Source organism: Streptomyces sp. NPDC059909 (genome assembly GCF_042730885.1).
Lineage (GTDB): Bacteria > Actinomycetota > Actinomycetes > Streptomycetales > Streptomycetaceae > Streptomyces.
Map to the genome: position 1 here is coordinate 55,151 of NZ_JBHWKX010000018.1, position 55,161 is coordinate 110,311.

Below are 55,161 nucleotides of genomic sequence, written 5' to 3' on the forward strand. Positions count from 1 at the left end.
CCCGAAGGTGGCGAACGTGCCCCGTAAACGGATTTGGGCGATCGGCGGGCGACCGTGTAATGTCTTCATCGCTCGCCCCAATAGCTCAGTCGGCAGAGCGTCTCCATGGTAAGGAGAAGGTCTACGGTTCGATTCCGTATTGGGGCTCTGGTGCTGGAAGATCCTCGCCTTCGGGTGAGGTGATCCCACATCAAAGCGGTGTAGCTCAGTCGGTAGAGCAAGCGGCTCATAATCGCTGTGTCACCGGTTCAAGTCCGGTCACCGCTACACACAGTAGCCGATTGTGGGGTCGGTCCTTCGATCGGCTACTCTTTCTTGCGTTCATCTGTCCATCCGTCCGTCATAGGAGCACTCACGTGGCTGCCACCGACGTCCGCCCGAAGATCACGCTGGCCTGCGTGGAGTGCAAGGAGCGGAACTACATCACCAAGAAGAACCGGCGTAACAACCCGGACCGTCTTGAGATGAAGAAGCACTGCCCGCGCTGCAACCAGCACACGGCGCACCGCGAGACGCGCTGAATCAGGCTCGTATGCGAGGCCGCCCCCATCGCGGGGGCGGCCTCGTGTCGTTTGTTCCGACTGGGGGTCCGGGGGGCATCCCCCGGAAAGCACAGCACCGGCAAGGCAAGAAATCCAGGAGGTACCGAGTCCATGGCGCTCGACCAGTCCTTCGTCGGGCGGACCTATCCGCCCACCGCGCCGTACGAGGTCGGCCGGGAAAAGATCAGGGAGTTCGCGGAGGCGGTGGGCGACGCGAATCCCGCGTACACCGATCCCGATGCCGCCAAGCAGCTCGGGCACTCCGATGTGATCGCCCCGCCGACCTTTGTGTTCGCGATCACATTCAAGGCCGCGGAGCAGGTCGTCGCCGACCCGCAACTGGGCCTGGACTACAGCCGTGTGGTGCACGGCGACCAGAAGTTCGCGTACACCCGTCCGGTGCGGGCCGGGGACCGGCTCACGGTCACCTCGACCATCGAGGCGATCAAGTCCCTCGCGGGCAACGACATCCTGGACATCCGCGGTGAGGTGCACGACGAGGCGGGCGAGCACGTCGTGACCGCGTGGACCAAGCTCGTGGCGCGCGGCGCCGAGGAGGCCTGATCGTGATGGCGGCGAAGATCGCATACGCGGACGTCGAGGTCGGCACCGAGCTGCCGGCGCAGAGCTTCCCGGTGACCCGGGCGACGCTCGTGCAGTACGCGGGTGCCTCCGGTGACTTCAACCCGATCCACTGGAACGAGAAGTTCGCCAAGGAGGTCGGGCTGCCGGACGTCATCGCGCACGGCATGTTCACGATGGCCGAGGCGGCGCGGGTCGTGACCGACTGGTTGGGCGACCCGGGTGCGGTCGTCGAGTACGGGGTCCGGTTCACGAAGCCGGTGGTCGTGCCGAACGACGACAAGGGCGCGGTCATCGAGGTCAGCGGCAAGGTCGCGGCGAAGCTGGACGACAACCAGGTGCGGGTCGACCTGACGGCGATGTCGGCCGGACAGAAGGTGCTCGGGATGTCGCGGGCGGTCGTACGGCTCGCCTGACGCGCACGACCGCGAGCCGAGCGCGTGATGGGTGATGCGGGCGTGAGCCCGCGCACACCCGGGTCCGGACCGCCCCGGCCCGTCCTGGGCCGGGGCGGCCCGGACCGTACTCTTGTCCCCGTGCAGGAACTCCATGACGCTCCCCTCGCCCCGCTGACCACCTTCCGCCTGGGCGGACCGGCCACGCGCCTCGTCACCGCCACCACCGACGACGAGGTGGTCGCGGTCGTCCGCGAGGCGGACGCTGCCGGTACGCCGCTGCTGCTGATCGGCGGCGGGAGCAACCTCGTCATCGGTGACAAGGGGTTCGACGGGACGGCACTGCGCATCGCCACCACCGGGTTCCGGCTCGACGGTACGAAGCTGGAGCTCGCCGCTGGCGAGGTGTGGACCGACGCCGTGGCCCGGACCGTGGAGGCGGGCCTCGCCGGCCTGGAGTGCCTGTCCGGCATCCCCGGCTCGGCCGGCGCGACGCCGATCCAGAACGTCGGGGCGTACGGCCAGGAGGTGTCCAGCACCCTCACCGAGGTCGTGGCGTACGACCGCCGCAGCGGGGAGACGGTGACCGTCCCGAACGGCGAGTGCGGCTTCTCGTACCGGCACAGCCGTTTCAAAGCCGAGCCGGACCGCTATGTCGTGCTGCGCGTCCGGTTCGAGCTGGAGGATGCGGGGGGCATGTCCGCGCCGATCAAGTACCCCGAGACCGCCCGTGCGCTCGGTGTCGAGGCGGGGGACCGGGTCCCGGCGGACGTCGCGCGCGAGGCGGTGCTGAAGCTGCGCGCGGGCAAGGGCATGGTCCTGGACCCAGAGGACCATGACACCTGGTCGGCCGGGTCGTTCTTCACCAACCCGATCCTGACGGCCGCCGCGTACGAGGACTTCCTCGGCCGCGTGCGCGACCGCCTCGGCGACGGCGTCACGCCGCCCGCGTATCCCGCGGGCGACGGGCACACCAAGACCTCCGCCGCCTGGCTCATCGACAAGGCGGGCTTCACCAAGGGGTACGGCGAGGGCCCGGCCCGTATCTCCACCAAGCACACCCTCGCCCTGACCAACCGGGGCGGGGCCACCACCGAGGACCTCCTCGCGCTCGCCCGCGAGGTCGTCGCGGGCGTCCGCGACGCCTTCGGGATCACCCTCGTCAACGAGCCGGTGACGGTCGGCGTGAGCCTGTAGCGGCGGGCCGGCAGCCACTGCGAGCTCAGGAGGCCACCACGGCCTCGACGGGCCACGGCGAACCCAGCCCCAGCAAGCTCACCGCGAGCTCAGTAGGCCACCGCGACCGGCTGCTTCACCGTGGCCGCGTCGTCCACCATCGCGAGCATCGCGTGCGCGACGTCCGCGCGCGAGATCTTCGCCCCGCCGCGCAGGCTCGTGCCGATCGCCGTGCGGTAGCGCCCGGTCAGCGGGCCGTCGGTCAGCCGCGGCGGCCGCACCGACGTCCAGTCCGTCGCGCTGTCGCGCATGTCCGCCTCCATGATCCGCAGGTCGTCGTAGTGCTTGCGCAGCACACGCGACACGAGCGGCGTCCCGATGTAGCGCAGGAAGAACGTCTCGTTCTCCGGTACGGGACCCAGCGGCGCCGCGCTCACCGCCAGGAAGCGCCGCGTCCCCTCCGCCTCCATGGCCCGCAGGACCGGGCGGGTGAGGCGGGAGGCGACGCCGACCTGCTTCGTGCTGCGCGGCCCGAGGCCCGAGAGGACCGCATCCCGGCCCGCGACCGACCGCCGCAGCGCCTCCGGGTCGTCGAAGCGGACCGTGGGGACCTCCAGCCCCGCGCCGGTGACCGGCAGCCGCGCCGGGTCCCGGACCACCGCCGTGACCTCGTGGCCCGCGGCCAGGGCCTGCCGGACGATCTCCTGGCCGATACCGCCGGTCGCACCGAAAACCGTGAGCTTCATGGTGATGATCCCTCTCCGCCAGGGTGGTGAGTACTTACTCACCACTAGAGTGAGTAAGTACTCACCCACCCGTCAAGCCCGGAGGGAACGCCCATGCAGAAGCCGGCCCGCGAGCGCATCCTCGACGCCGCCCACGAGCTGATGCTCACCGTCGGCCTGGCCCGCGCGACCACCAAGGCCATCGCCGCGTCCGCCGACTGCTCCGAGGCCGCGCTCTACAAGCACTTCGCGAGCAAGGAGGACCTGTTCGTGAGCGTGCTGCGGGAACGGCTGCCCAGGCTCGCCCCGCTGCTGGAACGGCTCGTCGTCACCGACCCGGGGGAGCGGACCGTCGAGGAGAACCTCACCGAGATCGCCCGCCAGGCCGCACTCTTCTACGCCGAGAGCTTCCCGATCGGTGCCTCGCTCTACGCCGAGACCAAGCTGAAGGCCCGCCACGACGACGCCATGCGCGAGATGGGCGTGGGACCGCACACGCCGATCGAAGGCCTCGACGCCTATCTGCGCGCCGAGCGGGAAGCGGGCCGCATCGACCCCGGCGCGGACACCTTCGCCGCGGCCTCCCTGCTGCTCGGTGCCTGCGCCCAGCGGGCCTTCGCCTACGACGCGACCGTCGGCAAGCAGCCCCCGCAGTCCGTCGACGCCTTCGCCGCGGCCCTCGCCCGCACGCTGCTGCGCGGAATCTCCGTTGAGGCGGGGCCGCGCTGAGCGTCATCCTGGGGACCATGTCCGCCAACCTGTCCGGCCTCATATGCGGCTGAGGCTCTACGAGTTCGGACCGCGCACCGGCCCGCACACGTACCGGATCGTGCAGCCCCGGCATCCCCTCCGGCACACGACGCTGAACGACCCCCTGCACGACAGATGGGGATATCTGCTCGGCGACCACGACGGGCTGTCCCGGCTCGCGGGACTGTTCGCCTTCGCCGCGTTCTCACGCCACACGGTGGTGCGCGTGCCGCTGCGCGAGAGCCTGCCGAGGACGTTCTTCCCGGGTGTTCCGGTCGACATCGTCCTCGTCCACCACTTACTCGGCCTGCGGCCCTCCCGCCGGCCCGGGCTCCGCGCCGGACTACGCCGCGGCACACCGCTGACGGTCCGGACGGACGAGCGTCGCACCGCGGCCCACGCCGCCGCCTGGCGGAAGGAAGGGGAGGACCGCAACTGGCGCAGCTCCCAGTGGCTGCGCCCGGCCGTCCACGCACGCACCCTGTTCCTCTTCGGCAGCCGCGACGTCTTCGCCGAGGCCGCCACCTGCTTCGAGGAGGCGGCGGGCTACGGTCCCCTGTCGAAGCATGCGGCGAAGGGCCTCGACGTCCTCGGGTCCTCCCTCAGCCCACTGTTCGAGCCCGACCACCGCTGGGACCGGCCGGAACTGGACATCGGCTTCCAGGCATATCCGCCCTACCGCCACTTCAGGCCACCGGGCCGGCCAGCCAGTCGTCGATCCCGGACAGCAGCTTCCCCCTGATGTCCTCCGGCGCCGCGGAGCCGCGCACGGACTGACGGGCCAGTTCCGCCAGCTCGGCGTCCGTGAAGCCGTGATGGCGCCGCGCGAGCTCGTACTGGGCCGCCAGCCGGGAGCCGAACAGCAGCGGGTCGTCCGCTCCCAGCGCCATGGGTACGCCGGCGTCCCACAGTGTCCGCAGCGGAACGTCCTCGGGTTTCTCGTACACCCCCAGCGCCACGTTCGACGCCGGGCACACCTCGCACGTCACCCCGCGCTCGGCCAGCTTGCGCAGCAGCCGCGGATCCTCCGCCGCCCGCACGCCGTGCCCGATCCGCGAGGCGTGCAGATCGTCCAGGCAGTCCCGGACGGAGGAGGGCCCGGTCAGCTCGCCGCCGTGCGGGGCCGCCAGCAGTCCCCCCTCCCGCGCGATCGCGAACGCCCGGTCGAAGTCCCGGGCCATCCCCCGCCGCTCGTCGTTGGAGAGCCCGAAGCCGACCACGCCCCGGTCCGCGTACCGCACCGCCAGCCGTGCCAGCGTGCGCGCGTCCAGGGGGTGCTTCATACGGTTGGCGGCGACCACGACCCGGATCCCGAGGCCGGTCTCGCGCGCCGCGCCGTCCACGGCGTCGAGGATGACGTCGAGCGCGGGGATCAGCCCACCCAGCATCGGCGCGTACGACGTCGGGTCGACTTGGATCTCCAGCCAGCCGGAACCGTCCTCGACGTCCTCCTGGGCCGCCTCCCGGACCAGCCTCTGGATGTCCTCGGGCGCCCGCAGGCAGGAGCGCGCGATGTCGTACAGCCGCTGGAACCGGAACCAGCCCCGCTCGTCCGTCGCCCGCAGTTTCGGCGGTTCGCCGCTGGTCAGCGCGTCGGGGAGATGGACGCCGTACTTGTCGGCGAGTTCGAGCAGAGTCGTGGGCCGCATCGACCCGGTGAAGTGCAGATGCAGATGAGCCTTGGGCAGCAGTTTGAGGTCGCGGACCGCCTCCATGCACCCTCCGTAACGGGTCGGCTCCGCGCTGTGCCGTGAGGTGCCGGGCAGGGCTTGTCCGTCATGAGGCCGCGCGAGCGGACGAGTGAGAAGCCCCTCCGGGGGAGGAGTCACTGCAGGATCTTGCCGCATGAATCCTGCCTCAGGCAGCGGGTTATCCGAACGAGCGCGTGCCTGAACGCACAAGCGGGCCTCCGGTCTCGCCGGAGGCCCGCTTGTGCACGAAGCGTCGTCAGTCGCGCGCTTCCGCGAGCAGCTTCTGCATGCGCGAGACACCCTCGACCAGGTCCTCGTCGCCGAGCGCGTACGACAGCCGCAGATAGCCCGGCGTGCCGAAGGCCTCGCCCGGGACGACCGCGACCTCGGCCTCGTCCAGGATCAGCGCCGCCAGCTCGACTGAGGTGGCGGGGCGCTTGCCGCGGATCTCCTTGCCCAGCAGACCCTTCACCGACGGGTACGCGTAGAACGCGCCCTCGGGGGTCGGGCAGACCACGCCGTCGATCTCGTTCAGCATCTTCACGATCGTCTGGCGGCGGCGGTCGAAGGCCTTGCGCATCTCCGCCACGGCGTCCAGGTCGCCGGAGACGGCGGCCAGGGCGGCGACCTGCGCCACGTTCGACACGTTGGAGGTGGCGTGCGATTGCAGGTTGGTCGCGGCCTTCACCACGTCCTTGGGGGCGATGAGCCACCCGACCCGCCAGCCGGTCATCGCGTACGTCTTGGCGACACCGTTGACGACGATGCACTTGTCGCGCAGCGCCGGGACGAGCTGGGGGAGCGAGGAGAATGTCGCGTCGCCGTAGACCAGGTGCTCGTAGATCTCGTCCGTCAGCACCCACAGACCGTGCTCGGCGGCCCACTCACCGATCGCACGGGCGTCGGCCTCGCTGTAGACCGCGCCGGTCGGGTTGGACGGGGAGACGAAGAGGACGACCTTGGTCCGCTCCGTGCGCGCGGCCTCCAGTTGCTCCACCGACACCCGGTAACCGGTGGTCTCGTCGGCGACGACATCCACCGGGACGCCGCCCGCGAGGCGGATCGACTCGGGGTACGTGGTCCAGTAGGGCGCCGGGACGATGACCTCGTCACCTGGGTCCAGGATCGCGGCGAAGGCCTCGTAGATCGCCTGCTTGCCGCCGTTGGTCACCAGCACCTGGGCGGGGTCGACCTCGTAGCCGGAGTCGCGGAGAGTCTTCTCGGCGATGGCCTTCTTCAGCTCGGGGAGACCGCCCGCCGGCGTGTAGCGGTGGTACTTGGGGTTCTTGCAGGCCTCGATCGCGGCCTCGACGATGTAGCCGGGCGTCGGGAAGTCGGGCTCGCCCGCGCCGAAGCCGATCACCGGGCGGCCGGCGGCCTTGAGGGCCTTGGCCTTGGCGTCGACGGCGAGGGTCGCGGACTCGGAGATCGCGCCGATGCGGGCGGAGACCCGGCGCTCGGTGGGAGGAGTTGCAGCGCTCATACGGCCATGCTCCCAGACCCGGGACGCCCCGGGCGCAAGGGTTTCGCGGAGCGGACAGGAGCCGTACGGAAGCCGCACAGGCGTCCGACCGCGGCTGGACGGAACTGACGGCGGATGGCGGACGGGACCCTGACGGAACCCGACAGAACACCGGCGGAACACGGACCGGAACCGCCGTGAAGCTATCTGTTCGACGCACGGCTGCTGACCACGTACACTCTTGGCTCGTTGGCCCTCACCGACCACCTCCACCCATGGGGTAGGTTTGGGGAGAACCACAAAGGGTCGTAGCTCAATTGGTAGAGCACTGGTCTCCAAAACCAGCGGTTGGGGGTTCAAGTCCCTCCGGCCCTGCTACACACACCTTCGCCAGGCTGTGTGCGCAGGTACGTATCTTCATGCACCGCCGTGCGGCTCCACCGGGCGCGGCACGGCCACGACCCGGAATCAGGTGAGAGACGTGACGGACGCCGTAGGCTCCATCGACATGCCTGATGCCGAGGATGAGGCGCCAGAGGCCCGGAAGAAGACCCGGAAGGGCGGCAAGCGCGGGAAGAAGGGCCCCCTCGGGCGCCTCGCGCTGTTCTACCGTCAGATCGTCGCCGAGCTGCGCAAGGTCGTCTGGCCGACCCGCAGCCAGCTGACGACGTACACCACAGTGGTGATTGTCTTCGTTGTCATCATGATCGGCCTTGTGACCGTGATGGACTATGGCTTCCAGGCAGCAGTCAAGTACGTCTTCGGCTGATCCCGCGGAGGGCGCCTCACCGGCGCCCCTTTCGCATGTTCCACCCCATCTGTATCCAGGAAGAAGCAGCCACCGTGTCTGACCCGAACGTGAACGACGCCATCGAGTCGGCAGAGTCCGCTGAGGACCAGCTCGACATCGTCGAGGCTGCCGACGAGGACGAGGCGGAAGCTGCTGACGTCTCGGCGGGCCTGCCCGCCGAGGAAGCTGCGATCCACATCGAGGACGAGGACGAGGCCTTCTCCGCCGCTGCCGCGGACGCCGAGGAGTCCGAGGACGAGGAAGCCGCCGAGGCCGTCGCCGACGAGGCGGACACCGAGGTCGAGGAAGCCGCCGAGGCCGTGGCCGACGAGGCGGACACCGAGGTCGAGGTCGAGGCCGAGCCGGAGGCTCCCGTCGACCCGATCGCCGCGCTCCGCGACGAGCTGCGCGGTCTGCCCGGCGAGTGGTACGTGATCCACACCTACGCGGGCTACGAGAAGCGCGTGAAGGCCAACCTGGAGCAGCGTGCCGTCTCGCTGAACGTCGAGGACTTCATCTACCAGGCCGAGGTCCCCGAGGAAGAGATCGTCCAGATCAAGAACGGCGAGCGCAAGAACGTCCGGCAGAACAAGCTGCCCGGCTACGTGCTCGTCCGCATGGACCTGACGAACGAGTCCTGGGGCGTCGTCCGCAACACCCCGGGCGTCACCGGCTTCGTGGGCAACGCCTACGACCCGTACCCGCTGACCCTGGACGAGATCGTCAAGATGCTCGCCCCGGAGGCCGAGGAGAAGGCTGCCCGCGAGGCCGCCGAGGCCGAGGGCAAGCCGGCTCCGGCCCGCAAGATCGAGGTCCAGGTGCTGGACTTCGAGGTCGGCGACTCGGTCACCGTCACCGACGGTCCGTTCGCCACCCTGCAGGCCACGATCAACGAGATCAACGCCGACTCGAAGAAGGTCAAGGGCCTCGTCGAGATCTTCGGCCGCGAGACCCCGGTCGAGCTGAGCTTCGACCAGATCCAGAAGAACTGACCGAACACAGGTTTCCGACCAGGTCAGAACGGCCCTCGTGGCCGTTCTGACCTGCTCGGTTTTTGGCCGTGCACCGATACCCGTTATCGTTGTGCGGTATGCCTCCATCCGGATGATCGGGTGGAAGGCGGAAAACTCTCACTAGGACCCGGAGAGAGCAATGCCTCCCAAGAAGAAGAAGGTCACGGGGCTTATCAAGCTCCAGATCCAGGCCGGTGCGGCCAACCCGGCTCCGCCGGTCGGCCCCGCCCTGGGTCAGCACGGCGTCAACATCATGGAGTTCTGCAAGGCCTACAACGCCGCGACCGAGTCGCAGCGTGGCATGGTCGTGCCGGTGGAGATCACGGTCTACGAGGACCGTTCCTTCACCTTCGTCACCAAGACTCCGCCGGCCGCCAAGCTGATCCTCAAGGCCGCGGGTGTGGACAAGGGCTCCGGCGAGCCGCACAAGACCAAGGTCGCCAAGCTGACGCGCGACCAGGTCCGTGAGATCGCCACCACGAAGATGCCCGACCTGAACGCCAACGACCTGGACGCCGCCGAGAAGATCATCGCCGGCACCGCCCGTTCCATGGGCATCACGGTCGAGGGCTGATCAGCTCCCGTTCGACCAGTGGTAGGGCCACGCGCCGGCCCGCACCACGACTCCACGCCTGAGACACCACAGGAGAAGAAGTGAAGCGCAGCAAGGCACTCCGCAACGCGGACGCCAAGATCGACCGGGAGCGTAGCTACGCCCCGCTCGAGGCCGTCCGTATTGCGAAGGACACCGCCACCACCAAGTTCGACGGCACCGTCGAGGTCGCCTTCCGCCTGGGCGTTGACCCGCGCAAGGCAGACCAGATGGTCCGTGGCACCGTGAACCTTCCGCACGGCACCGGTAAGACCGCCCGGGTCCTGGTCTTCGCGACCGGTGACCGTGCTGCGGCCGCGGAAGCCGCTGGCGCCGACATCGTCGGCTCCGACGAACTGATCGACGAGGTCTCGAAGGGCCGCCTGGACTTCGACGCCGTCGTCGCCACCCCCGACCTCATGGGCAAGGTCGGCCGCCTCGGCCGTGTCCTCGGTCCCCGTGGTCTCATGCCGAACCCCAAGACCGGCACCGTGACCATGGACGTCGCCAAGGCTGTCACCGACATCAAGGGCGGCAAGATCGAGTTCCGCGTCGACAAGCACTCGAACCTGCACTTCATCATCGGCAAGGTCTCCTTCGACGAGACGAAGCTGGTCGAGAACTACGCCGCGGCGCTGGAGGAGATCCTCCGTCTCAAGCCGTCCGCCGCGAAGGGCCGCTACATCAAGAAGGCGACCCTCACCACCACCATGGGCCCCGGCATCCCGCTGGACTCGAACCGCACCCGTAACCTCCTCGTCGAGGAGGACCCGGCAGCTGTCTGACCGGGTCGAGCCTGACCGGCTCGCGTGCTGTGGGACCGGCCCCCGCACCTCTTCGGAGGCGCGGGGGCCGGTCTCGTTCCGTGGGGCTCCGTGAGGGTCTGTGGGGCCTGCTCAGAGGCTCCCGGGGCCGAGGCCGGCCGGCATCCCCGGCGGCCGGGCGGACCCGGACCGTCATCCCGATGGCCCGATTTGCCTGACGAGGACTCCTCCCGTACGCTTCCACGGAAGCCAAAGACCGCTGGTCGTTGCCGTGCCCTCACGGGTGCGGTGGCCGAAGGATCCGCTAGCTGCGGACGACCCGCGCAGGTGACTGTGGATGAGCTCCCGGATGTCCCTCTTCAAAGGGCACAGCCGGTCGAGCCACGCCCCGTGCGCCTGCGCCGGGGCGTTTCGTTTTGTTCAGCCCCTTCTGAGCGGTCCTCATCACCCGGAAGGAGGCCGACGCTCTATGGCAAGGCCCGACAAGGCTGCCGCGGTAGCCGAGCTCGCGGACCAGTTCCGTAGCTCGAATGCCGCTGTGCTGACCGAGTACCGGGGTCTCACCGTGGCGCAGCTCAAGACGCTGCGTCGTTCGCTCGGTGAGAACGCCCAGTACGCCGTGGTGAAGAACACGCTGACCAAGATTGCGGCCAACGAGGCCGGGATCACCTCGCTCGACGACCAGTTCAACGGTCCGACGGCGGTTGCCTTCATCACCGGTGACCCGGTGGAGTCGGCGAAGGGTCTTCGTGACTTCGCCAAGGACAACCCGAACCTGATCATCAAGGGCGGTGTCCTTGATGGCAAGGCGCTGTCCGCCGATGAGATCAAGAAGCTTGCGGACCTCGAGTCCCGCGAGGTTCTGCTCTCCAAGCTGGCGGGTGCCTTCAAGGGCAAGCAGTCCCAGACTGCTCAGCTCTTCCAGGCGCTTCCCTCGAAGCTCGTCCGCACCGTGGACGCTCTTCGTGCCAAGCAGGACGAGCAGGGCGGTGCCGAGTAATTCGGCTCGCGCAATGATCCGCGCCGCCTAGGCGAAGCGGGTCGCAGCGGGCCGAACGTACGCCCGCCTCACATGTACATCCGGCACCAGCCGAATTAGTGGAAGGATCGCCCATCATGGCGAAGCTGTCTCAGGAAGACCTGCTCGCGCAGTTCGAGGAGATGACCCTCATCGAGCTCTCCGAGTTCGTGAAGGCGTTCGAGGAGAAGTTCGACGTCACCGCCGCCGCCGCGGTCGCCGTCGCGGGCCCGGCCGGCCCGGCCGCCGCCGCCCCGCAGGAGGAGGAGAAGGACGAGTTCGACGTCATCCTCACCGGCGCCGGCGACAAGAAGATCCAGGTCATCAAGGTCGTGCGTGAGCTGACCTCCCTGGGCCTGAAGGAGGCCAAGGACCTCGTGGACGGCGCCCCGAAGCCCGTTCTCGAGAAGGTCGCCAAGGACGCCGCCGAGAAGGCTGCCGAGTCCCTCAAGGGCGCCGGCGCCTCCGTCGAGGTCAAGTGACCTTCGAGAGTCCTCTGACTCTCGCGCTGTAACGCGCACACACTGAAGGGCGATCACCTATACGGGTGGTCGCCCTTCGGCGTTCCCCGGCGCGCGGGTGGTTGCCTTGCGCTCTCCGCTGCGGAGAGTAAGGTGATCTTCGCCGTGCGCCAGGTGACGATCTCCACGGAGTGGGGGGCCTTGACGAACCGCACGCAGCGCGCAATTCTCAGGACGCGTCGTCACAACGATCCGAGTTCGAGGCATGGATCGGCGACCGAACGGGCAGGATCGGTGTGCGCCTCCAGCGCACGGCATACCGCGGAGTTGAGAACAACGAGGGTCCCGGAAAACCCGCCCTGGACATCAGTGGGCCAAGTGGCTACACTGTCCCTTTGCGCTGCCTGTTAGCTGCCCCCTGCCCGTCACCAGGGGCATACCCTCGCAAGAGCATCGTTGACCGAAGAGCCCTGACCTGGCCTTTTCATCCAGATCGGGAGCGTCTGTCTCCGTGCCTCCGCTTGGGACCGGTACGCGCGTAGTGAGTCCGAGCCCTCGGAAGGACCCCCTCTTGGCCGCCTCGCGCAACGCCTCGACCGCGAATACGAACAACGGCGCAAGCACTGCCCCGCTGCGCATCTCCTTTGCAAAGATCAAGGAGCCCCTCGAGGTTCCGAACCTCCTCGCGCTGCAGACCGAGAGCTTTGACTGGCTGCTCGGCAATGCCGCGTGGAAGGCTCGTGTCGAGGCGGCTCTGGACTCCGGACAGGACGTCCCCACCAAGTCCGGTCTGGAAGAGATCTTCGAGGAGATCTCGCCGATCGAGGACTTCTCCGGGTCGATGTCGCTGACTTTCCGCGACCACCGCTTCGAGCCCCCGAAGAACTCGATCGACGAGTGCAAGGAGCGCGACTTCACGTACGCCGCCCCGCTCTTCGTCACGGCCGAGTTCACCAACAACGAGACCGGTGAGATCAAGTCCCAGACGGTCTTCATGGGCGATTTCCCGCTCATGACCAACAAGGGCACCTTCGTCATCAACGGCACCGAGCGTGTCGTGGTGTCGCAGCTGGTCCGCTCGCCGGGTGTCTACTTCGACTCCTCCATCGACAAGACGTCCGACAAGGACATCTTCTCCGCCAAGATCATCCCGTCCCGGGGTGCCTGGCTGGAGATGGAGATCGACAAGCGCGACATGGTCGGTGTCCGCATCGACCGCAAGCGCAAGCAGTCCGTCACCGTCCTCCTGAAGGCGCTCGGCTGGACCACCGAGCAGATCCTCGAGGAGTTCGGCGAGTACGAGTCGATGCGCGCCACCCTGGAGAAGGACCACACCCAGGGCCAGGACGACGCACTGCTCGACATCTACCGCAAGCTGCGCCCGGGCGAGCCCCCGACGCGCGAGGCCGCGCAGACGCTGCTCGAGAACCTGTACTTCAACCCGAAGCGATACGACCTCGCCAAGGTCGGCCGCTACAAGGTCAACAAGAAGCTCGGCGCGGACGAGCCGCTGGACGCCGGCGTCCTCACCACCGACGACATCATCGCCACGATCAAGTACCTGGTGAAGCTGCACGCCGGTGAGACCGAGACCGTCGGTGAGAACGGCTCGCAGATCGTCGTCGAGACCGACGACATCGACCACTTCGGCAACCGTCGTCTGCGCAACGTCGGCGAGCTCATCCAGAACCAGGTCCGAACGGGTCTGGCTCGTATGGAGCGCGTCGTGCGCGAGCGCATGACCACCCAGGACGTCGAGGCGATCACGCCGCAGACCCTGATCAACATCCGGCCGGTCGTCGCCTCCATCAAGGAGTTCTTCGGCACCAGCCAGCTGTCCCAGTTCATGGACCAGAACAACCCGCTGTCGGGCCTGACCCACAAGCGCCGTCTGTCGGCGCTGGGCCCCGGCGGTCTGTCCCGTGAGCGGGCGGGCTTCGAGGTCCGAGACGTGCACCCGTCCCACTACGGACGCATGTGTCCGATCGAGACCCCCGAAGGCCCGAACATCGGTCTGATCGGTTCGCTCGCCTCGTACGGCCGCGTCAACGCGTTCGGCTTCGTCGAGACCCCGTACCGCAAGGTCGTCGACGGCCAGGTCACCGACGAGGTGGACTACCTGACCGCCGATGAGGAGGACCGCTACGTCATCGCGCAGGCCAACGCCGCGCTGGGCGACGACCTGCGCTTCGCCGAGGCCCGCGTGCTCGTTCGCCGCCGTGGCGGCGAGGTCGACTACGTGTCGCCGGAAGACGTGGACTACATGGACGTCTCGCCGCGCCAGATGGTGTCGGTCGCGACCGCCATGATCCCGTTCCTCGAGCACGACGACGCCAACCGTGCCCTCATGGGCGCGAACATGATGCGCCAGGCCGTTCCGCTCATCAAGGCGGAGGCCCCGCTCGTCGGCACCGGCATGGAGTACCGCTGTGCCACCGACGCCGGCGACGTCATCAAGGCGGAGAAGGACGGTGTGATCCAGGAGGTCTCGGCCGACTACATCACCGTCACGAACGACGACGGCACGTACACCACGTACCGCGTCGCCAAGTTCTCCCGCTCCAACCAGGGCACCTCGGTCAACCAGAAGGTCGTCGTCTCCGAGGGTGACCGGGTCGTCGAGGGCCAGGTCCTCGCCGACGGTCCGGCCACCGAGAACGGTGAGATGGCGCTCGGCAAGAACCTGCTGGTCGCGTTCATGCCGTGGGAGGGCCACAACTACGAGGACGCGATCATCCTGTCGCAGCGCCTCGTCCAGGACGACGTCCTCTCCTCGATCCACATCGAGGAGCACGAGGTCGACGCCCGTGACACCAAGCTGGGCCCCGAGGAGATCACCCGGGACATCCCGAACGTGTCCGAGGAGGTCCTCGCCGACCTCGACGAGCGCGGCATCATCCGTATCGGTGCCGAGGTCGTCGCCGGCGACATCCTGGTCGGCAAGGTCACGCCCAAGGGTGAGACCGAGCTGACCCCGGAGGAGCGCCTGCTCCGCGCGATCTTCGGTGAGAAGGCCCGTGAGGTCCGTGACACCTCGCTGAAGGTGCCGCACGGCGAGACCGGCAAGGTCATCGGCGTGCGCGTCTTCGACCGCGAGGAGGGCGACGAGCTTCCCCCCGGTGTGAACCAGCTGGTGCGCGTGTACGTCGCGCAGAAGCGCAAGATCACCGACGGTGACAAGCTCGCCGGCCGTCACGGCAACAAGGGTGTCATCTCCAAGATCCTGCCGATCGAGGACATGCCGTTCCTGGAGGACGGCACCCCGGTCGACATCATCCTCAACCCGCTGGGTGTCCCGTCCCGAATGAACCCGGGACAGGTCCTGGAGATCCACCTCGGCTGGCTCGCCAGCCGCGGCTGGGACGTCTCCGGTCTCGCCGACGAGTGGGCCGAGCGCCTGCAGTCCATCGGCGCGGACCAGGTCGCGCCGGGCACCAATGTCGCGACCCCGGTCTTCGACGGTGCGCGTGAGGACGAGCTCGCGGGTCTGCTGCAGCACACGATCCCGAACCGTGACGGCGAGCGCATGGTGCTCCCGTCCGGCAAGGCCCGGCTGTTCGACGGCCGCTCCGGCGAGCCGTTCCCGGACCCGATCTCGGTCGGGTACATGTACATCCTCAAGCTCCACCACCTGGTCGACGACAAGCTGCACGCCCGGTCGACCGGCCCGTACTCGATGATCACCCAGCAGCCGCTGGGTGGTAAGGCTCAGTTCGGTGGCCAGCGCTTCGGTGAGATGGAGGTGTGGGCGCTGGAGGCTTACGGCGCCGCGTACGCCCTCCAGGAGCTGCTGACCATCAAGTCCGACGACGTCACCGGCCGCGTGAAGGTCTACGAGGCCATCGTCAAGGGCGAGAACATCCCCGAGCCCGGCATCCCCGAGTCCTTCAAGGTGCTCATCAAGGAGATGCAGTCCCTGTGCCTCAACGTGGAGGTGCTGTCCTCGGACGGCATGTCCATCGAGATGCGCGACACCGACGAGGACGTCTTCCGCGCCGCGGAGGAGCTCGGTATCGACCTGTCCCGGCGCGAGCCGAGCAGCGTCGAAGAGGTCTGACGGGTCTGGCCGGGGCTCCCACGAAGAGCCCCGGCCTCCCCGGGACCCGTACAGACCATTGATTGACACGACCCTGAGAGGGATTGACGCATAGTGCTCGACGTCAACTTCTTCGACGAGCTCCGGATCGGCCTGGCCACCGCTGACGACATTCGTCAGTGGTCCCACGGCGAGGTCAAGAAGCCCGAGACCATCAACTACCGCACGCTCAAGCCCGAGAAGGACGGACTCTTCTGCGAGAAGATCTTCGGTCCTACCCGGGACTGGGAGTGCTACTGCGGCAAGTACAAGCGTGTCCGCTTCAAGGGCATCATCTGTGAGCGGTGTGGCGTGGAGGTCACTCGCGCCAAGGTGCGCCGTGAGCGGATGGGCCACATCGAACTGGCCGCTCCCGTCACCCACATCTGGTACTTCAAGGGCGTTCCGTCGCGGCTGGGCTACCTGCTCGACCTCGCCCCGAAGGACCTCGAGAAGGTCATCTACTTCGCCGCGTACATGATCACGTACGTCGACGAGGAGCGCCGCACCCGCGACCTGCCCTCGCTGGAGGCCCACGTCTCCGTCGAGCGCCAGCAGATCGAGAACCGCCGCGACGCCGACCTGGAGGCCCGCGCCAAGAAGCTCGAGGCCGACCTGGCCGAGCTCGAGGCCGAGGGTGCCAAGGCCGATGTGCGCCGCAAGGTGCGCGAGGGTGCCGAGCGCGAGATGAAGCAGCTGCGCGACCGTGCGCAGCGCGAGATCGACCGTCTCGACGAGGTGTGGAACCGCTTCAAGAACCTCAAGGTCCAGGACCTCGAGGGCGACGAGCTGCTCTACCGCGAGCTGCGTGACCGCTTCGGCACGTACTTCGACGGCTCGATGGGTGCCGCGGCGCTGCAGAAGCGCCTGGAGTCCTTCGACCTCGAAGAGGAGGCCGAGCGTCTCCGCGAGATCATCCGTACCGGCAAGGGCCAGAAGAAGACCCGTGCGCTCAAGCGCCTCAAGGTCGTCTCCGCCTTCCTGCAGACCAGCAACAGCCCCAAGGGCATGGTGCTGGACTGCGTCCCGGTGATCCCGCCGGACCTGCGTCCGATGGTGCAGCTGGACGGTGGCCGCTTCGCGACCTCCGACCTGAACGACCTGTACCGCCGGGTCATCAACCGGAACAACCGTCTGAAGCGTCTGCTCGACCTCGGTGCCCCCGAGATCATCGTGAACAACGAGAAGCGGATGCTCCAGGAGGCCGTCGACGCGCTGTTCGACAACGGCCGCCGCGGCCGTCCGGTCACCGGTCCCGGTAACCGCCCGCTGAAGTCCCTCAGCGACATGCTGAAGGGCAAGCAGGGTCGCTTCCGTCAGAACCTGCTCGGCAAGCGAGTCGACTACTCGGCGCGTTCCGTCATCGTCGTCGGCCCGCAGCTGAAGCTGCACCAGTGCGGTCTGCCCAAGGCCATGGCGCTGGAGCTCTTCAAGCCGTTCGTGATGAAGCGCCTGGTCGACCTGAACCACGCGCAGAACATCAAGAGCGCCAAGCGCATGGTCGAGCGCGGCCGCACCGTCGTGTACGACGTCCTCGAAGAGGTCATCGCCGAGCACCCGGTGCTGCTGAACCGTGCGCCCACGCTGCACCGCCTCGGCATCCAGGCCTTCGAGCCGCAGCTGGTCGAGGGCAAGGCCATCCAGATCCACCCGCTCGTCTGCACCGCGTTCAACGCGGACTTCGACGGTGACCAGATGGCCGTGCACCTGCCGCTGTCCGCGGAGGCGCAGGCCGAGGCCCGCATCCTGATGCTGTCCTCGAACAACATCCTCAAGCCGGCCGACGGCCGACCGGTCACCATGCCGACCCAGGACATGGTGCTGGGCCTCTTCTTCCTCACCACGGACGAGGAGGAGCGCGAGGTGCGCGGCGAGGGCCGTGCGTTCAACTCCAGCGCCGAGGCGATCATGGCGTTCGACGCCCGGGAGCTCTCGCTCCAGGCGAAGGTCGACATCCGCTTCCCGATCGGCACCGTCCCGCCGCGTGGCTGGACTCCGCCGGTGGCCGAGGAGGGTGAGCCGGAGTGGCAGCAGGGTGACTCGTTCCGTCTGCGGACGACCCTGGGCCGTGCGCTCTTCAACGAGCTGCTGCCCGAGGACTACCCGTTCGTCGACTACTCGGTCGGCAAGAAGCAGCTCTCCGAGATCGTCAACGACCTCGCCGAGCGCTACCCGAAGGTCATCGTGGCGGCGACGCTCGACAACCTGAAGGCGGCCGGCTTCTACTGGGCGACCCGTTCCGGTGTCACCGTCGCCATCTCCGACGTCGTCGTTCCCGAGGCGAAGAAGGAGATCGTCGCGGGCTACGAGGCGCAGGACGAGAAGGTCCAGAAGCAGTACGAGCGCGGTCTGATCACCAAGCAGGAGCGCACGCAGGAGCTCATCACCATCTGGACCAAGGCGACCAACGAGGTCGCCGAGGCGATGAACGCGAACTTCCCGAAGACCAACCCCATCTTCATGATGGTCAACTCGGGTGCTCGCGGAAACATGATGCAGATGCGTCAGATCGCCGGTATGCGTGGTCTGGTGTCGAACGCCAAGAACGAGACGATTCCGCGTCCCATCAAGGCGTCGTTCCGTGAGGGTCTGTCCGTGCTGGAGTACTTCATCTCCACGCACGGTGCCCGTAAGGGTCTCGCCGACACCGCTCTGCGTACCGCCGACTCCGGTTACCTGACGCGTCGTCTGGTCGACGTCTCCCAGGACGTCATCATCCGCGAGGAGGACTGTGGCACCGACCGCGGTCTGAAGCTGCGGATCGCCGAGAAGGGCGCCGACGGTGTCCTGCGCAAGGCGGAGGACGTCGAGACGTCCGTGTACGCGCGGATGCTCGCCGAGGACGTCGTCGTGGACGGCAAGGTCATCGCGCCGGCCAACGTCGACCTCGGTGACGTGCTCATCGACGCCCTGGTGGCGGCCGGTGTGGAGGAGGTCAAGACCCGCTCGGTCCTGACCTGTGAGTCCGCGGTCGGTACGTGTGCGTACTGCTACGGCCGTTCGCTCGCCACCGGCAAGCTGGTCGACATCGGTGAGGCGGTCGGCATCATCGCCGCCCAGTCCATCGGTGAGCCCGGTACCCAGCTGACGATGCGTACCTTCCACACCGGTGGTGTGGCCGGTGACGACATCACCCAGGGTCTGCCGCGTGTCGTCGAGCTCTTCGAGGCCCGTACCCCGAAGGGTGTCGCCCCGATCTCCGAGGCCAACGGCCGCGTCCGGATCGAGGAGACCGAGAAGACCAAGAAGCTCGTCGTCACCCCGGACGACGGCAGCGACGAGACGGCGTTCCCGATCTCGAAGCGTGCCCGTCTGCTGGTGGGCGAGGGCGACCACGTCGAGGTGGGCCAGAAGCTCACCGTGGGTGCCACCAACCCGCACGACGTGCTGCGCATCCTCGGTCAGCGCGCCGTCCAGGTCCACCTGGTCGGCGAGGTCCAGAAGGTCTACAACTCGCAGGGTGTGTCGATCCACGACAAGCACATCGAGATCATCATCCGGCAGATGCTGCGCCGTGTGACGATCATCGAGTCCGGCGACGCGGAGCTGCTGCCGGGCGAGCTCGTGGAGCGCTCGAAGTTCGAGACCGAGAACCGTCGTGTGGTCACCGAGGGCGGTCACCCCGCCTCCGGCCGTCCGCAGCTGATGGGTATCACCAAGGCCTCGCTCGCCACCGAGTCGTGGCTGTCGGCGGCGTCCTTCCAGGAGACGACCAGGGTTCTGACCGACGCGGCGATCAACGCCAAGTCGGACTCCCTGATCGGCCTCAAGGAGAACGTCATCATCGGTAAGCTCATCCCGGCCGGTACGGGCCTGTCCCGCTACCGCAACATCCGGGTCGAGCCGACCGAGGAGGCCAAGGCCGCGATGTACTCGGCCGTCGGCTACGACGACATCGACTACTCGCCGTTCGGCACGGGCTCCGGCCAGGCCGTTCCGCTGGAGGACTACGACTACGGTCCGTACAACCAGTAAGGCGTAGGTCCGACGAAGGGCGGCCACCCCGTTTCGTACGGGGTGGCCGCCCTTCGGCGTTGTCCTTGTCCTCGGCCCTGCGGGGCGTGGCCCTGTGCGGCCCAGGAGGGGGGCTCTGCCCGCTCGTACGGCGTCCCGGGGCGCGCGGGGTCGTCCTGGTGGCGTACCGGCGTTTCGGGCCCGCTTCCATTTGTTTTGACCGAACTCGGTGAGGTAGGTACGCTCAGACCTTGTGCCTGGGGTGTGCCTGGGCTCCTGTGCGTGTCCTCAACCGCGCAACGAGCCAAGACCGGCCACCGTAATCTGCGCCTTTTCCGCCCTCCGGGCGGGAGTCTGCAGCATTCGACACACCCGACCGCGTGGGTCGGCGACGTTCCAGGTTAGCTTTACTAACGGCACACAGAAACCGGAGAAGTAGTGCCTACGATCCAGCAGCTGGTCCGTAAGGGCCGGCAGGACAAGGTCGAGAAGAACAAGACGCCCGCACTCGAGGGTTCCCCTCAGCGCCGTGGCGTCTGCACGCGTGTGTTCACGACCACCCCGAAGAAGCCGAACTCGGCCCTCCGCAAGGTCGCGCGTGTGCGTTTGACCTCCGGTATCGAGGTCACGGCCTACATCCCGGGTGAGGGACACAACCTGCAGGAGCACTCGATCGTGCTCGTGCGTGGTGGCCGTGTGAAGGACCTGCCGGGTGTTCGCTACAAGATCATCCGCGGCTCGCTCGACACCCAGGGTGTCAAGAACCGCAAGCAGGCCCGCAGCCGCTACGGCGCCAAGAAGGAGAAGTAAGAATGCCTCGTAAGGGCCCCGCCCCGAAGCGCCCGGTCATCATCGACCCGGTCTACGGTTCTCCTCTGGTCACGTCGCTGATCAACAAGATCCTGCTCAACGGCAAGCGCTCCACCGCTGAGCGCATCGTCTACGGCGCCATGGAAGGCCTCCGCGAGAAGACCGGCGCTGACCCGGTCATCACGCTGAAGCGCGCTCTCGAGAACGTCAAGCCGTCTCTCGAGGTCAAGTCCCGCCGTGTCGGTGGTGCCACCTACCAGGTGCCGATCGAGGTCAAGCCCGGTCGCGCCTCCACCCTCGCGCTGCGCTGGGTCGTGGGTTACTCCCGCGCCCGCCGTGAGAAGACCATGACCGAGCGCCTCATGAACGAGCTGCTGGATGCCTCGAACGGCCTCGGCGCTTCGGTCAAGAAGCGCGAGGACACGCACAAGATGGCCGAGTCCAACAAGGCCTTCGCGCACTACCGCTGGTAGTCGCTACCCACATCGAGAACCGAGAGAAGACTGAGCCTTATGGCCACCACTTCGCTTGACCTGGCCAAGGTCCGCAACATCGGGATCATGGCCCACATCGACGCGGGCAAGACGACGACCACCGAGCGCATCCTGTTCTACACCGGTGTGTCGTACAAGATCGGTGAGGTCCACGACGGCGCTGCCACGATGGACTGGATGGAGCAGGAGCAGGAGCGCGGCATCACGATCACGTCCGCCGCGACGACCTGTCACTGGCCGCTCGAGGACGTCGACCACACCATCAACATCATCGACACCCCGGGTCACGTCGACTTCACCGTCGAGGTGGAGCGTTCCCTGCGTGTGCTCGACGGTGCCGTGACGGTGTTCGACGGCGTCGCCGGCGTCGAGCCGCAGTCCGAGACTGTCTGGCGTCAGGCGGACCGCTACGGCGTTCCGCGTATCTGCTTCGTCAACAAGCTGGACCGCACGGGTGCCGAGTTCCACCGCTGCGTGGACATGATCAGCGACCGCCTTGGCGCGCAGCCGATCGTCATGCAGCTCCCGATCGGTGCCGAGGCCGACTTCAAGGGCGTCATCGACCTGGTCCGCATGAAGGCCCTGGTCTGGTCCGCCGAGGCGGCCAAGGGCGAGATGTACGACGTCGTCGACATCCCGGCCACCCACACCGAGGCTGCCGAGGAGTACCGCGGCAAGCTCGTCGAGGCCGTCGCCGAGAACGACGAAGAGATCATGGAGCTGTACCTCGAGGGCCAGGAGCCCACCGAGGAGCAGCTGTACGCCGCGATCCGTCGTATCACCATCGCCTCCGGCAAGGGCAAGGGCACCACGGTCACCCCGGTGTTCTGTGGCACCGCGTTCAAGAACAAGGGCGTTCAGCCCCTGCTCGACGCGGTCGTGCGCTACCTCCCGTCGCCCGTCGACATCGAGGCCATCGAGGGCCACGACGTCAAGGACGCGGACCTGGTCGTCAAGCGCAAGCCGTCCGACGACGAGCCGCTGTCGGCGCTGGCGTTCAAGATCATGAGCGACCCGCACCTCGGCAAGCTCACCTTCGTGCGCATCTACTCCGGCCGTCTGGAGTCCGGCACCGCCGTGCTGAACTCCGTGAAGGGCCGCAAGGAGCGCATCGGCAAGATCTACCGCATGCACGCGAACAAGCGTGAGGAGATCGAGTCGGTGGGCGCCGGTGACATCGTCGCCGTCATGGGCCTGAAGCAGACCACCACCGGTGAGACGCTCGCGGACGAGAAGAACCCGGTGATCCTGGAGTCCATGGACTTCCCGGCGCCGGTCATCGAGGTCGCGATCGAGCCCAAGTCCAAGGGTGACCAGGAGAAGCTGGGTGTCGCCATCCAGCGTCTCGCGGAGGAGGACCCCTCCTTCCAGGTGCACACCAACGAGGAGACCGGCCAGACCGTCATCGGCGGTATGGGCGAGCTTCACCTCGAGGTGCTCGTCGACCGTATGAAGCGTGAGTTCAAGGTCGAGGCCAACGTCGGCAAGCCGCAGGTCGCGTACCGCGAGACCATCCGCAAGACGGTCGAGCGCGTGGACTACACCCACAAGAAGCAGACCGGTGGTACCGGTCAGTTCGCCAAGGTGCAGATCGCGATCGAGCCGATCGAGAGCGGCGACGCCGCTTACGAGTTCGTGAACAAGGTCACCGGTGGCCGTATCCCGAAGGAATACATTCCTTCCGTGGACGCCGGCTGCCAGGAGGCGATGTCGTTCGGCATCCTCGCCGGTTACGAGATGACGGGCGTTCGCGTCACGCTTCTCGACGGTGCCTACCACGAGGTCGACTCCTCCGAGCTCGCGTTCAAGATCGCCGGCTCGCAGGCCTTCAAGGAGGCCGCGCGCAAGGCGTCCCCGGTTCTCCTCGAGCCGATGATGGCCGTTGAGGTCACCACGCCCGAGGACTACATGGGCGATGTCATCGGTGACATCAACTCCCGCCGTGGCCAGATCCAGGCCATGGAGGAGCGTGCCGGTGCCCGTGTCGTCAAGGGCCTGGTGCCGCTGTCGGAGATGTTCGGCTACGTCGGCGACCTCCGCAGCAAGACCTCGGGTCGCGCAAGCTACTCGATGCAGTTCGACTCCTACGCCGAGGTTCCGCGGAACGTCGCCGAGGAGATCATCGCGAAGGCCAAGGGCGAGTAACTCACCCGAGTACACGCTTTAGGCTTGACGCCGTAACCGTCGGGGCGTTCCCCGCGAACCCGTGAGGCTCGCCCCGACGGCCGGCACCACCAGCAAAGATCACCCTGGCGCCGATGAGTAAGGCGTACAGAACCACTCCACAGGAGGACCCCAGTGGCGAAGGCGAAGTTCGAGCGGACTAAGCCGCACGTCAACATCGGCACCATCGGTCACATCGACCACGGTAAGACGACCCTCACGGCCGCCATTACCAAGGTGCTGCACGACAAGTACCCGGACCTGAACGAGGCCTCGGCCTTCGACCAGATCGACAAGGCTCCTGAGGAGCGTCAGCGCGGTATCACCATCTCCATCGCGCACGTCGAGTACCAGACGGAGTCGCGTCACTACGCGCACGTCGACTGCCCGGGTCACGCGGACTACATCAAGAACATGATCACCGGTGCCGCCCAGATGGACGGTGCCATCCTCGTGGTCGCCGCCACCGACGGCCCGATGCCGCAGACCAAGGAGCACGTCCTCCTGGCCCGCCAGGTCGGCGTTCCGTACATCGTCGTCGCCCTGAACAAGGCCGACATGGTGGACGACGAGGAGATCCTGGAGCTCGTCGAGCTCGAGGTCCGTGAGCTCCTCTCCGAGTACGAGTTCCCGGGCGACGACGTTCCCGTCGTCAAGGTCTCGGCGCTCAAGGCGCTCGAGGGCGACAAGGAGTGGGGCGAGTCCGTCCTCAACCTGATGAACGCCGTCGACGAGGCGATCCCGCAGCCCGAGCGTGACGTCGACAAGCCGTTCCTGATGCCGATCGAGGACGTCTTCACGATCACCGGTCGTGGCACCGTCGTCACCGGTCGTATCGAGCGTGGTGTCCTCAAGGTCAACGAGACCGTCGACATCATCGGTATCAAGACCGAGAAGACCACCACCACGGTCACCGGCATCGAGATGTTCCGCAAGCTGCTCGACGAGGGCCAGGCCGGTGAGAACGTCGGTCTGCTCCTCCGTGGCATCAAGCGCGAGGACGTCGAGCGCGGCCAGGTCATCATCAAGCCGGGTTCGGTCACGCCGCACACCGACTTCGAGGCCCAGGCCTACATCCTGTCGAAGGACGAGGGTGGTCGTCACACCCCGTTCTTCAACAACTACCGCCCGCAGTTCTACTTCCGTACCACGGACGTGACCGGCGTCGTGACCCTCCCCGAGGGCACCGAGATGGTCATGCCGGGCGACAACACCACCATGTCCGTTCAGCTGATCCAGCCGATCGCCATGGAGGAGGGCCTGAAGTTCGCCATCCGTGAGGGTGGCCGGACCGTCGGCGCCGGCCAGGTCACCAAGATCACCAAGTAATTGCTGATCTGACCTGGTAGCTCCTGCGAGCACCATGGGAGAGGCCCCGCACCGGAAGGTGCGGGGCCTTTCTGCCTGTACGGGGCCTGTGCGGGGCTCTCCGCTCCTCGCCGGCGCTGCTAGCTCGCCGTGCCGGTCTCCGGGTACCAGATCCACGGGTGCGCGTCCGCGCCCATGCCGACCGCCGTCGCGCCGGAGCGGCCCGGGTGCAGCGTGGGGAAGTCCAGCGCCTCGGCCCCATGACGGCGTGTCATGATTCTGCCTCCGAAGTGGAGTTGGACGTGTCCCCGCAGATCCTTGCCGAGCAGCACCGGCCCGTTCGGTGCGGCCGCCGCGCTCACGGCGCCGTAGCCGTCGAAGCGTTCCTTGCGCGGCCGGGCGGGGGAGCCGCCGGCCCGTACGGCGATCAGCGCCGCGGCCGCGGGCCTGCGGTAGTGGACCTCGACACCGCCGTCGTCCGTCGGGAGCGCGGCGAGCGGACCACCCGGCGCCGGCAGCCCGCTGCCGCCGTCCGGCCTGAAGGCGATCTCCTCACCGAGGACGTCCTGCGCCCAGTGGTGCACGGTGTCGTGGCCCGCCCCGAAGACATGGACCCGCCCAGCGCGGTCCACGACCGCCGTCAGTCCGTCCTGGATCTCGGCGCCGCCGAGATCGCGCCAGTCGCCCCAGCGGCCGTCCGTTTCCCGCACCCGGGTGCTGAGACCCTTGTCCGCGTTGCGTACGAAGAGATGGACGCGCCCGTCGGGGGCGGTGACCGCGACCGGGACACCGATACGGCGGCCGCGGTCGTCGTCCCGCTCCGGGTTGCCGAGCCCGGTCCAGGCCGCGAAGTCCCCGCCCGCGGAGCGCTGTTCGAGCAGCACCACCTCGCGCCGGTTCGCCCCGCCGTGCCCGCCGAGCGCGGCGAACCGCAGCCCGAACAGCAGCAGACGGCCGTCGTCCAGCACCGCCGAGCCCAGTGCCGGCGCGAGCGGCCCTCCGCCGAGGTCGTCCGGGCCGCCCCACTGCCCGCTGCCCGGCGCGGTCTCGCGCCAGCGCACAGCCCGCAGCCCCAGCACCCCGTAGCCGGCGAGCCGCCCGTCCGCCTCGGTGACGACGACGGGCCGGGCGCCCGGGTAGCGGTGGTGGGTCGAGCGGACCCAGCCCTTCTTGTTCGTCAGCGGACGCGTGCCGCCCACGTTGTAGTCGCCGCAGCCGGACGGGTTGCCGCAGTCCCAGGCCGGGTCGCCGCCGTACGGGACGAGGTGCGCGGCCTTCTCCCGCAGGACCGCCGGCGGGAGGTTCTTGGGCCAGTGGCGGTTGTAGTAGCCGCGGAACGCCGTGGCGACGAACCCGGGCACCTGGCCGCCGTCCCTCGTCGACTCCGCGACCCAGCGCAGCATCGCGGCCCAGCTGAAGCAGGCCACGGCGGTGTGGTCGGCGTGGTCCGAATAGCCGGGCTGCTCGCTGTCCTTCCTTCGGGTGGCCTCGTCGCTGTGCTGGATGTCGGGGTCCGGGTCCAGGGTCTGGATCACGGTCGGCCGGTACTGCTCCATGAGCCCCACGATTACGTCGATGAGCTGGTCGTAGTCGTACGAGACCGTCCTGCGCAGCGGGGAGTCCGCGGCGACGACCGTGTGCAGGCCGAGGGCCCGGTCGTGCCAGAGGCTGGGCAGGGCCTCCCAGCGGCGGGGCGTGTGCATCGGGAGGTTGAGGAAGACCAGCTCGACCCGGCGCCGGCCGTTGGTGAGGGTGTTGATCTCGGCGCGGTGGTCGCCGCGGAGGGTGGCCACACCCCTCTGCCAGTCGGTGAACCTGTCCAGGCCGAGGAGGGTGGCGTACGCCTGCCGCAGGCCCTGGTGACGTGCGGAGGAGTAGGCGGGGCGGTCGGCCGGGACCTCCGGGCTGCCGGCTATGCGGTTCTTGCCGTTGTGCTCGCCCGCCGTGACGTAGACGCAGACGAGGGGCACCCCGGAGTCCAGCATCCGCTGGGTGTCCGGGTTCATGAAGTACAGGTCGTCGTCCGGGTGCGCCAGGATCTGCATCAGCTGCGCGCGGCGCGTGCTGGCGATCGGGATGCCGGGCGCGGGGTCCGCGGTGGGGGTGGGGCGCCGGGGCGCGGGCACCGAGCAGGCACCGAGCGCGGTGGCGCCCGTGAGGGCGGCGATGGCGGTGAGGACGGAGCGGCGCCTGGGGCGTGTGCGACGCCGGGCCTCACGGGCCCGTACCCCCGGTGTGATCCCGGCGTCCGGTTCGCCCCCGAGGGCGTACGCGGGCATGCTTCGCGCAGCGCTGTCGTCCACGTGTCGTGCTCCGTCCGCTTCCCCCGCAGCGGGCGGGCATGGGCCCCCGTCTGCGTACCGTGATCTCCCCAGGCGCGGAGGCCGGTCGGTCGAGCCGCCCTTCCGCGATCAGCTAGACGGATTGTCGACGGGGCGGGTTGCTTCCCGGCGGCGGATGTGACGCAGTCTTCCGGTCACTCCGTCAGGTCGTGGCAGACCGGCGCTGGCGCCCCGGGTACTCACCGGCGTCTGAGTACGGGAGCGGTGCGGCCCGGCGGGATCCGCCTGCTGGGATGGGCCCATGACGACGACTGCCTCTCCCGCCACGCACTCCCCGGACCTCGCGCCGCTCCGTCGGCGCCGCGCGCCGGGGCACTGATCGTGGGCGGTGCGGCGATGGTGCTGCTCGTCGCGGCGCTCGCTCAGGGCTGCGCGTGGGTGGCGGGCGGCCCGGTGACGCCGGAAGCGGCGTTCCGCGAGCACCTGAGGCACACGCAGGAGGCGGGCGAGGAGGCGGTGCGGCGGCTGGGGATGGACCCCGCGTCGATGGCGGACCAGCGGGAGATGGTCTACGCCTCCTGCTAGGACGACCTCGGTCTCGCCCCCCGAGGGCGTCACCCGTGACCAGCCGAGCGTCACCTGGGCCCCCGACTTCGCGAGCCGCGCCGCGTACGAGGCAGCGGTCGACACGCTCCGCGAGGAATGGTCCGCGCAGGCCCTGACGGTGGAGGACGTTCCCGCCCCCGGACAGGGCGAGCCGGGAGCCGGCCTGCCGGGGGTCCGGGCGACGGACGACCACGGCATCGAGCTGTCGCTGCGTCCCGGCCGGTACTCGGGGGAGGCGACGCTGGTCGCCGACGGGGGATGCGTACGGCACCGGGGGTACCTGATCGACTGGGAGTGAAAGCACCCTGGTGGCGGGCGCACATGTCCCGGTGGTCGCGGCCCGTGTCAGCGCAGCGTCGGCACCTCGCCGCCCTCCGCCCGCCTGAGCGTCACCCCCGGCAGCCCCCGTAGCCGGCGTGCCGCGATGGCGGCGAGGTCGTCCGCGGACGGGGGATGCTGGCCGAGGCCGATGGCGTAGCGGGTCGGGGTGGTGGTGACGGGGCGCGGCCAGGCGTGGACGTCCGGGGTGGACATGTCGGAGAGGTCGGACAGCAGGGTGCGCATCCGGCTGCGGACCCGGCCGTCGTCCCGGGGGTCCGCCGTCACGACCGCCCAGGCCGCGTGGCGGCGGTGCAGCGGGGGAGGGGCGAGCAGTTCGTCCGCTGGCGCCCGCGCGTCCAGCAACTCCCAGGCCCGGAAGAGCTCCTGGGTGAGCAGATCGCGCATGCCCGGTGTGACCTGGTCGGAGCACGGACGCACCGGTTCCGACGGAGTGGTGATCGTGAGCGGCAGGCCGCCGCCCGCTCCCGGCGGGCCCACCGGTTCGTGCCAGTCCCACGCGGCCCAGGTCGCGAAGAAGTGCCGCAGCAGTTCGTCGGCCGGCAGCTCACCGGCCTCGCGGGCGGTACGGGCCGCGAGCACGGACCAGGCCAGGCCCGGCAGCCCGCCGAAGGGGGCCGAGTCCAGGCCGCGGGCCCTCGCCCACGCCTTGACCTCCCTGGCGAGACGGGCGAACGCGGCCCGGTGGGCGCCGGCCGTGGCGAGCACGGCATCCGCGTCGCTGACCGCGCTGAGCGCCACCGCGGCGGCCTCGCCCAGCGCGGCGCGACGCGCGACCGCCTCGGCGGGGGCGAGGCTTCCTGTGGCGACGACGACCAGGTCCACGCCGAGCCCGCCGACCCGCAGCCGCAGCCCCTGCACCCTCGCCCCGACGACCTCCCGCACCCCGGTGGCCTCGGGCAGCGCCGCCTCGACCCGGGCCCGTACCTCCGCGATCCCGGCCTCGCCCGGCAGCGCTGCCACCAGATCCAGATCCGCCCCCGGCAGCGCACACCCCATGCGCCGCGAGCCGACGACGTACACGATCCCGCAGGCCAACGCCTCGGCCACGCGCTGTGCGACCCGCCGGGCGTGACCGTCGGCGTCCGGCTCAGCCGTCTCGTGCACGTCCGCCGGGCTGGGCAGCCCGGCTGCCTGCCCCGCCACGTGTGCCGGGGCGCCGGCGGTCGCGGCGGTGCTGCCGGCTGCGCCTGCGGTCGCGGTCGCCGCAGCGGCCTCGGCCGTCCGGCTGCGCCCGGTTGCCGGGTGCGATCCGGCGTCGGCGTCTTCCGCGGTCGGCGACGTCCTGTGCACGTCCGTCCGGGTGCGCCCGGTCGGGCGGTACGCCTCGTGTGCCGTGGCCTCGCCGCCTGCAGTGGCGGTCGGCACAGCCCTCTCGGCCGCACCGCCGCGTCCGCCACGGCCGTGCGTCACGTGTGCCGTGGCCTCGGTGGTCTCGGCAGCGGCAGTCGCAGGGCCTCCGGCGGAGTCCACGCTGCCGTGCCGCGTGTCGTCAGCGGGCGCCCGGACCGGCCCGGGCAGTGCGTCCGTGCGTGCCGCCGCGTCCGCGGTCATCCGCGCCCCGGACTCGCCCGACCCGTCGGACCCGAACCCGCGCGTGTGCCGTGACTCGCGTGCCGGGGCGTCGGCCGGGGCGTCCGTAGGCGGTGGGCCGGAGGCCGCCGGCCCCAGGTCGAAGTCGCCGCCGCCGGGCTCGCGGGCCCAGCGGACCTCGCCCGTTCCCAGGGCGATCGTCGCCCGGACCTGCATCGGCTCGTCGCCGCGCCGCGACAGGAGGACCAGTTCGTCGACGCGGGTGTGCAGTGGCCCGCCGAGCCGCGCCGCGCACTCGGCGATCAGTCCGTGCGGATCCTGGGTGCGGCCCAGGCTCAGGTGCGGGGTGAAGCCCTGGTGGTGGCCCCGGCAGCGCGGGAAGCGCTGTTCCAGGGCGCGCCACAGGTCGGCCCACGGCTGGTCGCCCGCCGCCCCGGGGTCGAGCCAGACCGTCGCGTACTCCCGGTGGCCGAAGCTGTGGACGCCGTCCAGCCGGACCGGGAACGGAGCCACACCCGCAACCGCGGCCGCCAGCAGCGGAGCCGCCGCCTCGAAGTCCGACTCCGGTACGAAGCCGAAGAGCACGTTGACGTGTGGTGGCCAGCGCCGGATCTGGGGGTCGTGGTCGCGGCGGATGGCCTGGACCGGCGGCCAGAGCTCCGGCGGCGGGAGCCACGCCACCGCCGTACGGGCCGTCGGCCGTACGTCGAGGACACCCGCGGGCGCCTCACCGACGCCGTCGTGGCTGTCGAGGCTCAGGTCGGCCTCGACGCCGTAGTGGTCGGAGACGTACAGCCCGTCCGGGCCCGGCGCGTTCCCCGTCAGCGCGACGCCGTCCACCCGCAGCCCTTCCGCGCGCAGCAGCACCCGGTCCAGCCGGGACGCCAGCCCACGGAGCGACGAGACCGCGGCGAGCGGATTGACACCCGGGTCGAAGGTGGGCGTCCGGTCGTCGAGGCCGTGGACCTCGCTCCAGGCGTCCCGCATCCCGAGCGCGGTCTCAGGCCCGTCCCCGCCCTCGTTGAAGTCGCCGAGCAGGACCACATCGCCCTCGACGCCGGCCAGCCCCTCGGCGAGCTGCGTGAGTTCGGCGTCCCGCCGGGCCGCCCCGTTCTCGGTGTGGTCGCTGCTCAGATGGGTCGCGGCGACGGTGACAGGCCCGGCCCCGGTCTCCACGACGACGGCCGTGACGGCCTTGTGCGGGCCGAGGGCGTGCGCACCGGCCTCGCGGACGGGCAGCCGGCTGAGCAGCAGCAGCCCGCAGTCGTCCACGTCCTTCCCACCCGGGTCGGCGCCCAGCGTGTAATCCCCGCGTACCCACCCCGCCCCCAGCAGCAGCGTGAGCAGCTCCGCCTCGACCTCCTGCAGCGCGATGACATCTGCGTTGGCGTCGCGCAGCGCCGCGAGCAGCAGCGGGCGGCGCCTGGCGGTGTCGATGAGGTCGCTGTCGTAGCGGTCCCAGAGCGTGTTCCAGGTCAGTACGCGCAGGCCGGCGGTGGCCGGTACGCCCCGGGGCTCCGCTGCCGGGACCCATCCGCCGGCCGCGTCCCAGACGTACGGCGTCCTCGCAGCGAAGAACGGCGCCCGCAACCGCCGCGGGTCCCGCACGCGCCCCGCGTCCGTGGCGTCGATGCGGTCCACGCCCGTGGACCGGTCCCAGACCACCTCGCCGTCCGCCTCGAAGAACAGCACCCGGTGCCACGGGATCTCGCCGTCGGGATCGAAGTCGTCCAGCGGCATCCGCTCGGGTGCGGCGCCGCGCTGGTTGACGCCGATCACGAAGCGGGCCGGGTCGAAGCGCGGGTCCCAGCGGACCCGGTGGTAGATCTCCTCGCTCGTACGCACCTACGCCTCCTCCTCGACGGTCCCGCCCGCTCCGACGTACCAGGTGCGGTGGGCCTGTCCTGGGTACGGCGGGACGAACCGGTGCAGCTGCGAGGTGAGCACCTCGGGCGGCACCGGGTGTGTCCGGCCGGCGTTGCGCCGGGCCAGCTCGTCCTTGTCGACCAGCACCACCGCGTGCGTGACGAGCGCGTCGCGGCGGTGGGCGACCGCGTGCACCAGGGAACGCTGGTGCGGGTTGAGGGACGTGGCGTCCCACACCACGGTGCCACCTGCGGCCAGTGCGGTGTCCAGCCCGGCCAGGGCCTCGCGCAGCACATCGCCGTTGGCCCGCTGGTCCGAGCGCGACCCGCGGGCCGCACGCAGCTCGTCCAGCGACACGTACGCGTCGACATCCGGCAGCCCCCGCGCGAAGGAGCTCTTCCCGCTGCCCGCAGGACCCACCATGTGGATCAGCTTCGGGAACTCCCCGGACCGCCACCGCCAGGTCGCCGCGACGGCCTCCTCGACGGTCCGGATCCGCCCCTGCGCGTACGCCTCCCGCGCCTCGGCCCGGCAGCGGCCGGCCGCGTCCGTCCCCAGATCGGCGAAGGCCTCGCGAAGCCCGTCCAGCGGGCCGGCCTCCTCGGCGTGCAGCGCCGACCACTCCACCAGCTCACGCGCCTCGGCGTCCGGCGCGAGTGCCCCGGCGACGGCGTGCAATACACCCAGGTCGACGGCGTACGACATCCGTACGAGCCCGGTCCTGCGCTCCTCGTCGGGGTACGGGCGGTGCAGCCCCGCGTGCAGTCCGACCAGGTCCGCGACCTGCCGGGCGAGCGGCAGACCCAGTGCCCCGGCGAGCCGTCCGGCGAGCGCGCCCCGGCGGCTGCGGTGCAGCAGCGCGGCCAGCACGCCCGCGAGCCGTGCGTCCCCGGTCGCCCCGATGCGGGCGGCCGCCTCGGCGGCGGCCTTGCCGTCCCCCTCCGGCACGCCCACGGCGGCGAGGAGCGCTTCGGCGTCGGGAGCGGCCCCCGAGCGCACGGCCCACAGCGCGGCGGCCGGGCCCAGTCCGTTCTCCACGACCGTGGCGTGCATCCAGTGCGTATCGGTCTGTACATGACCGGGCCGCACCCACTTGGCGACCCTCTGCCCGAAGTCCTCCGCCCCGAAGCCGTCGACGGTCCGCACGACGTATCCCTCCTGGCGTGCGGTGTCGAGCGGCAACTTGCGCAGGGCCCGCTCGTCGAAGACGCCCCGCCACAGCACGGGCGGCACCGGAACCCCCAGGTCGCGCAGGAACCGCACACTCCGGTCCCAGTCGAGGCACCGCCCGTCGGCGTCCCAGACCGAGAACCCGTAGAACCAGCTCTCCAGCTCCTCGTACGCGAGCGAATGCCGCGCGTACATGTTCTCCCCGCACACCCGCCACCCGGCCGGGATCCCCCGCGCGATCCGTCCCTGCAGCGCCTTGACCCAGGCCCGGGACGGATGGTGCGCCGAGTCGAGCGAGCGCGCGTGCAGCCCGTCGGCGTACAGCGTCGTGTTCTCGCCGTCGAGCTTCTCGGTGACGACGACCTCGCGGCCGGCGAACTTCGACAGATCGGCGATCCGTGTGTCATCGGACGAGGCGCCGGGCGACCACGGCAGATGAGGCGTGCGCGGATAGTGCGTACGCGTCCGATGCGTGCGCATGGCCTCTTATCCCCCGGTCGTCGGCATGTGGTGCCCGGTCACTCTAGGTGCGCGCGGAAGCGGTTCTCGATCGAATATCGGCGTAGCGAGGGAACCGAACATTCCGGCCGCGTAGCGGCCGGATGCCGTGCCCGGCGGAGCCGGTTCTGCTGCATGTTCACCATCACGCGGACCGGAACAGCTCCCGCAACATCCGTGCCAGAGCATGGGAGTTGTGGCGACGCGGGGCCCCGTCAACGGCCCCTGCCTCAGCACCGGAGCACACTTCACCCCGACCGACAGGCGGCTCCGGGGGAGACCACCCCGCCGACGACGTTTCCGGGGGAGACCACCCCGCAGGCGCCGGTTCCGGGGGAGACCCCGTGGGCGCCGGTTCCGGTACGGCGTAGGACGCCCGCGTCTGCTCGCCCCGCGGCTCGACGGCCATGTCGGCGTAGTCGGCCGACCGGGACCGCCGCACCGGCGTGTCCGAGTCGTCCCCGAAAATCGACAGCGCGACGCCTTGGCGCAGCGGCGCAGCGCCCGCCCCGGTCGCGTCCCGACAGTCGCGTCTGCCCGGTATGTCGCAGAATCGCAGGTGAGGCAGTGTGCGCGGCTGCTGTACGTCGGCGGAGCGGTTGAGCAGGTCCATGACCGCGCTGCCCGGGCGGCGGGCGCGAGGGCTGTCGCACCCCAGGTTTGACCCTCGTCGCACGCGGGGTAATGTCTTCGGCCCGATTGGCGCCCCCAGCGGCCCGTATGGCAGACTGTCCGGGTTGCTCGGTTGAGTGCCGATGCTGCGCGCCTCCCGCCGGGAGGACCGGAAGCGAGTCCCACAGTACTCGTCGCCCCAACTGCCTCACGGCAGCGCTGAGGCGGACGTACGGGAATCTTCCGGGAAGCGTCAGCGGGGCCCCGGCCAGGCACCCGGTGGGTCTTCACCCTCGGTCCTGCGGTCTCTTCTGCGACTCGCAACCCCCTCGAGCAGGGAATCCGTTATCGGACATCTGCGTAGCGGGAGTGCGACACGCCCGACCGCGTGGGTCGGAGAGAAGGCTGGTAACACCGGGTTCCAGAGCGTTACGAGACAGACAGGACTACGAAGTAGCCATGGCGGGACAGAAGATCCGCATCCGGCTCAAGGCCTACGACCACGAGGTCATCGACTCCTCGGCGAAGAAGATCGTCGAGACGGTGACCCGCACTGGTGCGTCGGTCGCGGGCCCGGTGCCGCTGCCCACTGAGAAGAACGTGTACTGCGTCATCAAGTCGCCGCACAAGTACAAGGACTCGCGCGAGCACTTCGAGATGCGCACGCACAAGCGCCTCATCGACATCCTCGACCCCACGCCGAAGACGGTTGACTCGCTGATGCGTCTCGACCTGCCGGCCGGCGTCGACATCGAGATCAAGCTCTGAGGTGACGCGCGAGATGGCTAAGCAGATCAAGGGCATCCTGGGCGAGAAGCTCGGCATGACTCAGGTCTGGGACGAGAACAACCGTGTCGTCCCGGTCACCGTCGTCAAGGCCGGCCCCAACGTCGTCACCCAGGTCCGCACCAACGACACCGACGGCTACGAGTCGGTCCAGATCGCCTTCGGCGAGATCGACCCGCGCAAGGTGAACAAGCCCCTCAAGGGCCACTTCGCCAAGGCCGACGTCACCCCCCGTCGTCACCTCGTCGAGATCCGTACCGCCGACGCCGGCGAGTACACCCTCGGCCAGGAGATCACCGCCGAGGTCTTCGAGGCGGGCGTGAAGGTCGACGTCACCGGCAAGAGCAAGGGCAAGGGCTTCGCCGGTGTCATGAAGCGCCACAACTTCCGTGGCCTGGGCGCCGGACACGGCACCCAGCGCAAGCACCGCTCGCCCGGTTCCATCGGTGGCTGCGCCACCCCGGGCCGTGTGTTCAAGGGCCTCCGCATGGCGGGCCGTATGGGCAACGAGCGGGTCACCACCCAGAACCTGACCGTCCACGCCGTTGACGCGGAGAAGGGTCTGCTGCTCATCAAGGGCGCGGTCCCTGGTCCGAACGGCGGCCTCGTCCTGGTCCGTACCGCGGCCAAGGGGGCCTGAGGTAACCGATGAGCACCATTGACATCCTTTCGCCTGCTGGCGACAAGGCCGGGACCGTCGAGCTCCCCGCGGAGATCTTCGACGCCAAGGTCAGCGTTCCGCTGATCCACCAGGTCGTCGTCGCGCAGCTGGCCGCTGCCCGTCAGGGCACGCACAAGACCAAGACCCGCGGCGAGGTCCGTGGCGGTGGCAAGAAGCCTTACCGCCAGAAGGGCACCGGCCGCGCCCGTCAGGGTTCGACTCGTGCGCCGCAGTTCGCCGGCGGTGGCGTCGTTCACGGCCCCGTGCCGCGTGACTACTCGCAGCGGACCCCGAAGAAGATGAAGGCCGCCGCCCTGCGCGGTGCCCTCACCGACCGGGCCCGCCACTCCCGTATCCACGTCGTCTCCGGCGTGGTCGAGGGCGAGGCCTCCACCAAGGCCGCCAAGACGCTGTTCGGCAAGATCTCGGAGCGCAAGAACCTGCTCCTGGTCGTCGACCGCGCCGACGAGGCCGCGTGGCTGTCCGCCCGCAACCTGCCCCAGGTGCACATCCTGGAGCCGGGCCAGCTGAACACGTACGACGTGCTCGTCTCCGACGACGTGGTCTTCACCCAGGCCGCCTTCGAGTCCTTCGTGTCTGGCCCCAAGGCCGCTGAGACCGAAGGGAGCGAGGCCTGATGACTGAGGCCGTCGTCACCAGCAAGACGTTCTCGGACCCGCGCGACATTCTCGTCAAGCCGGTCGTCTCCGAGAAGAGCTACGCGCTGCTGGACGAGAACAAGTACACGTTCATCGTCGACCCGCGCGCCAACAAGACCCAGATCAAGCAGGCCGTCGAGGCGGTCTTCTCGGTCAAGGTCACCGGGGTCAACACGATCAACCGCCAGGGCAAGCGCAAGCGCACCCGCACCGGTTTCGGTAAGCGCAAGGACACCAAGCGCGCCATCGTGACCCTTGCCGAGGGCAGCCGAATCGACATCTTCGGCGGTCCGACCGCCTAAGGGCGGTCCGGATCGTCCGATATCGGACGAGGACTGAGAAATGGGTATCCGCAAGTACAAGCCGACGACTCCGGGCCGTCGTGGCTCCAGCGTCGCCGACTTCGTCGAGATCACGCGGTCCACGCCGGAGAAGTCGCTGGTCCGCCCCCTGCACAGCAAGGGCGGCCGTAACAACGCCGGTCGTGTGACCGTTCGCCACCAGGGCGGTGGCCACAAGCGCGCCTACCGAGTGATCGACTTCCGTCGTCACGACAAGGACGGCGTGCCGGCCAAGGTCGCGCACATCGAGTACGACCCCAACCGCACGGCGCGCATCGCCCTTCTGCACTACGCGGACGGCGAGAAGCGCTACATCATCGCGCCGCGTGGCCTGAACCAGGGCGACCGTGTCGAGAACGGCCCGGCCGCCGACATCAAGCCCGGCAACAACCTGGCGCTGCGCAACATCCCGGTCGGTACGACCATCCACGCCATCGAGCTGCGGCCCGGCGGCGGCGCGAAGTTCGCCCGCTCCGCGGGTGCCTCCGTGCAGCTGCTGGCGAAGGAGGGCTCCATGGCCCACCTGCGCATGCCGTCCGGTGAGATCCGCCTGGTCGACGCCCGCTGCCGCGCCACCGTCGGCGAGGTCGGCAACGCCGAGCAGTCGAACATCAACTGGGGCAAGGCCGGCCGTATGCGCTGGAAGGGCGTCCGCCCGACCGTCCGCGGTGTCGCCATGAACCCGGTCGACCACCCGCACGGTGGTGGTGAGGGCAAGACCTCCGGTGGTCGCCACCCGGTCTCCCCGTGGGGTCAGAAGGAGGGTCGTACTCGTTCTCCCAAGAAGGCGAGCAACAAGTACATCGTCCGCCGCCGCAAGACGAACAAGAAGCGCTAGGAGCGGGTTTAGATGCCGCGCAGTCTCAAGAAGGGGCCCTTCGTCGACGACCACCTGATCAAGAAGGTGGACGCCCAGAACGAAGCAGGCACCAAGAACGTCATCAAGACCTGGTCCCGTCGCTCGATGATCGTCCCGGCCATGCTGGGCCACACGATCGCGGTGCACAACGGCAAGACCCATGTCCCGGTGTTCGTCACCGAGTCCATGGTCGGCCACAAGCTCGGCGAGTTCTCGCCGACTCGCACCTTCCGCGGCCACGTCAAGGACGACCGGAAGTCGAAGCGCCGCTAATCGCGGGGTGGAAACGACTATGACTTACACCGAAGGGACAACCATGGAAGCCAGGGCCCAGGCGCGGTACATCCGCGTCACGCCCATGAAGGCCCGCCGCGTGGTGGACCTCATCCGTGGCATGGACGCCACGGAGGCTCAGGCGGTCCTGCGTTTCGCCCCGCAGGCCGCGAGCGTGCCGGTCGGCAAGGTGCTGGACAGCGCCATTGCCAACGCCGCGCACAACTACGACCACACGGACGCCTCTTCGCTGTTCATCAGCGAGGCGTACGTCGACGAGGGCCCGACCCTGAAGCGGTTCCGTCCGCGTGCTCAGGGCCGTGCCTACCGGATCCGTAAGCGGACCAGCCACATCACCGTGGTCGTCAGCAGCAAGGAAGGAACCCGGTAATGGGCCAGAAGGTTAACCCGCATGGGTTCCGGCTCGGCATCACCACGGACTTCAAGTCCCGCTGGTACGCCGACAAGCTGTACAAGGACTACGTCAAGGAAGACGTCGCCATCCGCCGGATGATGACGTCCGGCATGGAGCGCGCCGGTATCTCGAAGGTTGAGATCGAGCGCACCCGTGACCGCGTGCGGGTGGACATCCACACCGCGCGTCCCGGCATCGTCATCGGCCGCCGTGGCGCCGAGGCCGACCGCATCCGCGGCGACCTCGAGAAGCTCACGGGCAAGCAGGTCCAGCTGAACATCCTCGAGGTCAAGAACCCCGAGGTCGACGCTCAGCTCGTGGCCCAGGCCGTTGCCGAGCAGCTGTCCTCCCGCGTCTCCTTCCGCCGCGCCATGCGCAAGAGCATGCAGTCGGCGATGAAGGCGGGCGCCAAGGGCATCAAGATCCAGTGTGGTGGCCGTCTCGGCGGCGCCGAGATGTCCCGCTCGGAGTTCTACCGCGAGGGCCGTGTGCCGCTGCACACGCTCCGCGCGAACGTCGAGTACGGCTTCTTCGAGGCCAAGACCACCTTCGGCCGCATCGGTGTGAAGGTCTGGATCTACAAGGGCGACGTCAAGAACATCGCCGAGGTCCGCGCCGAGAACGCCGCTGCCCGCGCCGGCAACCGCCCGGCCCGTGGTGGCAACGACCGCCCGGCCCGCGGTGGCCGTGGTGGCGAGCGTGGCGGTCGCGGTCGCAAGCCGCAGCAGCAGTCCGCGCCGGCTGCCGAGGCCCCCAAGGCCGACGCTCCCGCCGCCGCTCCGGCTGCTGAGAGCACCGGAACGGAGGCCTGACCGACATGCTGATCCCCCGCAGGGTCAAGCACCGCAAGCAGCACCACCCCAAGCGCCGCGGTATGGCCAAGGGTGGTACGACGGTTGCGTTCGGCGAGTACGGCATTCAGGCCATGACTCCGGCGTACGTGACCAACCGCCAGATCGAGGCGGCTCGTATCGCGATGACCCGCCACATCAAGCGTGGCGGCAAGGTCTGGATCAACATCTACCCGGACCGCCCGCTGACGAAGAAGCCTGCCGAGACCCGCATGGGTTCCGGTAAGGGTTCCCCGGAGTGGTGGGTCGCGAACGTGCACCCGGGCCGGGTCATGTTCGAGCTGTCCTACCCGAACGAGAAGATCGCACGTGAGGCTCTGACTCGCGCGGCTCACAAGCTGCCGATGAAGTGCCGGATCGTCAAGCGCGAGGCAGGTGAAGCGTGATGTCGGCCGGTACCAAGGCGTCCGAGCTGCGCGAGCTGGGCAACGAGGAGCTTGTTGCCAAGCTCCGCGAGGCCAAGGAAGAGCTGTTCAACCTCCGCTTCCAGGCGGCGACCGGTCAGCTCGAGAACCACGGCCGGCTGAAGGCCGTCCGCAAGGACATCGCGCGGATCTACACCCTGATGCGTGAGCGCGAGCTGGGCATCGAGACGGTGGAGAGCGCCTGATGAGCGAGAGCAACGTGACTGAGAACAAGACCGCCGAGCGCGGGTTCCGCAAGACCCGTGAGGGTCTGGTCGTCAGCGACAAGATGGACAAGACCGTCGTCGTCGCCGTCGAGGACCGCGTCAAGCACGCGCTGTACGGCAAGGTCATCCGCCGTACGAACAAGCTCAAGGCGCACGACGAGCAGAACGCCGCGGGTGTCGGCGACCGCGTCCTCCTCATGGAGACCCGGCCGCTGTCCGCGACGAAGCGCTGGCGCGTCGTCGAGATCCTCGAGAAGGCCAAGTAATTACTTGAAGGGGTAACCCTTCGAGTTCGTTCCGCCAGGCTCGGCAGGGGCCGCACCTCTTCGGAGGGAAGCCCCTGCCGGGAACCGGCAGACAAACAGGAGATAGACGTGATCCAGCAGGAGTCGCGACTTCGCGTCGCCGACAACACTGGTGCCAAGGAGATCCTTTGCATCCGTGTTCTCGGTGGCTCGGGTCGCCGCTACGCGGGCATCGGTGACGTCATCGTCGCCACCGTCAAGGATGCGATCCCCGGTGGCAACGTGAAGAAGGGTGACGTCGTCAAGGCGGTCATCGTTCGCACCGTCAAGGAGCGCCGCCGCCAGGACGGCTCGTACATCCGCTTCGACGAGAACGCCGCCGTCATTCTGAAGAACGACGGCGACCCTCGCGGCACCCGTATCTTCGGCCCGGTGGGCCGTGAGCTGCGCGAGAAGAAGTTCATGAAGATCATCTCGCTCGCGCCGGAGGTGCTGTAAGCATGAAGATCAAGAAGGGCGACCTGGTCCAGGTCATCACCGGCAAGGACAAGGGCAAGCAGGGCAAGGTCATCGCGGCCTTCCCCCGCGAGGACCGCGTCCTGGTCGAGGGTGTCAACCGGGTCAAGAAGCACACGAAGGCCAACCAGCCGGGTCGTGCCTCGCAGGCCGGCGGCATCGTCACCACCGAGGCCCCGATCCACGTCAGCAATGTTCAGCTGGTTGTGGAGAAGGACGGCAAGAAGGTCGTGACCCGCGTCGGTTTCCGCTTCGACGACGAGGGCAACAAGATCCGCGTTGCCAAGCGGACGGGTGAGGACATCTGATGGCTACCACCACCACTCCGCGTCTCAAGACGAGGTACCGCGAGGAGATCGCGGGCAAGCTGCGTGAGGAGTTCTCGTACGAGAACGTCATGCAGGTTCCCGGCCTCGTGAAGATCGTGGTCAACATGGGTGTGGGCGACGCCGCCCGCGACTCCAAGCTGATCGAGGGCGCCATCAAGGACCTCACCACGATCACCGGCCAGAAGCCGGCCGTCACCAAGGCCCGTAAGTCCATCGCGCAGTTCAAGCTGCGTGAGGGCCAGCCGATCGGTGCCCACGTCACGCTCCGTGGCGACCGCATGTGGGAGTTCCTGGACCGCACCCTGTCGCTCGCGCTGCCGCGCATCCGCGACTTCCGTGGTCTGTCCCCCAAGCAGTTCGACGGCCGTGGCAACTACACCTTCGGTCTCACGGAGCAGGTCATGTTCCACGAGATCGACCAGGACAAGATCGACCGCGTCCGGGGTATGGACATCACCGTGGTGACCACGGCGACCAACGACGCTGAGGGCCGTGCCCTTCTCCGTCACCTCGGCTTCCCGTTCAAGGAGGCGTAAGCGAGATGGCGAAGAAGGCTCTGATTGCCAAGGCTGCTCGTAAGCCCAAGTTCGGTGTGCGTGCGTACACCCGCTGCCAGCGCTGCGGCCGTCCGCACTCCGTGTACCGCAAGTTCGGCCTGTGCCGCGTGTGCCTTCGTGAGATGGCTCACCGTGGCGAGCTGCCGGGCGTGACCAAGAGCTCCTGGTAATCCCCCTCTGTCCATAGGACGTTAGGGATTACCGGAGGCTCTCGGTAAGCAACGGGTCGGCGGGGCCCACCTCCACATGCCGTAGGCTTGTGGGGTTGGGCGCCCGCCGCCCTGATCGACTTACTACGCCGTAGGTCCCCGCGCCGCACCCGTCCCGCCCATGTGTGGGGAGAGGGATGGCGCATACAGGAAACCCCGGCGAGAGAGGCCGAAGGCCAATTCATGACCATGACTGATCCGATCGCAGACATGCTTACGCGTCTGCGGAACGCGAACTCGGCGTACCACGACTCCGTGACCATGCCGCACAGCAAGATCAAGTCTCACATCGCGGAGATCCTCCAGCAGGAGGGCTTCATCACGGGCTGGCGTGTCGAGGACGCCGAGGTCGGCAAGAACCTCGTCCTCGAGCTGAAGTTCGGCCCGAACCGTGAGCGCTCCATCGCGGGCATCAAGCGGATCTCCAAGCCCGGTCTCCGGGTGTATGCGAAGTCCACCAACCTGCCGAAGGTGCTCGGCGGCCTGGGCGTGGCGATCATCTCCACGTCGCACGGGCTCCTCACCGACAAGCAGGCCAGCAAGAAGGGTGTGGGCGGGGAAGTCCTCGCCTACGTCTGGTAGTCGGGAACGGAGGAGAAGAACAATGTCGCGTATCGGCAAGCTCCCCATCTCGGTTCCCGCCGGCGTGGATGTCACCATCGATGGCCGTACGGTCCAGGTGAAGGGTCCCAAGGGATCCCTGACCCACACCGTTGCCGCGCCGATCGAGATCGCGAAGGGTGAGGACGGCGTCCTGAACGTCACCCGCCCCAACGACGAGCGTCAGAACAAGGCCCTGCACGGCCTGTCCCGCACGCTGGTGGCGAACATGATCACCGGTGTGACCCAGGGGTACACCAAGGCGCTCGAGATCAGCGGTGTCGGTTACCGCGTTGCCGCGAAGGGCTCCAACCTGGAGTTCCAGCTCGGCTACAGCCACCCGATCCTGGTGGAGGCCCCCGAGGGCATCTCCTTCAAGGTCGAGTCGCCGACCAAGTTCTCGGTCGAGGGCATCGACAAGCAGAAGGTCGGCGAGGTCGCCGCGAACATCCGCAAGCTGCGCAAGCCCGACCCGTACAAGGCCAAGGGCGTGAAGTACGCGGGCGAGGTCATCCGCCGCAAGGTCGGAAAGGCTGGTAAGTAAGCCATGGCATACGGCGTGAAGATTGCCAAGGGCAAGGCCTACAAGGGCGCTTCCCTGAAGCGTCGCCACATCCGCATCCGCAAGAAGATCTCGGGTACCCCGGCGCGTCCGCGTCTGGTCGTCACCCGGTCCAACCGCGGCATCACGGCTCAGGTCATCGACGACCTCGCGGGTCACACCCTCGCGTCGGCGTCCACCCTGGACTCGTCCATCCGCGGCGGCGAAGGCGACAAGTCGGCGCAGGCGAAGCAGGTCGGCCAGCTCGTGGCCGAGCGTGCCAAGGCTGCGGGCATCGAGGCTGTCGTGTTCGACCGTGGCGGCAACCAGTACGCCGGGCGCATCGCCGCCCTGGCGGACGCCGCCCGCGAAGCCGGTCTGAAGTTCTGAGCCGGTTCCGTAGCTCAGCGGAAAACGAAGAGAGGTAATTCCAATGGCTGGACCCCAGCGCCGCGGAAGCGGTGCCGGTGGCGGCGAGCGGCGGGACCGGAAGGGCCGTGACGGCGGCGCAGCTGCCGCCGAGAAGACCGCTTACGTTGAGCGCGTTGTCGCGATCAACCGTGTCGCCAAGGTTGTGAAGGGTGGTCGTCGCTTCAGCTTCACCGCGCTGGTCGTGGTGGGCGACGGTGACGGCACCGTGGGTGTCGGTTACGGCAAGGCCAAGGAGGTGCCGGCCGCCATCGCCAAGGGTGTTGAGGAGGCCAAGAAGCACTTCTTCAAGGTCCCCCGTATCCAGGGCACCATCCCGCACCCGATCACGGGTGAGAAGGCTGCGGGCGTCGTTCTGCTCAAGCCGGCTTCCCCCGGTACCGGCGTTATCGCCGGTGGCCCGGTGCGTGCCGTGCTCGAGTGCGCCGGCGTTCACGACATCCTGTCGAAGTCGCTCGGCTCGTCCAACGCGATCAACATCGTTCACGCGACCGTGGCGGCCCTGAAGGGTCTGCAGCGTCCCGAGGAGATCGCGGCTCGCCGTGGTCTGCCGCTCGAGGATGTCGCCCCCGCGGCTCTGCTGCGTGCGCGTGCCGGTGCGGGAGCGGGTGCGTAATGGCTCGCCTCAAGATCACGCAGACGAAGTCGTACATCGGCAGCAAGCAGAACCACCGCGACACCCTGCGTTCGCTTGGCCTGAAGAGGGTCAACGACGTGGTCGTCAAGGAGGACCGCCCCGAGTTCCGCGGCATGGTGCACACCGTCCGCCACCTCGTGACGGTTGAGGAGGTCGACTGATCATGGCGGAGAACAACCCGCTCAAGATCCACAACCTCCGTCCCGCCCCGGGCGCCAAGACCGCCAAGACCCGTGTCGGTCGTGGTGAGGCGTCGAAGGGTAAGACGGCCGGTCGTGGTACCAAGGGTACGAAGGCCCGCTACCAGGTTCCGGAGCGCTTCGAGGGCGGGCAGATGCCCCTCCACATGCGTCTTCCGAAGCTGAAGGGCTTCAAGAACCCGTTCCGCACCGAGTACCAGGTCGTGAACCTGGACAAGCTGGCCGCGCTCTACCCGCAGGGTGGCGAGGTCTCGGTGGCCGACCTGGTCGCCAAGGGTGCGGTGCGCAAGAACAGCCTCGTCAAGGTCCTGGGCCAGGGCGAGATCTCCGTGGCGCTGCAGGTTTCGGTTGACGCCGTTTCCGGCTCCGCCAAGGAGAAGATTGCCGCCGCCGGCGGCACCGTCACCGAGCTCGTCTGAGACGAGCCGATGGCCTGAACACCTAACCGGGGATGCCTCTCAAATGGGGCATCCCCGGTTGGTCGTTCCAAGGGGGGCACGTCCGCCGGTAAGGTGGCGTGCGTTGTTGCTGTAAATGTGCCGGGGGGTGACCCCCGGAACACCCGCGAGGTCCGCCCCACAGGGCTCCCGAGCGGTTCTTGACTTATACGTATTCGTCGAACCTCAAGACCGTCACCTCTGACGCTTTGCGCGGGGGTCGCAGGAGGCACCGTGCTCACCGCGTTCGCCCGGGCGTTCAAGACGCCCGACCTGCGCAAGAAGCTGCTCTTCACGCTCGGCATCATCGTGCTGTACCGGATCGGCGCACACATCCCCGTTCCCGGCGTCAGCTACGAGAATGTCCAGATCTGTGTCGACCAGGCCTCGAAGAACCAGGGCAGCCTGTTCGGCCTGGTCAACCTGTTCAGTGGCGGGGCGCTGCTGCAGATCACGATCTTCGCGCTCGGCATCATGCCGTACATCACGGCGAGCATCATCCTGCAGCTGCTGACCGTGGTCATTCCGCGCCTGGAGGCCCTCAAGAAGGAGGGTCAGGCCGGCACGGCCAAGATCACGCAGTACACGCGCTACCTCACGGTCGCGCTGGCCGTGCTCCAGGGCACCGGCCTCGTGGCCACCGCGCGCAGCGGCGCGCTGTTCAGTGGCTGCCCGGTCGCCAGCGAGATCGTTCCGGACCAGTCGATCTTCGTGACCGCCACCATGGTCGTCACCATGACCGCCGGTACGGCCGTGGTCATGTGGCTCGGCGAGCTGATCACCGACCGCGGTATCGGCAACGGCATGTCCATCCTGATGTTCATCTCCATCGCCGCCGGTTTCCCGGGCGCGCTGTGGGCCATCAAGGAGAGCGGCAAGCTGGCCAAGGGCTGGATCGAGTTCGGCACCGTCATCCTCATCGGCTTCGTGATGGTCGCCCTCGTCGTCTTCGTCGAGCAGGCCCAGCGCCGGATCCCCGTCCAGTACGCGAAGCGCATGATCGGCCGCAGGTCCTACGGCGGTACGTCCACGTACATCCCGCTCAAGGTGAACCAGGCGGGTGTGATTCCTGTCATCTTCGCGTCGTCGCTGCTCTACATCCCGGCGCTGATCGCGCAGTTCTCCAGCTCGAACGCAGGCTGGAAGACCTGGATCGAAGCCCACTTCGTCAAGGGTGACCACCCCTACTACATCGCCACCTACTTCCTGCTGATCGTTTTCTTCGCGTTCTTCTACGTGGCCATCTCGTTCAACCCCGAGGAAGTCGCGGACAACATGAAGAAGTATGGTGGCTTCATCCCGGGTATCCGGGCTGGTCGACCTACCGCCGAGTACCTGAGCTACGTGCTCAACCGGATCACCTGGCCGGGCTCGCTGTACCTGGGTCTGATCGCTCTTGTGCCAACAGTGGCGTTGGCGGGCTTCGGTGGTGCGAACCAGAACTTCCCGTTCGGTGGCACCAGCATCCTCATCATCGTGGGTGTCGGTCTCGAGACCGTGAAGCAGATCGAGAGCCAGCTCCAGCAGCGCAATTACGAAGGGTTCCTCCGCTGATGCGAATCGTCCTCGTCGGACCGCCCGGTGCCGGCAAGGGAACGCAGGCCGCGTTCCTTGCCAAGAACCTGTCGATCCCGCACATCTCCACGGGCGACCTCTTCCGGGCCAACATCAGCCAGGGCACGGAGCTGGGCAGGAAGGCCAAGGCGTTCATGGACGCCGGGGACCTCGTACCCGACGCGATCACCGTGGGGATGGCCAAGGACCGCATGTCGCAGCCGGATGCCGCGAACGGCTTCCTGCTGGACGGCTTCCCGCGGAACGTCTCCCAGGCCGAGGCCCTGGACGAGATGCTGACGACCGAGGGCATGAAGCTGGACGCGGTCCTGGACCTGGAGGTCCCCGAGGACGAGGTCGTGAAGCGGATCGCGGGCCGTCGGCTGTGCCGCAACGAGGACAAGCACGTCTTCCACGTGACGTACTCGCCGCCGAAGACCGAGGGCGTCTGCGACGTCTGTGGCGGCGAGCTGTACCAGCGCGACGACGACTCCGAGGAGACGGTGCGCCGGCGGCTCGAGGTCTACCACACGCAGACCGAGCCGATCATCGACTACTACAAGGCCCAGGGCCTGGTGGTCACGATCTCCGCGCTCGGCAAGGTCACGGACGTGACCGAGCGGGCGATGGAGGCTCTCCGCAGCGACCGGGCCGCCCAGGCCTGAGCCGTACGTTCCACTCATCGGCCGCGACGCCCTCACGGGGCGCCGCGGCCGATGTGCTGAGCTGCCGCGGCGTGTCCGGCCTGTCACGGCCGTATCGTGGTACGAGGCGCTCACCGCACGATGCTGGGCGCCTCGCCGTGTCGGCGGGCCGCCCACACGCCGGCAACCCGAACCATTGGTCCTAGAAAGGCGTCAGCCGTCATGGTGCAGATCAAGACCCCCGAGCAGATCGTGAAGATGCGCGAGGCGGGACTGGTCGTCGCCGCCATCCATGCGGCGACCCGTGAGGCGGCTGTCCCCGGCGCCACCACGAAGGATCTGGACGAGGTCGCCCGCAAGGTGATCGCCGACCACGGGGCCAAGTCGAACTTCCTCGGGTACGGCGGCTTCCCCGCCACCATCTGCACCTCGGTGAACGAGGTCGTGGTCCACGGCATCCCCGACGAGAAGACCGTCCTCAAGAACGGCGACATCATCTCCATCGACGCCGGCGCCATCGTCGACGGCTGGCACGGCGACGCGGCCTACACCGCGTTCGTGGGCGACGGCCACGCGCCGGAGCTGATCGAGCTCTCCCGGGTGACCGAGGAGTCCATGTGGGCCGGCATCGCCGCGATGAAGAACGGCAACCGGCTGGTCGACATCTCCCGCGCCATCGAGACGTACATCCGCCGCCAGCCGAAGCCCGGCGGCGGCAAGTACGGGATCATCGAGGAGTACGGCGGCCACGGCATCGGCACCGAGATGCACATGGACCCACACCTCCTGAACTACGTCACCCGCAAGCGCGGCAAGGGCCCGAAGCTGGTCCCCGGCTTCTGCCTGGCCATCGAGCCGATGGTGTCCCTCGGCACCCCGCACACCGAGGTCCTCTCGGACGAATGGACCGTCATCACGACGGACGGCACCTGGTCCTCCCACTGGGAGCACTCGGTGGCGCTGACGGAGGACGGGCCGCTGGTGCTGACCGCGGTGGACGGCGGCAGGGCCAAGCTGGCCGAGCTGGGTGTCACGGCGGCTCCGGATCCCCTCGCATAATGATCTGTCCTGATGGGCAAACTTCCCGGATTCGTCTTTTCCCGGGGGCCTGACGTAGACTGATGCGTCGGCTCTCGTGCACCCGTGTGTCCACATGCGGAGATGAGAGTCGATCAAGGTAGCCGATTCGAAGGGCGAAGCGTGGCCAAGAAGCAAGGTGCCATCGAAATTGAGGGCACCGTGATCGAGTCCCTGCCGAACGCCATGTTCAAGGTGGAGCTCCAGAACGGTCACAAGGTCCTCGCGCACATCTCCGGCAAGATGCGGATGCACTACATCCGTATCCTCCCGGACGACCGGGTCGTCGTGGAGCTGTCTCCGTACGACCTGACGCGTGGACGGATCGTCTACCGCTACAAGTAGATCTTGCCGTCACCCCTCCCGTGGGTGCCGGCACTGACCCGGAGAACCTCACATCCCATGAAGGTCAAGCCGAGCGTCAAGAAGATCTGCGACAAGTGCAAGGTGATCCGCCGTCACGGCCGGGTCATGGTCATCTGCGACAACCTGCGCCACAAGCAGCGCCAGGGCTGACGCACGACCTCCTGCCTTTCGCAGTTACTTCGCGCGACGCGAGCAATACATGTAGATACGCAGAGCCCGCCCAGCCCGAAAGGGTCGGCGGCACCTCCGGCGGGGGCCGGGGACCTGGACGTACCACCCTCTCCTACGGGAGCGGTCGGCGGCCGGGAGTGGTTCTGCGGAAGACCCCCGAACACCACAGGAGCCATTGAATGGCACGCGTTTCCGGTGTTGACATCCCGCGCGACAAGCGTGTGGAGGTCGCACTCACCTACGTTTTCGGCATCGGCCGCACCCTGGCGAAGGAGACCCTCGCCGCGACCGGTGTGGACCCGAACACCCGCGTTCGTGACCTGGCCGAAGAGGACCTGGTCAAGATCCGCGAGTACGTGGACGCCAACCTCAAGACCGAGGGTGACCTCCGCCGCGAGATCCAGGCCGACATCCGCCGCAAGGTCGAGATCGGCTGCTACCAGGGTCTGCGCCACCGCCGTGGTCTGCCGGTCCACGGTCAGCGCACCAGCACGAACGCTCGTACCCGCAAGGGCCCGCGTCGCGCCATCGCCGGTAAGAAGAAGCCGGGCAAGAAGTAGTCCTCAGCAGGACGCTCATCAGCGGTCTTCGCTGTAGGACCGACCACCTCCACGGGAGAAATACATGCCCCCCAAGGGACGCCAGGGCGCTGCCAAGAAGGTACGCCGCAAGGAAAAGAAGAACGTCGCGCACGGCCACGCCCACATCAAGAGCACGTTCAACAACACGATCGTGTCCATCACGGACCCGACCGGCAACGTGATCTCCTGGGCCTCCGCCGGCCACGTCGGCTTCAAGGGCTCGCGCAAGTCCACCCCGTTCGCCGCGCAGATGGCCGCCGAGTCGGCCGCTCGCCGCGCGCAGGAGCACGGCATGCGCAAGGTCGACGTCTTCGTCAAGGGTCCGGGCTCCGGCCGTGAGACCGCGATCCGCTCCCTCCAGGCCACGGGCCTCGAGGTCGGTTCGATCCAGGACGTCACCCCCACGCCGCACAACGGCTGCCGTCCGCCCAAGCGTCGTCGCGTCTGACGCTCGCTTGACCTGAGGCTTCGGGCGGTACGGCTCTTTCGGGCCGTACCGCCCGTACCCTTGCAGTACCAGAGGGCGTCAAATAGCGGGCGCCCATGACTGAAGGATCAAAGACATGCTGATCGCTCAGCGTCCCTCGCTGACCGAAGAGGTTGTCGACGAGTACCGCTCCCGGTTCGTCATCGAGCCGCTGGAGCCGGGCTTCGGCTACACCCTCGGCAACTCGCTCCGCCGTACGCTCCTCTCCTCGATCCCGGGCGCTGCCGTCACGTCCATCCGGATCGACGGTGTCCTGCACGAGTTCACCACCGTGCCGGGCGTCAAGGAGGACGTCACCGACCTCATCCTGAACATCAAGCAGCTGGTCGTCTCCTCGGAGCACGACGAGCCGGTCGTGATGTACCTGCGCAAGCAGGGCCCGGGTCTGGTCACCGCCGCCGACATCGCGCCCCCGGCCGGTGTCGAGGTGCACAACCCCGACCTGGTCCTGGCCACGCTGAACGGCAAGGGCAAGCTGGAGATGGAGCTGACCGTCGAGCGCGGTCGCGGCTACGTCTCCGCCGTGCAGAACAAGCAGGTGGGCCAGGAGATCGGCCGTATCCCGGTCGACTCCATCTACTCGCCGGTGCTCAAGGTCACGTACAAGGTCGAGGCGACCCGTGTCGAGCAGCGCACCGACTTCGACAAGCTGATCGTCGACGTCGAGACCAAGCAGGCCATGCGTCCGCGTGACGCCATGGCGTCGGCCGGCAAGACCCTGGTCGAGCTGTTCGGTCTGGCGCGCGAGCTCAACATCGACGCCGAGGGCATCGACATGGGGCCGTCCCCGACGGACGCCGCCCTGGCCGCGGACCTGGCGCTGCCGATCGAGGAGCTGGAGCTCACGGTCCGCTCGTACAACTGCCTCAAGCGCGAGGGCATCCACTCCGTGGGTGAGCTCGTCGCCCGCTCCGAGGCCGACCTGCTCGACATCCGCAACTTCGGTGCGAAGTCGATCGACGAGGTCAAGGCGAAGCTGGCCGGCATGGGCCTGGCCCTCAAGGACAGCCCGCCCGGATTCGACCCGACCGCCGCCGCCGACGCCTTCGGTGCCGACGACGACGCGGACGCCGGGTTCGTCGAGACCGAGCAGTACTAGGAGAATTACGGGAGCGCGGGCTCCGGCCCGCGCTTTCCGTACCCCCCTCCCGCGACCGCGGCGAGGGAACTGACACCGGTACCTGACACGGCCGGTGCAGCACTCAAGGAGACAAACCATGCCGAAGCCCGCCAAGGGTGCCCGTCTGGGCGGCAGCGCCGCGCACGAGAAGCTGCTTCTCGCGAACCTCGCGAAGTCGCTGTTCGAGCACGGCCGCATCACCACGACCGAGGCCAAGGCCCGCCGCCTGCGTCCGGTCGCGGAGCGTCTGATCACGAAGGCGAAGAAGGGCGACATCCACAACCGTCGCCTGGTGCTGCAGACGATCACGGACAAGAGCATCGTCCACACGCTCTTCACCGAGATCGCCCCGCGCTACGCCGAGCGTCCGGGTGGCTACACCCGGATCACCAAGATCGGTAACCGTCGTGGTGACAACGCCCCGATGGCCGTGATCGAGCTCGTCGAGGGCGAGATCGCGAAGAAGGCCACCGTCGCCGAGGCCGAGGCCGCCACCAAGCGTGCGGTCAAGGAGGCCGAGGAGGCCAAGGTCGAGGAGACCAAGGCCGAGGACGCCGCCGAGGCTCCGGCCGAGGAGTCCAAGGACGCCTGAGCGTTCTGAAGACCAGTGAACGGGCCCGTTCCCCTTTGTGGGGGGCGGGCCCGTTCCGCTGAAAGGGATATGAGACGTGAGCGATGACGTGAGGCCCGGCTTCGTGCGGGTGCGGCTGGACCTGTCGTACGACGGCAAGGACTTCTCCGGCTGGGCCAGGCAGACCCGGGGGCAGCGGACCGTACAGGGCGAGATCGAGGACGCGATCCGTACGGTGACCCGGTCATCGGAGACGTACGAACTGACGGTCGCCGGCCGTACGGACGCCGGTGTGCACGCCCGGGGCCAGGTCGCCCACGTCGATCTGCCGCAGGAGCTGTGGGACGAGCACCGCGACAAGCTTCTGCGCCGGCTCGCCGGGCGGCTCTCGCACGATGTCCGGGTGTGGAAGGCCGAGGAGGCCCCGGCGGGCTTCAACGCGCGCTTCTCCGCCGTCTGGCGGCGGTACGCCTACCGCGTCACCGACCACCCCGGCGGCGTCGACCCGCTGCTGCGCGGCCATGTGCTGTGGCACGACTGGCCGTTGGACGTGGATGCCATGAACGCGGCTGCCGAACGGCTGCTGGGGGAGCACGACTTCGCGGCGTACTGCAAGAAGCGCGAGGGCGCCACGACCATCCGCACGCTGCAGGAGCTGCGCTGGGAGCGCGGCGAGGAAGGGATCCTCACCGCGACCGTGAAGGCCGACGCCTTCTGCCACAACATGGTGCGCTCGCTGGTGGGCGCGATGCTGTTCGTCGGGGACGGGCACCGGCCGGTGGACTGGCCGGGGAAGGTGCTGGCCGCGGGGGTACGGGACTCGGCCGTGCACGTCGTACGGCCGCACGGGCTCACGCTGGAGGAAGTCGGCTACCCCGCGGACGAGTTGCTGGCCGCCAGGAACCTGGAGGCCCGCAACAAGCGGTCGCTGCCGGGCTCACCCACCGGCGGGAGCGGTGGCTGCTGCTGACGCCTGCATCTCGCCGCGCGCGACGATCTGACGGAACGTGAACTCCGCCAGGTCGTCGCCCGGCTGGAACGCCCTGGTGTCGCCCTTGGTGACGGACTTTCCGTTGAGGTAGCCGGTCGCCGTGAAGTAGGCGTACCGGCCGTAGGAGTTGCCCACGAAGCGGCAGACCGGGCCGCCCTTGCAGAAGCCGGCCACGCCCGAGCCGGAGAGCGGGGCGATGTTGCGGGCCGACCGCTTGACGGCCGCCTGGGCCTGAGCCTCCGTCGGGAAGACGGCGACACCGATGGTGACGGCCACCCCGTCCCTGGTGTACGTGGCGCGGAAGACCTGGTCACAGCCGTTGGCGGTCAGGGCCGCGCCGAGCGAACCCTGGGTGGCCGAGGCGCAGTTGCCCGTACGGGCGGTCGGGCCCTTGGCGTACACGCGGTCGCCCATCGTCAGCTTCTTGCCCGGGAAGAGGGTGTCGGCGCTGAGCAGTGCCGTGTCCTTCTTCTCGTTGGAGATGAAGTCCTTGGGGTTGGGCGGGGGAGGCGGCGCCACGGACGAGAACGAGGGCTCGGGCCGGCCCGTCTCGTTCGGCAGATCGGGAGCCGTGGGCAGATCACCGGCGTTCTTGCCGGGGTCGCCGCCGTCCTTGTTCATCGAGACGACGGCCGTGGCCACGATCGCGGCGATCGCCGCCGTCGCCAGCGCACCACCGCCGATGAGCAGCCACTTCTTGCGACGAGCGCGCGCCGCGGACGCCTCCGCGAGGGCGGCCCAGTCGGGCGTCTGCGACGGCTGTGTGTGCTGGTGCGGCTCCTGTGGCCACTGCGGTCCCCCAAAGCTCATGCCGCGCATCCTAAACCGGTTGGGCGGGAGCGTGTCCGGCAGTGAGAATGCCCGTCATGGGACATCTCGAGGCCGGACATCTGGAGTACTACCTGCCGGACGGGCGGCCGCTGCTGGGCGACGTCTCCTTCCGGGTGGGGGAGGGGGCGGTGGTCGCCCTCGTCGGCGCGAACGGCGCGGGCAAGACCACGCTGCTCCGGCTGCTCTCCGGGGAGCTCAAGCCGCACGGCGGGACCGTGTCGGGGAGCGGCGGGCTCGGGGTGATGCAGCAGTTCGTGGGCTCGGTGCGGGACGAACGCACGGTCCGGGATCTGCTGGTCTCGGTGGCCCAGCCGCGGATCCGCGCGGCGGCGCAGGCGGTCGACGAGGCCGAGCACCTGATCATGACGGTCGACGACGAGGCCGCGCAGATGCGGTACGCGCAGGCGCTGAGCGACTGGGCCGAGGTGCAGGGGTACGAGGCCGAGACGGTCTGGGACATGTGCACCATGGCCGCGCTCGGGGTCTCGTACGAGAAGGCGCAGTGGCGGCTCGTGAGGACGCTGTCGGGCGGTGAGCAGAAGCGCCTGGTGCTGGAGGCGCTGCTGCGCGGGCCCGACGAGGTGCTGCTGCTCGACGAGCCGGACAACTATCTGGACGTCCCGGGCAAGCGGTGGCTGGAGGAGCGGCTGCGTGAGACCCGTAAGACCGTGCTGTTCGTCTCGCACGACCGGGAGCTGCTGTCGCGGGCCGCTCAGAAGATCGTGGCGGTGGAGCCGGGCCCGTCGGGCAGCACGGTGTGGGTGCACGGCGGCGGCTTCGACACGTTCCACGAGGCCCGGCGCGAGCGGTTCGCCCGGTTCGAGGAGCTGAAGCGGCGCTGGGACGAGGAGCACGCGCGGCTGAAGGCACTGGTCCACAAGCTGCGGCAGCAGGCGGCGATCAGCCCCGACATGGCGTCGCGGTACCGGGCGATGCAGACGCGGTTCAGGAAGTTCGAGGAGGCGGGCCCGCCGCCGGAGCCGCCGCGCGAGCAGGACATCCGGATGCGGCTGCGGGGCGGGCGGACGGGCGTGCGGGCGGTGACCTGCTCCGGACTGGAGCTGTCCGGCCTGATGAAGCCGTTCGACCTGGAGGTCTTCTACGGGGAGCGGGTAGCGGTGCTCGGGTCCAACGGCTCGGGCAAGTCCCACTTCCTGCGACTGCTGGCCGGCGAGGACGTGGCACACACGGGCGAGTGGAAGCTGGGGGCGCGGGTCGTGCCCGGCCACTTCGCGCAGACCCACGCCCACCCGGAGCTGATGGGCCGCACCCTCGTCGACATCCTCTGGACGGAGCACGCCAAGGACCGGGGCGGGGCGATGAGCGCGCTGCGGCGGTACGAGCTGGAGCGGCAGGGCGACCAGACGTTCGACCGCCTGTCGGGCGGCCAGCAGGCACGCTTCCAGATCCTGCTGCTGGAGCTGCGCGGGACGACGGCGCTGCTGCTGGACGAGCCCACGGACAACCTGGACCTGGAGTCGGCCGAGGCGCTGCAGGAGGGGCTCGAGGCGTACGAGGGCACCGTCCTGGCCGTGACGCACGACCGCTGGTTCGCGAAGTCCTTCGACCGCTATCTGGTCTTCGGTGCGGACGGCCGCGTACGGGAGACCGCGGAGCCCGTGTGGGACGAGCGCCGGGTGGAACGGGCGCGGTAGCCCCCGGCGAGGTGCGGCCCGGGAGCCGGGCCCGCGTCCTGCCGCATCCGCCCCGGGCGGGCGCCACGGGTGGCGGGGGGTGGGGCGTTTTGACCCGCACGGGTGGCCGACGGTATTCTTCTGGTTCGTTATGCGTATTGGCTTGCTCTATCTCACGTGAGGGGCCCTTACGCCGGTCCACCGGGCCGATGACCAGCGGCATGCACTCGGGTTGCGTCCCCGATGTGCGGCCAAGGCTGTCGTGATCGTCCGGGTGGCCTTGTCAGGACCCACTCACTGAAGAAGCGAAGGCTACGACCGTGCGTACGTACAGCCCCAAGCCCGGCGATGTCACCCGCCAGTGGCACGTCATCGATGCCCAGGACATCGTCCTGGGTCGTCTGGCGACCACTGCCGCCACCCTTCTGCGGGGCAAGCACAAGCCGATCTACGCGCCGCACGTTGACGCTGGTGACTTCGTCATCATCATCAACGCCGAGAAGGTGCACCTGTCCGGCAACAAGCGGACCCAGAAGATGGCGTACCGCCACTCCGGCTACCCGGGTGGTCTGCGTTCCGTCCGCTACGACGAGCTCCTCGAGAAGAACCCCGAGAAGGCCATCGAGAAGGCCGTCAAGGGCATGCTCCCCAAGAACTCCCTGGGCCGTCAGATGCTCTCGAAGCTGAAGGTCTACGCGGGCGAGAACCACCCGCACGCTGCTCAGCAGCCGGTCCCGTTCGAGATCACCCAGGTCGCGCAGTAAGTCCGGCCACCCCCTAAGACAAGAGAATTCTGAGGAGAATCGTGGCCGACGAGACCACCACCGAAGTTCCGCTCGAGGGCGAAGAGACCTACGCCGAGGTCACCACCTTCGAGTCCGAGACCCCCGTCGAGGGCGAGTACACCAGCGAGTCGCTCGCGTCCCGCTTCGGCGAGCCGCAGCCGGCCGCCGGCCTGGGCCGCCGCAAGAACGCCATCGCCCGCGTCCGGATCGTTCCGGGCACCGGCAAGTGGAAGATCAACGGTCGCACCCTTGAGGACTACTTCCCCAACAAGGTGCACCAGCAGGAAGTCAACGAGCCCTTCAAGGTGCTCGAGCTCGACAACCGCTACGACGTCATCGCCCGTATCTCGGGTGGCGGCGTCTCCGGCCAGGCCGGCGCCCTGCGCCTGGGCGTGGCCCGCGCGCTGAACGAGGCGGACGTGGACAACAACCGCGGCCCGCTGAAGAAGGCCGGCTTCCTGAGCCGCGACGACCGTGCGGTCGAGCGCAAGAAGGCCGGTCT

General features: G+C 68.6%; 61 protein-coding genes and 3 tRNA genes (1 of these 64 running past the window's edge). 57 read left to right on the forward strand and 7 right to left on the reverse strand.

Going from position 1 to position 55,161, the window contains the following annotated elements:
• The first annotated feature begins 74 nt into the window (after positions 1–74).
• The 6 genes from ACFV9O_RS15095 (at position 75) to ACFV9O_RS15120 (ending at position 2,716) form a co-directional block, all read left to right on the forward strand.
• A tRNA-Thr gene (locus ACFV9O_RS15095) sits at positions 75–147 on the forward strand.
• Between the two features lie 47 nt (positions 148–194).
• A tRNA-Met gene (locus ACFV9O_RS15100) sits at positions 195–267 on the forward strand.
• A gap of 89 nt (positions 268–356) precedes the next feature.
• Entirely contained in the window at positions 357–521 is a 165-nt protein-coding gene (gene rpmG / locus ACFV9O_RS15105; protein WP_028427720.1) for a 50S ribosomal protein L33, read from the forward strand.
• A gap of 132 nt (positions 522–653) precedes the next feature.
• The gene (locus ACFV9O_RS15110; RefSeq protein WP_385417290.1) at positions 654–1,106 is read left to right on the forward strand and encodes a MaoC family dehydratase N-terminal domain-containing protein; all 453 of its coding nucleotides are present in this window, start codon (positions 654–656) and stop codon (positions 1,104–1,106) included.
• 5 nt (positions 1,107–1,111) lie between these two features.
• Positions 1,112–1,540 carry a MaoC family dehydratase gene (locus ACFV9O_RS15115; protein ID WP_385417291.1) on the forward strand — a complete coding sequence of 143 codons (429 nt, stop codon included), beginning with the start codon at positions 1,112–1,114 and terminating at the stop codon, positions 1,538–1,540.
• A 120-nt stretch (positions 1,541–1,660) separates the two neighbouring features.
• A complete protein-coding gene (locus ACFV9O_RS15120) occupies positions 1,661–2,716 on the forward strand; it encodes a UDP-N-acetylmuramate dehydrogenase (RefSeq protein WP_385417294.1) in 1,056 nt (351 codons plus the stop codon).
• A gap of 89 nt (positions 2,717–2,805) precedes the next feature.
• Here the strand turns inward: ACFV9O_RS15120 and ACFV9O_RS15125 are convergent, their stop codons facing one another.
• Positions 2,806–3,441, reverse strand: a complete 636-nt coding sequence (locus ACFV9O_RS15125; protein ID WP_385417297.1) for an NAD(P)-dependent oxidoreductase — start codon at positions 3,439–3,441, stop codon at positions 2,806–2,808.
• A gap of 93 nt (positions 3,442–3,534) precedes the next feature.
• Here ACFV9O_RS15125 and ACFV9O_RS15130 point away from each other — a divergent pair, with 93 nt between their 5' ends.
• Positions 3,535–4,149 carry a TetR/AcrR family transcriptional regulator gene (locus tag ACFV9O_RS15130; protein ID WP_385417299.1) on the forward strand — a complete coding sequence of 205 codons (615 nt, stop codon included), beginning with the start codon at positions 3,535–3,537 and terminating at the stop codon, positions 4,147–4,149.
• Positions 4,150–4,192: 43 nt separating this feature from the next.
• Positions 4,193–4,912 carry a hypothetical protein gene (locus ACFV9O_RS15135; RefSeq protein ID WP_385417302.1) on the forward strand — a complete coding sequence of 240 codons (720 nt, stop codon included), beginning with the start codon at positions 4,193–4,195 and terminating at the stop codon, positions 4,910–4,912.
• Here ACFV9O_RS15135 and ACFV9O_RS15140 read toward each other — a convergent pair.
• Both ACFV9O_RS15140 and ACFV9O_RS15145 read right to left on the reverse strand, forming a co-directional pair.
• A complete protein-coding gene (locus tag ACFV9O_RS15140; RefSeq protein WP_385417305.1) occupies positions 4,857–5,885 on the reverse strand; it encodes an adenosine deaminase in 1,029 nt (342 codons plus the stop codon). The two genes, ACFV9O_RS15135 and ACFV9O_RS15140, sit on opposite strands and share 56 nt — an antisense overlap.
• Positions 5,886–6,117: 232 nt before the next feature.
• A complete protein-coding gene (locus ACFV9O_RS15145) occupies positions 6,118–7,344 on the reverse strand; it encodes a pyridoxal phosphate-dependent aminotransferase (RefSeq protein WP_385417307.1) in 1,227 nt (408 codons plus the stop codon).
• A gap of 281 nt (positions 7,345–7,625) precedes the next feature.
• Here ACFV9O_RS15145 and ACFV9O_RS15150 point away from each other — a divergent pair.
• The 13 genes from ACFV9O_RS15150 to tuf all read left to right on the forward strand — a co-directional run bounded on the left by ACFV9O_RS15150 (position 7,626) and on the right by tuf (position 24,786).
• Positions 7,626–7,698: transfer RNA gene (locus tag ACFV9O_RS15150), tRNA-Trp, on the forward strand.
• 106 nt (positions 7,699–7,804) lie between these two features.
• Positions 7,805–8,092, forward strand: coding sequence for a preprotein translocase subunit SecE (gene secE, locus ACFV9O_RS15155; protein ID WP_385417310.1), 288 nt, complete (start codon positions 7,805–7,807; stop codon positions 8,090–8,092).
• Between the two features lie 74 nt (positions 8,093–8,166).
• Positions 8,167–9,105, forward strand: coding sequence for a transcription termination/antitermination protein NusG (gene nusG, locus ACFV9O_RS15160; RefSeq protein ID WP_385417313.1), 939 nt, complete (start codon positions 8,167–8,169; stop codon positions 9,103–9,105).
• 160 nt (positions 9,106–9,265) lie between these two features.
• On the forward strand, positions 9,266–9,700 hold the full coding sequence (gene rplK, locus ACFV9O_RS15165; RefSeq protein WP_031076594.1) for a 50S ribosomal protein L11: 435 nt from the start codon (positions 9,266–9,268) through the stop codon (positions 9,698–9,700).
• Positions 9,701–9,780: 80 nt separating this feature from the next.
• Positions 9,781–10,503, forward strand: a complete 723-nt coding sequence (gene rplA / locus ACFV9O_RS15170) for a 50S ribosomal protein L1 (RefSeq protein ID WP_385417315.1) — start codon at positions 9,781–9,783, stop codon at positions 10,501–10,503.
• Positions 10,504–10,951: 448 nt separating this feature from the next.
• Entirely contained in the window at positions 10,952–11,482 is a 531-nt protein-coding gene (gene rplJ / locus ACFV9O_RS15175) for a 50S ribosomal protein L10 (protein ID WP_385417317.1), read from the forward strand.
• Positions 11,483–11,598: 116 nt separating this feature from the next.
• A complete protein-coding gene (gene rplL, locus ACFV9O_RS15180; RefSeq protein WP_385417320.1) occupies positions 11,599–11,982 on the forward strand; it encodes a 50S ribosomal protein L7/L12 in 384 nt (127 codons plus the stop codon).
• Between the two features lie 550 nt (positions 11,983–12,532).
• The gene (gene rpoB / locus ACFV9O_RS15185) at positions 12,533–16,018 is read left to right on the forward strand and encodes a DNA-directed RNA polymerase subunit beta (protein WP_385417323.1); all 3,486 of its coding nucleotides are present in this window, start codon (positions 12,533–12,535) and stop codon (positions 16,016–16,018) included.
• Between the two features lie 93 nt (positions 16,019–16,111).
• Positions 16,112–20,011 carry a DNA-directed RNA polymerase subunit beta' gene (locus ACFV9O_RS15190; RefSeq protein ID WP_385417326.1) on the forward strand — a complete coding sequence of 1,300 codons (3,900 nt, stop codon included), beginning with the start codon at positions 16,112–16,114 and terminating at the stop codon, positions 20,009–20,011.
• Between the two features lie 417 nt (positions 20,012–20,428).
• Positions 20,429–20,800: a 30S ribosomal protein S12 gene (rpsL, locus tag ACFV9O_RS15195; RefSeq protein ID WP_003948652.1), complete on the forward strand. Its 372-nt coding sequence runs from the start codon at positions 20,429–20,431 to the stop codon at positions 20,798–20,800.
• 2 nt (positions 20,801–20,802) lie between these two features.
• Positions 20,803–21,273, forward strand: coding sequence for a 30S ribosomal protein S7 (gene rpsG / locus ACFV9O_RS15200; RefSeq protein ID WP_006347241.1), 471 nt, complete (start codon positions 20,803–20,805; stop codon positions 21,271–21,273).
• A gap of 39 nt (positions 21,274–21,312) precedes the next feature.
• Positions 21,313–23,439: an elongation factor G gene (fusA, locus tag ACFV9O_RS15205; protein WP_385417329.1), complete on the forward strand. Its 2,127-nt coding sequence runs from the start codon at positions 21,313–21,315 to the stop codon at positions 23,437–23,439.
• Positions 23,440–23,592: 153 nt separating this feature from the next.
• A complete protein-coding gene (gene tuf, locus ACFV9O_RS15210; protein ID WP_385417332.1) occupies positions 23,593–24,786 on the forward strand; it encodes an elongation factor Tu in 1,194 nt (397 codons plus the stop codon).
• 119 nt (positions 24,787–24,905) lie between these two features.
• On the opposite strand, the gene ACFV9O_RS15215 is transcribed toward tuf, so the two are convergent.
• Complete coding sequence (locus ACFV9O_RS15215; RefSeq protein WP_385417429.1) at positions 24,906–27,044, reverse strand: PIG-L family deacetylase; 2,139 nt, start codon at positions 27,042–27,044, stop codon at positions 24,906–24,908.
• 267 nt (positions 27,045–27,311) lie between these two features.
• Here ACFV9O_RS15215 and ACFV9O_RS15220 point away from each other — a divergent pair, with 267 nt between their 5' ends.
• Both ACFV9O_RS15220 and ACFV9O_RS15225 read left to right on the forward strand, forming a co-directional pair.
• Positions 27,312–27,632: a hypothetical protein gene (locus ACFV9O_RS15220; RefSeq protein ID WP_385417334.1), complete on the forward strand. Its 321-nt coding sequence runs from the start codon at positions 27,312–27,314 to the stop codon at positions 27,630–27,632.
• A gap of 139 nt (positions 27,633–27,771) precedes the next feature.
• Positions 27,772–27,951: a hypothetical protein gene (locus tag ACFV9O_RS15225; RefSeq protein WP_385417336.1), complete on the forward strand. Its 180-nt coding sequence runs from the start codon at positions 27,772–27,774 to the stop codon at positions 27,949–27,951.
• A 47-nt stretch (positions 27,952–27,998) separates the two neighbouring features.
• Here the strand turns inward: ACFV9O_RS15225 and ACFV9O_RS15230 are convergent, their stop codons facing one another.
• Both ACFV9O_RS15230 and ACFV9O_RS15235 read right to left on the reverse strand, forming a co-directional pair.
• Entirely contained in the window at positions 27,999–31,370 is a 3,372-nt protein-coding gene (locus tag ACFV9O_RS15230) for a poly(A) polymerase (protein WP_385417339.1), read from the reverse strand.
• Positions 31,371–33,041: an RNA ligase family protein gene (locus ACFV9O_RS15235; protein WP_385417342.1), complete on the reverse strand. Its 1,671-nt coding sequence runs from the start codon at positions 33,039–33,041 to the stop codon at positions 31,371–31,373. It abuts the gene before it with no gap.
• Positions 33,042–34,130: 1,089 nt separating this feature from the next.
• Here ACFV9O_RS15235 and rpsJ point away from each other — a divergent pair.
• The 31 genes from rpsJ to truA all read left to right on the forward strand — a co-directional run bounded on the left by rpsJ (position 34,131) and on the right by truA (position 51,388).
• Complete coding sequence (gene rpsJ, locus ACFV9O_RS15240; RefSeq protein WP_003948644.1) at positions 34,131–34,439, forward strand: 30S ribosomal protein S10; 309 nt, start codon at positions 34,131–34,133, stop codon at positions 34,437–34,439.
• A 13-nt stretch (positions 34,440–34,452) separates the two neighbouring features.
• Positions 34,453–35,097 (forward strand): 50S ribosomal protein L3, encoded by a 645-nt coding sequence (rplC, locus tag ACFV9O_RS15245; protein WP_166628882.1) that lies wholly within the window; start codon positions 34,453–34,455, stop codon positions 35,095–35,097.
• 8 nt (positions 35,098–35,105) lie between these two features.
• Positions 35,106–35,756, forward strand: a complete 651-nt coding sequence (rplD, locus tag ACFV9O_RS15250; RefSeq protein ID WP_385417345.1) for a 50S ribosomal protein L4 — start codon at positions 35,106–35,108, stop codon at positions 35,754–35,756.
• On the forward strand, positions 35,756–36,079 hold the full coding sequence (gene rplW / locus ACFV9O_RS15255; protein ID WP_385417348.1) for a 50S ribosomal protein L23: 324 nt from the start codon (positions 35,756–35,758) through the stop codon (positions 36,077–36,079). Before rplD ends, rplW begins: the two co-directional genes overlap by 1 nt.
• A 40-nt stretch (positions 36,080–36,119) precedes the next feature.
• A complete protein-coding gene (gene rplB / locus ACFV9O_RS15260; protein ID WP_385417350.1) occupies positions 36,120–36,956 on the forward strand; it encodes a 50S ribosomal protein L2 in 837 nt (278 codons plus the stop codon).
• 12 nt (positions 36,957–36,968) lie between these two features.
• Complete coding sequence (rpsS, locus tag ACFV9O_RS15265; protein WP_017949661.1) at positions 36,969–37,250, forward strand: 30S ribosomal protein S19; 282 nt, start codon at positions 36,969–36,971, stop codon at positions 37,248–37,250.
• Positions 37,251–37,293: 43 nt separating this feature from the next.
• Positions 37,294–37,641 (forward strand): 50S ribosomal protein L22, encoded by a 348-nt coding sequence (rplV, locus tag ACFV9O_RS15270; protein ID WP_009327087.1) that lies wholly within the window; start codon positions 37,294–37,296, stop codon positions 37,639–37,641.
• Positions 37,641–38,477, forward strand: coding sequence for a 30S ribosomal protein S3 (gene rpsC, locus ACFV9O_RS15275; protein WP_384238635.1), 837 nt, complete (start codon positions 37,641–37,643; stop codon positions 38,475–38,477). The genes rplV and rpsC overlap by 1 nt, the downstream gene beginning before the upstream one ends.
• 5 nt (positions 38,478–38,482) lie before the next feature.
• On the forward strand, positions 38,483–38,902 hold the full coding sequence (gene rplP / locus ACFV9O_RS15280) for a 50S ribosomal protein L16 (protein WP_005313579.1): 420 nt from the start codon (positions 38,483–38,485) through the stop codon (positions 38,900–38,902).
• The gene (gene rpmC, locus ACFV9O_RS15285) at positions 38,902–39,126 is read left to right on the forward strand and encodes a 50S ribosomal protein L29 (protein WP_017949657.1); all 225 of its coding nucleotides are present in this window, start codon (positions 38,902–38,904) and stop codon (positions 39,124–39,126) included. The genes rplP and rpmC overlap by 1 nt, the downstream gene beginning before the upstream one ends.
• On the forward strand, positions 39,126–39,413 hold the full coding sequence (gene rpsQ / locus ACFV9O_RS15290) for a 30S ribosomal protein S17 (protein ID WP_262006829.1): 288 nt from the start codon (positions 39,126–39,128) through the stop codon (positions 39,411–39,413). The genes rpmC and rpsQ overlap by 1 nt, the downstream gene beginning before the upstream one ends.
• Before the next feature lie 108 nt (positions 39,414–39,521).
• Complete coding sequence (rplN, locus tag ACFV9O_RS15295) at positions 39,522–39,890, forward strand: 50S ribosomal protein L14 (RefSeq protein ID WP_003956455.1); 369 nt, start codon at positions 39,522–39,524, stop codon at positions 39,888–39,890.
• A gap of 2 nt (positions 39,891–39,892) precedes the next feature.
• Positions 39,893–40,216, forward strand: coding sequence for a 50S ribosomal protein L24 (gene rplX, locus ACFV9O_RS15300; protein ID WP_385417354.1), 324 nt, complete (start codon positions 39,893–39,895; stop codon positions 40,214–40,216).
• Positions 40,216–40,773 (forward strand): 50S ribosomal protein L5, encoded by a 558-nt coding sequence (gene rplE, locus ACFV9O_RS15305; protein WP_385417357.1) that lies wholly within the window; start codon positions 40,216–40,218, stop codon positions 40,771–40,773. Before rplX ends, rplE begins: the two co-directional genes overlap by 1 nt.
• A 5-nt stretch (positions 40,774–40,778) precedes the next feature.
• The gene (locus ACFV9O_RS15310; protein WP_003956452.1) at positions 40,779–40,964 is read left to right on the forward strand and encodes a type Z 30S ribosomal protein S14; all 186 of its coding nucleotides are present in this window, start codon (positions 40,779–40,781) and stop codon (positions 40,962–40,964) included.
• A gap of 222 nt (positions 40,965–41,186) precedes the next feature.
• A complete protein-coding gene (rpsH, locus tag ACFV9O_RS15315; protein WP_351226547.1) occupies positions 41,187–41,585 on the forward strand; it encodes a 30S ribosomal protein S8 in 399 nt (132 codons plus the stop codon).
• 22 nt (positions 41,586–41,607) lie between these two features.
• On the forward strand, positions 41,608–42,147 hold the full coding sequence (rplF, locus tag ACFV9O_RS15320; RefSeq protein ID WP_138053659.1) for a 50S ribosomal protein L6: 540 nt from the start codon (positions 41,608–41,610) through the stop codon (positions 42,145–42,147).
• A gap of 3 nt (positions 42,148–42,150) precedes the next feature.
• Positions 42,151–42,534, forward strand: a complete 384-nt coding sequence (gene rplR, locus ACFV9O_RS15325) for a 50S ribosomal protein L18 (protein WP_385417361.1) — start codon at positions 42,151–42,153, stop codon at positions 42,532–42,534.
• A gap of 43 nt (positions 42,535–42,577) precedes the next feature.
• A complete protein-coding gene (gene rpsE / locus ACFV9O_RS15330; protein WP_242329302.1) occupies positions 42,578–43,189 on the forward strand; it encodes a 30S ribosomal protein S5 in 612 nt (203 codons plus the stop codon).
• A complete protein-coding gene (rpmD, locus tag ACFV9O_RS15335; protein ID WP_071273185.1) occupies positions 43,189–43,371 on the forward strand; it encodes a 50S ribosomal protein L30 in 183 nt (60 codons plus the stop codon). The genes rpsE and rpmD overlap by 1 nt, the downstream gene beginning before the upstream one ends.
• Positions 43,372–43,373: 2 nt before the next feature.
• Positions 43,374–43,829, forward strand: a complete 456-nt coding sequence (rplO, locus tag ACFV9O_RS15340) for a 50S ribosomal protein L15 (RefSeq protein WP_385417365.1) — start codon at positions 43,374–43,376, stop codon at positions 43,827–43,829.
• A 252-nt stretch (positions 43,830–44,081) separates the two neighbouring features.
• A complete protein-coding gene (gene secY, locus ACFV9O_RS15345) occupies positions 44,082–45,401 on the forward strand; it encodes a preprotein translocase subunit SecY (protein WP_385417367.1) in 1,320 nt (439 codons plus the stop codon).
• Positions 45,401–46,066, forward strand: coding sequence for an adenylate kinase (locus tag ACFV9O_RS15350; protein WP_385417370.1), 666 nt, complete (start codon positions 45,401–45,403; stop codon positions 46,064–46,066). Before secY ends, ACFV9O_RS15350 begins: the two co-directional genes overlap by 1 nt.
• A 201-nt stretch (positions 46,067–46,267) precedes the next feature.
• Positions 46,268–47,104: a type I methionyl aminopeptidase gene (gene map, locus ACFV9O_RS15355; protein ID WP_385417372.1), complete on the forward strand. Its 837-nt coding sequence runs from the start codon at positions 46,268–46,270 to the stop codon at positions 47,102–47,104.
• A gap of 141 nt (positions 47,105–47,245) precedes the next feature.
• The gene (gene infA / locus ACFV9O_RS15360; RefSeq protein ID WP_003956442.1) at positions 47,246–47,467 is read left to right on the forward strand and encodes a translation initiation factor IF-1; all 222 of its coding nucleotides are present in this window, start codon (positions 47,246–47,248) and stop codon (positions 47,465–47,467) included.
• Between the two features lie 57 nt (positions 47,468–47,524).
• On the forward strand, positions 47,525–47,638 hold the full coding sequence (rpmJ, locus tag ACFV9O_RS15365) for a 50S ribosomal protein L36 (protein ID WP_003956441.1): 114 nt from the start codon (positions 47,525–47,527) through the stop codon (positions 47,636–47,638).
• A gap of 200 nt (positions 47,639–47,838) precedes the next feature.
• Positions 47,839–48,219, forward strand: coding sequence for a 30S ribosomal protein S13 (gene rpsM / locus ACFV9O_RS15370; RefSeq protein WP_385417374.1), 381 nt, complete (start codon positions 47,839–47,841; stop codon positions 48,217–48,219).
• Positions 48,220–48,283: 64 nt separating this feature from the next.
• Positions 48,284–48,688 (forward strand): 30S ribosomal protein S11, encoded by a 405-nt coding sequence (gene rpsK, locus ACFV9O_RS15375; protein WP_003948617.1) that lies wholly within the window; start codon positions 48,284–48,286, stop codon positions 48,686–48,688.
• 115 nt (positions 48,689–48,803) lie between these two features.
• Positions 48,804–49,826, forward strand: coding sequence for a DNA-directed RNA polymerase subunit alpha (locus ACFV9O_RS15380; protein WP_003956430.1), 1,023 nt, complete (start codon positions 48,804–48,806; stop codon positions 49,824–49,826).
• Positions 49,827–49,944: 118 nt separating this feature from the next.
• Positions 49,945–50,439: a 50S ribosomal protein L17 gene (rplQ, locus tag ACFV9O_RS15385; RefSeq protein WP_385417376.1), complete on the forward strand. Its 495-nt coding sequence runs from the start codon at positions 49,945–49,947 to the stop codon at positions 50,437–50,439.
• 76 nt (positions 50,440–50,515) lie between these two features.
• Positions 50,516–51,388 (forward strand): tRNA pseudouridine(38-40) synthase TruA, encoded by an 873-nt coding sequence (truA, locus tag ACFV9O_RS15390; RefSeq protein WP_385417378.1) that lies wholly within the window; start codon positions 50,516–50,518, stop codon positions 51,386–51,388.
• On the opposite strand, the gene ACFV9O_RS15395 is transcribed toward truA, so the two are convergent.
• A complete protein-coding gene (locus ACFV9O_RS15395; RefSeq protein WP_385417381.1) occupies positions 51,356–52,219 on the reverse strand; it encodes a hypothetical protein in 864 nt (287 codons plus the stop codon). The two genes, truA and ACFV9O_RS15395, sit on opposite strands and share 33 nt — an antisense overlap.
• 56 nt (positions 52,220–52,275) lie before the next feature.
• Between ACFV9O_RS15395 and ACFV9O_RS15400 the strand changes: the two genes are divergently transcribed.
• The 3 genes from ACFV9O_RS15400 to rpsI form a co-directional block, all read left to right on the forward strand.
• Positions 52,276–53,895, forward strand: a complete 1,620-nt coding sequence (locus ACFV9O_RS15400; RefSeq protein WP_385417383.1) for an ABC-F family ATP-binding cassette domain-containing protein — start codon at positions 52,276–52,278, stop codon at positions 53,893–53,895.
• A gap of 299 nt (positions 53,896–54,194) precedes the next feature.
• On the forward strand, positions 54,195–54,638 hold the full coding sequence (rplM, locus tag ACFV9O_RS15405) for a 50S ribosomal protein L13 (RefSeq protein WP_385417386.1): 444 nt from the start codon (positions 54,195–54,197) through the stop codon (positions 54,636–54,638).
• A gap of 41 nt (positions 54,639–54,679) precedes the next feature.
• Positions 54,680–55,161, forward strand: the 5' portion of a protein-coding gene (gene rpsI, locus ACFV9O_RS15410; RefSeq protein ID WP_351226519.1) for a 30S ribosomal protein S9. It continues 40 nt past the right edge of the window; only the first 482 of its 522 coding nucleotides appear in the window; the start codon lies at positions 54,680–54,682; the stop codon falls past the right edge of the window.

Coding starts and splice junctions, on each gene's coding strand:
- ACFV9O_RS15110 (WP_385417290.1), top strand. CDS start 654: ATGGCGCTCGACCAGTCCTTCGTCGGGCGGACCTATCCGCCCACCGCG.
- ACFV9O_RS15115 (WP_385417291.1), top strand. CDS start 1,112: ATGGCGGCGAAGATCGCATACGCGGACGTCGAGGTCGGCACCGAGCTG.
- ACFV9O_RS15125 (WP_385417297.1), bottom strand. CDS start 3,441: ATGAAGCTCACGGTTTTCGGTGCGACCGGCGGTATCGGCCAGGAGATC.
- ACFV9O_RS15130 (WP_385417299.1), top strand. CDS start 3,535: ATGCAGAAGCCGGCCCGCGAGCGCATCCTCGACGCCGCCCACGAGCTG.
- ACFV9O_RS15135 (WP_385417302.1), top strand. CDS start 4,193: ATGCGGCTGAGGCTCTACGAGTTCGGACCGCGCACCGGCCCGCACACG.
- ACFV9O_RS15140 (WP_385417305.1), bottom strand. CDS start 5,885: ATGGAGGCGGTCCGCGACCTCAAACTGCTGCCCAAGGCTCATCTGCAT.
- ACFV9O_RS15145 (WP_385417307.1), bottom strand. CDS start 7,344: ATGAGCGCTGCAACTCCTCCCACCGAGCGCCGGGTCTCCGCCCGCATC.
- rplK (WP_031076594.1), top strand. CDS start 9,266: ATGCCTCCCAAGAAGAAGAAGGTCACGGGGCTTATCAAGCTCCAGATC.
- rplJ (WP_385417317.1), top strand. CDS start 10,952: ATGGCAAGGCCCGACAAGGCTGCCGCGGTAGCCGAGCTCGCGGACCAG.
- rplL (WP_385417320.1), top strand. CDS start 11,599: ATGGCGAAGCTGTCTCAGGAAGACCTGCTCGCGCAGTTCGAGGAGATG.
- rpsG (WP_006347241.1), top strand. CDS start 20,803: ATGCCTCGTAAGGGCCCCGCCCCGAAGCGCCCGGTCATCATCGACCCG.
- fusA (WP_385417329.1), top strand. CDS start 21,313: ATGGCCACCACTTCGCTTGACCTGGCCAAGGTCCGCAACATCGGGATC.
- ACFV9O_RS15215 (WP_385417429.1), bottom strand. CDS start 27,044: ATGCCCGCGTACGCCCTCGGGGGCGAACCGGACGCCGGGATCACACCG.
- ACFV9O_RS15235 (WP_385417342.1), bottom strand. CDS start 33,041: ATGCGCACGCATCGGACGCGTACGCACTATCCGCGCACGCCTCATCTG.
- rpsJ (WP_003948644.1), top strand. CDS start 34,131: ATGGCGGGACAGAAGATCCGCATCCGGCTCAAGGCCTACGACCACGAG.
- rplC (WP_166628882.1), top strand. CDS start 34,453: ATGGCTAAGCAGATCAAGGGCATCCTGGGCGAGAAGCTCGGCATGACT.
- rplD (WP_385417345.1), top strand. CDS start 35,106: ATGAGCACCATTGACATCCTTTCGCCTGCTGGCGACAAGGCCGGGACC.
- rplW (WP_385417348.1), top strand. CDS start 35,756: ATGACTGAGGCCGTCGTCACCAGCAAGACGTTCTCGGACCCGCGCGAC.
- rplB (WP_385417350.1), top strand. CDS start 36,120: ATGGGTATCCGCAAGTACAAGCCGACGACTCCGGGCCGTCGTGGCTCC.
- rpsS (WP_017949661.1), top strand. CDS start 36,969: ATGCCGCGCAGTCTCAAGAAGGGGCCCTTCGTCGACGACCACCTGATC.
- rplV (WP_009327087.1), top strand. CDS start 37,294: ATGGAAGCCAGGGCCCAGGCGCGGTACATCCGCGTCACGCCCATGAAG.
- rpsC (WP_384238635.1), top strand. CDS start 37,641: ATGGGCCAGAAGGTTAACCCGCATGGGTTCCGGCTCGGCATCACCACG.
- rplP (WP_005313579.1), top strand. CDS start 38,483: ATGCTGATCCCCCGCAGGGTCAAGCACCGCAAGCAGCACCACCCCAAG.
- rpmC (WP_017949657.1), top strand. CDS start 38,902: ATGTCGGCCGGTACCAAGGCGTCCGAGCTGCGCGAGCTGGGCAACGAG.
- rpsQ (WP_262006829.1), top strand. CDS start 39,126: ATGAGCGAGAGCAACGTGACTGAGAACAAGACCGCCGAGCGCGGGTTC.
- rplX (WP_385417354.1), top strand. CDS start 39,893: ATGAAGATCAAGAAGGGCGACCTGGTCCAGGTCATCACCGGCAAGGAC.
- rplE (WP_385417357.1), top strand. CDS start 40,216: ATGGCTACCACCACCACTCCGCGTCTCAAGACGAGGTACCGCGAGGAG.
- ACFV9O_RS15310 (WP_003956452.1), top strand. CDS start 40,779: ATGGCGAAGAAGGCTCTGATTGCCAAGGCTGCTCGTAAGCCCAAGTTC.
- rpsH (WP_351226547.1), top strand. CDS start 41,187: ATGACCATGACTGATCCGATCGCAGACATGCTTACGCGTCTGCGGAAC.
- rplF (WP_138053659.1), top strand. CDS start 41,608: ATGTCGCGTATCGGCAAGCTCCCCATCTCGGTTCCCGCCGGCGTGGAT.
- rplR (WP_385417361.1), top strand. CDS start 42,151: ATGGCATACGGCGTGAAGATTGCCAAGGGCAAGGCCTACAAGGGCGCT.
- rpsE (WP_242329302.1), top strand. CDS start 42,578: ATGGCTGGACCCCAGCGCCGCGGAAGCGGTGCCGGTGGCGGCGAGCGG.
- rpmD (WP_071273185.1), top strand. CDS start 43,189: ATGGCTCGCCTCAAGATCACGCAGACGAAGTCGTACATCGGCAGCAAG.
- rplO (WP_385417365.1), top strand. CDS start 43,374: ATGGCGGAGAACAACCCGCTCAAGATCCACAACCTCCGTCCCGCCCCG.
- ACFV9O_RS15350 (WP_385417370.1), top strand. CDS start 45,401: ATGCGAATCGTCCTCGTCGGACCGCCCGGTGCCGGCAAGGGAACGCAG.
- map (WP_385417372.1), top strand. CDS start 46,268: ATGGTGCAGATCAAGACCCCCGAGCAGATCGTGAAGATGCGCGAGGCG.
- rpmJ (WP_003956441.1), top strand. CDS start 47,525: ATGAAGGTCAAGCCGAGCGTCAAGAAGATCTGCGACAAGTGCAAGGTG.
- rpsM (WP_385417374.1), top strand. CDS start 47,839: ATGGCACGCGTTTCCGGTGTTGACATCCCGCGCGACAAGCGTGTGGAG.
- rpsK (WP_003948617.1), top strand. CDS start 48,284: ATGCCCCCCAAGGGACGCCAGGGCGCTGCCAAGAAGGTACGCCGCAAG.
- ACFV9O_RS15380 (WP_003956430.1), top strand. CDS start 48,804: ATGCTGATCGCTCAGCGTCCCTCGCTGACCGAAGAGGTTGTCGACGAG.
- rplQ (WP_385417376.1), top strand. CDS start 49,945: ATGCCGAAGCCCGCCAAGGGTGCCCGTCTGGGCGGCAGCGCCGCGCAC.
- ACFV9O_RS15395 (WP_385417381.1), bottom strand. CDS start 52,219: ATGAGCTTTGGGGGACCGCAGTGGCCACAGGAGCCGCACCAGCACACA.
- ACFV9O_RS15400 (WP_385417383.1), top strand. CDS start 52,276: ATGGGACATCTCGAGGCCGGACATCTGGAGTACTACCTGCCGGACGGG.